This is a genomic window from Flavobacterium sp. GCM10023249 (genome assembly GCF_042653365.1).
Lineage (GTDB): Bacteria > Bacteroidota > Bacteroidia > Flavobacteriales > Flavobacteriaceae > Flavobacterium.
On sequence record NZ_JBHSHZ010000009.1, the window covers coordinates 748,216 to 803,493 of the forward strand.

At 36.4% G+C, this 55,278-nt stretch carries 43 protein-coding genes (1 of these 43 only partly in view); 23 read left to right on the forward strand and 20 right to left on the reverse strand.

Annotated elements, in window-relative coordinates; translation table 11 throughout:
* Both pbpC and ACFO7M_RS10200 read right to left on the reverse strand, forming a co-directional pair.
* Positions 1-236: the beginning of a penicillin-binding protein 1C gene (pbpC, locus tag ACFO7M_RS10195; RefSeq protein ID WP_379735460.1), read on the reverse strand. It extends 2,152 nt beyond the left edge of the window; 236 of the gene's 2,388 nt are visible here — the first part of the coding sequence; its start codon is at positions 234-236; the stop codon falls past the left edge of the window.
* Between the two features lie 46 nt (positions 237-282).
* Positions 283-6,021, reverse strand: a complete 5,739-nt coding sequence (locus ACFO7M_RS10200; protein ID WP_379735462.1) for an alpha-2-macroglobulin family protein — start codon at positions 6,019-6,021, stop codon at positions 283-285.
* Positions 6,022-6,272: 251 nt separating this feature from the next.
* Between ACFO7M_RS10200 and gcvP the strand changes: the two genes are divergently transcribed.
* From gcvP to ACFO7M_RS10220, 4 genes are all read left to right on the forward strand, one after another.
* On the forward strand, positions 6,273-9,122 hold the full coding sequence (gene gcvP, locus ACFO7M_RS10205; protein ID WP_379714890.1) for an aminomethyl-transferring glycine dehydrogenase: 2,850 nt from the start codon (positions 6,273-6,275) through the stop codon (positions 9,120-9,122).
* A 28-nt stretch (positions 9,123-9,150) separates the two neighbouring features.
* Positions 9,151-10,476 carry a M48 family metallopeptidase gene (locus ACFO7M_RS10210; RefSeq protein ID WP_379735464.1) on the forward strand — a complete coding sequence of 442 codons (1,326 nt, stop codon included), beginning with the start codon at positions 9,151-9,153 and terminating at the stop codon, positions 10,474-10,476.
* Positions 10,477-10,486: 10 nt separating this feature from the next.
* A complete protein-coding gene (locus ACFO7M_RS10215) occupies positions 10,487-12,010 on the forward strand; it encodes a DUF6770 family protein (RefSeq protein WP_379714894.1) in 1,524 nt (507 codons plus the stop codon).
* A gap of 126 nt (positions 12,011-12,136) precedes the next feature.
* Entirely contained in the window at positions 12,137-12,517 is a 381-nt protein-coding gene (locus ACFO7M_RS10220) for a group III truncated hemoglobin (protein WP_379735466.1), read from the forward strand.
* Positions 12,518-12,537: 20 nt separating this feature from the next.
* Here ACFO7M_RS10220 and ACFO7M_RS10225 read toward each other — a convergent pair whose 3' ends face one another.
* The 3 genes from ACFO7M_RS10225 to ACFO7M_RS10235 all read right to left on the reverse strand — a co-directional run bounded on the left by ACFO7M_RS10225 (position 12,538) and on the right by ACFO7M_RS10235 (position 17,573).
* Entirely contained in the window at positions 12,538-13,881 is a 1,344-nt protein-coding gene (locus ACFO7M_RS10225; RefSeq protein WP_379735468.1) for a T9SS type A sorting domain-containing protein, read from the reverse strand.
* Between the two features lie 89 nt (positions 13,882-13,970).
* Positions 13,971-14,723 carry a LytR/AlgR family response regulator transcription factor gene (locus ACFO7M_RS10230; protein ID WP_379735470.1) on the reverse strand — a complete coding sequence of 251 codons (753 nt, stop codon included), beginning with the start codon at positions 14,721-14,723 and terminating at the stop codon, positions 13,971-13,973.
* 3 nt (positions 14,724-14,726) lie between these two features.
* Positions 14,727-17,573 (reverse strand): sensor histidine kinase, encoded by a 2,847-nt coding sequence (locus ACFO7M_RS10235; RefSeq protein WP_379735472.1) that lies wholly within the window; start codon positions 17,571-17,573, stop codon positions 14,727-14,729.
* Positions 17,574-17,815: 242 nt separating this feature from the next.
* Between ACFO7M_RS10235 and ACFO7M_RS10240 the strand changes: the two genes are divergently transcribed.
* Positions 17,816-18,874, forward strand: a complete 1,059-nt coding sequence (locus ACFO7M_RS10240; protein ID WP_379735474.1) for a 3-oxoacyl-ACP synthase III family protein — start codon at positions 17,816-17,818, stop codon at positions 18,872-18,874.
* A gap of 270 nt (positions 18,875-19,144) precedes the next feature.
* Positions 19,145-22,465 (forward strand): T9SS type A sorting domain-containing protein, encoded by a 3,321-nt coding sequence (locus ACFO7M_RS10245; protein ID WP_379735476.1) that lies wholly within the window; start codon positions 19,145-19,147, stop codon positions 22,463-22,465.
* A 38-nt stretch (positions 22,466-22,503) separates the two neighbouring features.
* Here ACFO7M_RS10245 and ACFO7M_RS10250 read toward each other — a convergent pair whose 3' ends face one another.
* Together ACFO7M_RS10250 and ACFO7M_RS10255 are read right to left on the reverse strand one after the other, a co-directional pair.
* Positions 22,504-23,001: a hypothetical protein gene (locus ACFO7M_RS10250; protein ID WP_379735478.1), complete on the reverse strand. Its 498-nt coding sequence runs from the start codon at positions 22,999-23,001 to the stop codon at positions 22,504-22,506.
* Positions 23,002-23,109: 108 nt separating this feature from the next.
* Entirely contained in the window at positions 23,110-23,658 is a 549-nt protein-coding gene (locus ACFO7M_RS10255; RefSeq protein ID WP_379714904.1) for a helix-turn-helix domain-containing protein, read from the reverse strand.
* A gap of 287 nt (positions 23,659-23,945) precedes the next feature.
* Between ACFO7M_RS10255 and ACFO7M_RS10260 the strand changes: the two genes are divergently transcribed.
* The 12 genes from ACFO7M_RS10260 (at position 23,946) to ACFO7M_RS10315 (ending at position 32,139) form a co-directional block, all read left to right on the forward strand.
* Positions 23,946-24,689 carry a hypothetical protein gene (locus ACFO7M_RS10260; RefSeq protein WP_379714906.1) on the forward strand — a complete coding sequence of 248 codons (744 nt, stop codon included), beginning with the start codon at positions 23,946-23,948 and terminating at the stop codon, positions 24,687-24,689.
* Between the two features lie 187 nt (positions 24,690-24,876).
* Positions 24,877-25,422, forward strand: coding sequence for a GNAT family N-acetyltransferase (locus tag ACFO7M_RS10265; RefSeq protein WP_379735480.1), 546 nt, complete (start codon positions 24,877-24,879; stop codon positions 25,420-25,422).
* Between the two features lie 274 nt (positions 25,423-25,696).
* Positions 25,697-26,200, forward strand: coding sequence for a DUF4199 domain-containing protein (locus ACFO7M_RS10270; protein WP_379735482.1), 504 nt, complete (start codon positions 25,697-25,699; stop codon positions 26,198-26,200).
* Positions 26,201-26,455: 255 nt separating this feature from the next.
* Positions 26,456-27,289, forward strand: a complete 834-nt coding sequence (locus tag ACFO7M_RS10275; protein ID WP_379735484.1) for a WG repeat-containing protein — start codon at positions 26,456-26,458, stop codon at positions 27,287-27,289.
* Positions 27,290-27,468: 179 nt separating this feature from the next.
* Complete coding sequence (locus ACFO7M_RS10280; protein WP_379735486.1) at positions 27,469-27,972, forward strand: hypothetical protein; 504 nt, start codon at positions 27,469-27,471, stop codon at positions 27,970-27,972.
* A 174-nt stretch (positions 27,973-28,146) separates the two neighbouring features.
* Entirely contained in the window at positions 28,147-28,863 is a 717-nt protein-coding gene (locus ACFO7M_RS10285) for a hypothetical protein (RefSeq protein ID WP_379735488.1), read from the forward strand.
* Positions 28,864-28,941: 78 nt separating this feature from the next.
* Positions 28,942-29,325 (forward strand): hypothetical protein, encoded by a 384-nt coding sequence (locus ACFO7M_RS10290; protein WP_379735490.1) that lies wholly within the window; start codon positions 28,942-28,944, stop codon positions 29,323-29,325.
* A gap of 171 nt (positions 29,326-29,496) precedes the next feature.
* Positions 29,497-30,045: a hypothetical protein gene (locus tag ACFO7M_RS10295; protein ID WP_379735491.1), complete on the forward strand. Its 549-nt coding sequence runs from the start codon at positions 29,497-29,499 to the stop codon at positions 30,043-30,045.
* A gap of 222 nt (positions 30,046-30,267) precedes the next feature.
* Entirely contained in the window at positions 30,268-30,780 is a 513-nt protein-coding gene (locus ACFO7M_RS10300; RefSeq protein ID WP_379714926.1) for a hypothetical protein, read from the forward strand.
* Positions 30,781-30,970: 190 nt separating this feature from the next.
* Positions 30,971-31,576, forward strand: a complete 606-nt coding sequence (locus ACFO7M_RS10305) for a hypothetical protein (RefSeq protein ID WP_379714928.1) — start codon at positions 30,971-30,973, stop codon at positions 31,574-31,576.
* Between the two features lie 4 nt (positions 31,577-31,580).
* Positions 31,581-31,883, forward strand: a complete 303-nt coding sequence (locus ACFO7M_RS10310; RefSeq protein ID WP_379714930.1) for a hypothetical protein — start codon at positions 31,581-31,583, stop codon at positions 31,881-31,883.
* A gap of 4 nt (positions 31,884-31,887) precedes the next feature.
* Positions 31,888-32,139 (forward strand): hypothetical protein, encoded by a 252-nt coding sequence (locus ACFO7M_RS10315; RefSeq protein ID WP_379714932.1) that lies wholly within the window; start codon positions 31,888-31,890, stop codon positions 32,137-32,139.
* 98 nt (positions 32,140-32,237) lie between these two features.
* Here the strand turns inward: ACFO7M_RS10315 and ACFO7M_RS10320 are convergent, their stop codons facing one another.
* From ACFO7M_RS10320 to ACFO7M_RS10330, 3 genes are read right to left on the reverse strand one after another with little or no spacing between them, the layout of a single operon-like run.
* Positions 32,238-33,701, reverse strand: a complete 1,464-nt coding sequence (locus ACFO7M_RS10320) for a lipopolysaccharide biosynthesis protein (protein ID WP_379714934.1) — start codon at positions 33,699-33,701, stop codon at positions 32,238-32,240.
* 13 nt (positions 33,702-33,714) lie between these two features.
* Entirely contained in the window at positions 33,715-34,485 is a 771-nt protein-coding gene (locus tag ACFO7M_RS10325; protein WP_379714936.1) for an FkbM family methyltransferase, read from the reverse strand.
* A complete protein-coding gene (locus ACFO7M_RS10330; protein ID WP_379714938.1) occupies positions 34,486-35,598 on the reverse strand; it encodes a hypothetical protein in 1,113 nt (370 codons plus the stop codon).
* 135 nt (positions 35,599-35,733) lie between these two features.
* Here ACFO7M_RS10330 and ACFO7M_RS10335 point away from each other — a divergent pair, with 135 nt between their 5' ends.
* Positions 35,734-36,582 carry a glycosyltransferase family 2 protein gene (locus tag ACFO7M_RS10335; RefSeq protein ID WP_379714940.1) on the forward strand — a complete coding sequence of 283 codons (849 nt, stop codon included), beginning with the start codon at positions 35,734-35,736 and terminating at the stop codon, positions 36,580-36,582.
* 72 nt (positions 36,583-36,654) lie between these two features.
* Here the strand turns inward: ACFO7M_RS10335 and ACFO7M_RS10340 are convergent, their stop codons facing one another.
* Complete coding sequence (locus ACFO7M_RS10340) at positions 36,655-37,866, reverse strand: hybrid sensor histidine kinase/response regulator (RefSeq protein WP_379714942.1); 1,212 nt, start codon at positions 37,864-37,866, stop codon at positions 36,655-36,657.
* A gap of 299 nt (positions 37,867-38,165) precedes the next feature.
* Here ACFO7M_RS10340 and ACFO7M_RS10345 point away from each other — a divergent pair, with 299 nt between their 5' ends.
* Positions 38,166-38,915: an MlaE family ABC transporter permease gene (locus tag ACFO7M_RS10345; RefSeq protein WP_379714944.1), complete on the forward strand. Its 750-nt coding sequence runs from the start codon at positions 38,166-38,168 to the stop codon at positions 38,913-38,915.
* 2 nt (positions 38,916-38,917) lie between these two features.
* Positions 38,918-39,685: an ABC transporter ATP-binding protein gene (locus tag ACFO7M_RS10350; protein WP_379714946.1), complete on the forward strand. Its 768-nt coding sequence runs from the start codon at positions 38,918-38,920 to the stop codon at positions 39,683-39,685.
* Here ACFO7M_RS10350 and ACFO7M_RS10355 read toward each other — a convergent pair.
* The 9 genes from ACFO7M_RS10355 to porU form a co-directional block, all read right to left on the reverse strand.
* Positions 39,682-40,743, reverse strand: coding sequence for a mannose-1-phosphate guanylyltransferase (locus ACFO7M_RS10355; protein ID WP_379714948.1), 1,062 nt, complete (start codon positions 40,741-40,743; stop codon positions 39,682-39,684). The two genes, ACFO7M_RS10350 and ACFO7M_RS10355, sit on opposite strands and share 4 nt — an antisense overlap.
* A gap of 50 nt (positions 40,744-40,793) precedes the next feature.
* A complete protein-coding gene (locus ACFO7M_RS10360) occupies positions 40,794-41,393 on the reverse strand; it encodes a SprT-like domain-containing protein (protein ID WP_379735493.1) in 600 nt (199 codons plus the stop codon).
* Between the two features lies 1 nt (position 41,394).
* Entirely contained in the window at positions 41,395-42,078 is a 684-nt protein-coding gene (locus ACFO7M_RS10365) for an SDR family NAD(P)-dependent oxidoreductase (RefSeq protein ID WP_379735495.1), read from the reverse strand.
* Positions 42,068-43,006, reverse strand: a complete 939-nt coding sequence (locus ACFO7M_RS10370) for a M28 family metallopeptidase (RefSeq protein WP_379735497.1) — start codon at positions 43,004-43,006, stop codon at positions 42,068-42,070. Before ACFO7M_RS10370 ends, ACFO7M_RS10365 begins: the two co-directional genes overlap by 11 nt.
* 75 nt (positions 43,007-43,081) lie before the next feature.
* Positions 43,082-44,710: a 2-oxo acid dehydrogenase subunit E2 gene (locus ACFO7M_RS10375; protein WP_379735499.1), complete on the reverse strand. Its 1,629-nt coding sequence runs from the start codon at positions 44,708-44,710 to the stop codon at positions 43,082-43,084.
* Between the two features lie 3 nt (positions 44,711-44,713).
* Positions 44,714-45,712: a pyruvate dehydrogenase (acetyl-transferring) E1 component subunit alpha gene (pdhA, locus tag ACFO7M_RS10380; RefSeq protein WP_379735501.1), complete on the reverse strand. Its 999-nt coding sequence runs from the start codon at positions 45,710-45,712 to the stop codon at positions 44,714-44,716.
* A 128-nt stretch (positions 45,713-45,840) separates the two neighbouring features.
* The gene (gene cdd, locus ACFO7M_RS10385) at positions 45,841-46,323 is read right to left on the reverse strand and encodes a cytidine deaminase (RefSeq protein WP_379714960.1); all 483 of its coding nucleotides are present in this window, start codon (positions 46,321-46,323) and stop codon (positions 45,841-45,843) included.
* A 70-nt stretch (positions 46,324-46,393) separates the two neighbouring features.
* Positions 46,394-47,566 (reverse strand): type IX secretion system outer membrane channel protein PorV, encoded by a 1,173-nt coding sequence (gene porV / locus ACFO7M_RS10390; RefSeq protein ID WP_379714962.1) that lies wholly within the window; start codon positions 47,564-47,566, stop codon positions 46,394-46,396.
* Between the two features lie 38 nt (positions 47,567-47,604).
* A complete protein-coding gene (gene porU / locus ACFO7M_RS10395) occupies positions 47,605-51,435 on the reverse strand; it encodes a type IX secretion system sortase PorU (protein WP_379735502.1) in 3,831 nt (1,276 codons plus the stop codon).
* Between the two features lie 201 nt (positions 51,436-51,636).
* Here porU and gldJ point away from each other — a divergent pair, with 201 nt between their 5' ends.
* On the forward strand, positions 51,637-53,385 hold the full coding sequence (gene gldJ, locus ACFO7M_RS10400; protein WP_379735504.1) for a gliding motility lipoprotein GldJ: 1,749 nt from the start codon (positions 51,637-51,639) through the stop codon (positions 53,383-53,385).
* A gap of 65 nt (positions 53,386-53,450) precedes the next feature.
* Positions 53,451-54,731: a UDP-N-acetylmuramoyl-tripeptide--D-alanyl-D-alanine ligase gene (locus ACFO7M_RS10405; RefSeq protein WP_379735506.1), complete on the forward strand. Its 1,281-nt coding sequence runs from the start codon at positions 53,451-53,453 to the stop codon at positions 54,729-54,731.
* Positions 54,732-55,278 lie beyond the last annotated feature (547 nt).

Sequence of the window (55,278 nt, forward strand, 5' to 3'; positions counted from 1 at the left end):
GAATCCTGTTCCGGAAAACGCCATTGTCCGTCACGGGCAATTTTAGCTGCCAACAAATCGCCTTCCTTACTTTCAATTACAGTCGAAAAAGGCTCCACAAATAAAGTCCGTGGTAACGAAAAATAATACGTCAACAGCAATACAAAACCCAAAATAGATTTGATGCGGTTTAATTTTATCCAATTAATTATCCTTACCAGTCGTGGAAAATTATCCAGTTTGATTTTACTGTTCATATTATAAAAACTGACAGGTCCTAAAAACCTGTCAGATACTAAACATTTATTTTACAATTTCAATCCATTGTCCTTTACTTCGAGCAATGAAACTATTATCATACATGGCTTCACATTGTACACCGGGCAAATAATATTTACCCAAATAAGAGGCATTGATCAACATTTTGAAAACACGTGTTTCCCTTGATTTCAATCCGAAATAATAATTGGCTCTATCATCACGGATATCAATAAAATCAGCGAGATTTTCGGTAGCATTACCATAATCCGTGTAGCGCGTATTGACGATTTCAAATCCGGACGGAAGAATCTGGGTTAAAGCAATAGTCGGCACAAACTCTCCTTTTTGGTTTGTTAAAATCACCTCAGCAATCAATTCAGTTCCCTGATTAATTTTACTCACATTAACCACATTGCCTTTTCGGTCTTTGAAAACTACTTTGGCCACCACATTATTGCTCATCACTTTTTCCTGTCCGACAGGAAGGATTCCGCTATTGATCACACGCACAAACAGTGTGTTCTTTTTATTGTTTTTGATAGCCAATTTATTCGCCTTGCCACTTACCGTCAGATTACGTTGGGCAATCGCTTTTGTCGAGGTAATTTTCACTGTTTTTCCACCTGAAGTGAACTGCACATCAATTCCTTTACCTCCGTTGAATTTTGCAAATTTAGCCATCGCATACAATGAATAAGCAGTGGTTTGCGTACTCATCCAATTATCTGAAGACAGATTTTTAGCCAATGTTACAGCCATTGCAAAAGCTTTCTGTTTTTGTCCCAAGAGTATCAACGTTTCTAATGTCATTGCACGGTTTCTATCTTCCGAACCATAGCTGTAATAGTAATAAGGCGAATAACTTTCGGTGATATTGGTTTTAGAAAGCAAAGCCAATCCTGCCGAATTCTGTTTCAAGACCGCGTAAGCCGCTGCCAGTCGTAACTTACTTTCGTTGGAAATCTTTTGCGTTTCTCTTAAACGGTTCATCGAAGCCAAATCAGCCGAACCAGCTAAAGCCAATGTATACAAACGGTACGCTTGTCCTAAATCGCTTTGGTACTGACTTTCATGTCGCCATTGTTTTGCCATTTTCTGCTGGTATGCAATCCACTTTGTTTTAAAGTTCACCGGCAAAGCATAGCCTTTTTTCTCTGCTTCAATCAGGAAGTGACCGGCATAACTCGTTCCCCAATCGTCTGCTTCAGGACTGTCCGGCCAATAACTGAATCCGCCGTTAGCCAACTGGAAGCTGGTCAATCTTTCAATCGCTGCCGAAACATTGCGCTGTATCGATTGTTTTCTGCTGGCATCCAAATCAATAACATCGGTCAGATACAATTGCGGAAATACAGAAGAAGTCGTTTGTTCCACACATCCGTGAGGATATTGAATCAGGTAATCCAGTCTTCTGCCGAAGTCGATCGTTGGGATTGATGATATTTCCACCATTGCTTTATTACTTCCTGCTACGCCAAAGCTATTCCAACTAATTGTTTTACTGGAACCCGAGCCTAAAGTCGCATCGGTAAATGCCGTGGTCACCGGATTAGGATTCATCACATCAATTTCCACATCATACACTGATTTTTCAGAGCCTGAAGTAGCTATAATCTGAATTTTTCCTATTCCAGTTGTATTCCCTACAACCAGATCGAAATACGCCATTTTTTCATCAGGCGAAGCAAAATATACTTTTTGTGTTGCCGGTCCAGCCAGTCTTACCGCACTGTTTGTTTTCACTTGGACGGTTACATTTTTCACATGTTTTTCAGTAGCAAATAAAGTCACCGGAAGTGTTACTTTCTCGGATGGCGATATTTTTCTCGGTAAAGAAGCCAATACCATCAACGGACTTTTCACAGCAGTTGCTTTCTCAGCCATACCATACGCACTGTTTTCTGCATTGGCAGCCACCACCATTGTTTTAACCGATCCGATATATTTCGGTAACTTAATCTGATGTGTTTTCGAATCGCCTTTACCCAGTTTAAAAGGACCAAAGTACATTACGACCGGTTTAAAGCGATTGGCTTTTTTAGCTTGCGCACCTCCGGCATCCTGATCTCCTCCGATACTAAAGATTTGATTTACTTTTCCGCCGTATGCCCCAATAACATTATCATAAATATCCCAGGTACGTACACCCAATGCTTCTCTGGCATAAAAATTATCCCAGGCATTTGGTGTTTTAAATCGGGTTAAATCCAACAAGCCTTCATCAACAACTGCAATAGTATAAGTCATTGCCTTACCGTTTTTCTCACTCACTTTCACCGCCACCTTTTGTTCCGGGCGCAATACATCCGGCATGGAAATTTCAGGTTCCAGAACCGTTTGTTTGTCCACCACACTGATTGGCACAATACCGTACATACGGATTGGCGAATCATTTTTAGTCGAAGCGTGCGGTTGGAGCATCGTTAGATTAATATAGACATTGGGTGTCATATCCGGAGTGATCTCCAAATCAACCTGGGTTTCTCCTTTTTTGGTTTTAGCCCAAAATGCCTTCACCACTCTTGATCCGTTTTCTACCGAAATCAGCGCACGGCCACCCTCACTTGACGGGAAGAAAATTTTAGCTTTTTCCCCTACTGCATACTCCTTTTTATCGGTTGAGAAACGCAGCATTGTTGCTTCTTTTCCTTCCGTATTTTTAGAACGCTCCGACCAATACGGATAATCTAAAAATACTGTTTGTCCCGAAGCGTGTCCGTCGTTAGGATCAATAGCACGAATCAGGTAACGTCCCCAGTCTTGTTCCGGAACTGAAAAATTCAAACTTCCCCTACCCGATGCATCTGTATTGATCACAAATGATTTATAAGTGGTTGTTGATGTTCCGGTGCTGTAACTAGACAAGTTATCTGAAGATTCATCCCACCACCAGCGCGAATCCACTTTATATACTTTTACTTCAAGACCTCTAACCGATTTAGGTCTTCCGTTCTCGCCTAAAGTCACGAACTCATAATGGTTGTTTTTTCCAGTTTCCAGCAATCCGTATTTATTCGGTTCCGGAGCTTTAATACCCACATAAGTTGGATACGGAGAATATTTTACCGAAGAAACATCAGTACTTACATCGCCTCCGTTTTCATATACTTTGGTAATAAATGCGGCATTCAGCATTCCCGGTGCCTGTCCTTGTAAAGAAGGATTGATTGGGAAGCTTACTTTTCCTTCCTGATTGACTTTACCGGAATAGACATTGATTTCTTCCGTAGAGAAATTACGCGTTGGGTCATCAAACACATATTGGTCATACCCTTTGAAAGCGGTTACCTGTTGGGAGAATTTAGCCTGAACTTCCGTTTTTAAATCTTTAGCAACCGCACCATGCATCCACAATACCTGAACTGTGTTCACATTCTTTTTTGATGCCGACAAAACGCCTTCATTGAAACTATTTTTAATTTTTAAACGGTTTGGTTTTATCGTTTCAATTTTCACACTCTTGTAAAACTGTGCACCTCCCACGCTTACCATGGCTTCCCAATTTCCGGTAACGGCTGAACTTTGGGTAATCAATCCGAATTTATAATGATTCAAATCATTTGCTTTCTGAATGGTTTGGTATATGGTTTTACCTGTTGGGTCATTCAATCGGAACTTTATCGGATGATTGGCAGGAATTTTATTCGCTTTATCATTCAGAATAAATGACAAATGGATAGAATCGCCCGGGCGCCAAACCCCTCTTTCTCCATAAATAAAACCTTTTAATCCTTTTTGCAACGTTGCTCCGGAAACATCGAAATTACTCACCGATAGGGAAAGTTCGTCATCCAACTTGACATAAGTACTGTTCTCACCTTTGGTTACAATGGCGAAATACGCATACTTCTTCAAATCAAATTGAGCCATACCATCGCCATCAGTAATCGATACAGCCAATTTTTGCTGTTGGTAATTATATAGTTCCACTTTAACTCCTGCAACCGGATCAGTGCTTACAATGTCGTTCACTGTAATCATCACCGATTTATTATTTCCTCTTTTGGCAATTACCCCTAAATCAGTGGCCAGAATATTAGTCGAAACCTTCGTATTATAATAGTAATAATCGGTACACGGATCTTGACTTTCTCTCCATTCGTAATCCTCTTCGTAGTAATAATCATAATTTCCGCTCCCGCTATAATTTACGTCATCCTCTTCAGCCTCTTCGTCTTCAGCTCCATTATTTTCATCGGTACCCTCCGCACATTTAAACAAAGAATATTTCTTCTTGAATGAAAACTCCACACGATAGATAGCGCCGGGTTCCGGAGTAATTACTTTAGACAAATCAAGTGCATACGTATTCCACTTGGTATAATCCAGCAACTCATTTTGTTTGAGTTCCAGTGTGGATTTAGCCACAGGCTGACTGACCTTCTTGAGGTTATTTGCTCCGTTCAGTTCGTTATCCTGTAAAAACTGAAGAATGTTGTTTTTATAGATTTTATAGATTTTAACGTCAACCTTTTTAAGATTAGCCGCCTCAAAATTGATTTTTAAATTATTGGAACTTGGCAATATTGTTCCGTTTTTAACAAATTTCACTGCCGGATTGATCGGATCAAAATCGATTCTTTTCGAGTAATTCTGATTCATTTCATCACCATAGACATTTTTGATACCCTGAAATACTTCCACCAGTTTATTTCCTGAAACAGCGACCGTATTCGCAACCGGCGGTGTATATTCTTCCTCCTCATATTCTTCGTCGGCAACTGCCTCTACAACAGGTTCTGCAACAGCTGCAGTATCAAGAGCTACTCCAGCAGTATCCACATCCACTGCCGCCGCGGCTTCGGCTGCTGCTTCCACAACGGCTGCTGCTGAATCGACAGCCATAGTTTCCACTTCCGTTGCAGTCACCTCAACAACTTCTTCAGATTGCACCGGAGTCTGGTTGTTGAAATACACTTTCAATACATTCCCCATAGTAGCATATTTCACGTCAGAAGTATTTTCAATGGCTACCAAACCTTTGAAGTCCTGGTCTTTTTTCAGCGGATCGGAAAAATTGATTACCAATGACTGGTTATTTTCATCCCCGATCTTAATATCCATTACTTTAAAATCGCCTTTAGCCGGAATGGCAATCTTCGTTTTACCTTCCGTATCAATGTCTGCATCATCACCATCCCATGCCAGAGTGATATCACTTGCTTCATCAAAGCGTTTGATGCCTTCCACCCTAAATTTGAATTCGGTTGTTGAACTGTTCTCTTTATCAAAAATCACGTTCAAATCATCGCCTTTTTGGCTGCATTCCACTAATTCTTTCACTTCATCAAACTCCAGAAAATCGGCTGTCTTTAAAGTCCCATTCATATAATAGGTTTCTTTGTCAGACGATTGGATATCATCGGTTGTTACCGTAAAATCCTGCTTTATTGTTTTCAGCGAGAAGTTGAACTCGGATAATTCCTTCGGAACATTCGTGATTTTATCTAACTTCAGTGAAACCTGATACAAGGTATTCTGATCTAATTTTTCATTTGGAACAAACGCAATTGTATTGGACGAAAGCGCTATTAATTTTCCACTGACACTGGGTGAAATATCCAACAAATCGCTGTCTAATTCCTGGTTGAGTTTCCAGGCAGGATTGTTAAACGCAAGTTGGACTCTGATATCCGATTTGACGGAAACAAATCCGGACGTAAAAGCCGAAATGTGATTTTTGAAAAGCTCAAAATTGGAATCAAAATCGGCCGCTTTTTTACCACACGAAAAAAGAACGGAAAAAATCAGGAAAAACCCGATAAACCTTGTTAGTTTCATAGAAGATGAAGGTTGTTTTTAAATAATTTTAAGTAGTAAATGTAAGAAGATTTATATGAAATTTAACATTAAAATTAATTTCGTTAAATACTAACTTGTTTTCTAAATAATAGCTACTTTTGTTCCTCAAAAAATCAGATTATTTTAGGTGATTTCCAATGAAGAAGGACATCCTATTCAGCGTAAAATGCTGTTGGAATACATAACTGATTTTAAACACACAACTTTATACATAGCATTTATCAAACAAAATGAGAACAGACGCATTTGCATTAAGACACATTGGTCCAAGGGAAACTGATCTACAACACATGTTTAAAACCATTGGCGTAAAAGATATGAGCCAATTGCTTTATGAGACTTTTCCAGACGGAATTCGTTTAAAAGAAGATATCCAATTAGATCCTGCGCTGACTGAGTATGAGTATTTATCTCACATCACACAGCTAGGATTAAAAAATAAAGTATTCAAATCGTATATCGGTTTGGGTTACCACCCGGCAATTGTTCCGCCGGTAATTCAAAGAAACATTTTTGAAAACCCGGGATGGTACACTGCATATACTCCGTATCAGGCAGAAATTGCACAAGGTCGTTTAGAAGCTTTATTGAATTTCCAGACCACGATCATTGAATTGACCGGAATGGAAATTGCTAACGCTTCGTTATTGGATGAAGGTACTGCTGCAGCAGAAGCGATGGCTTTACTTTTCGACGTAAGAACACGCGATCAAAAGAAAAACAACGTGAGCAAATTCTTCGTGTCAGAAGAAATTTTACCACAAACGTTATCTATTTTACAAACCCGTTCTACTCCATTAAACATCGAATTGGTGGTTGGAAACCACGAAACTTTCGATTTTTCTGCTGATTATTTCGGGGCTATTTTACAATACCCAGGGAAATACGGTCAAGTTCATGACTATTCTCAATTTATTGCTAAAGCGACTGAGAATGAAATTAAAGTGGCTGTAGCTGCGGATATTTTATCTTTGGTAAAATTAACTCCTCCGGGAGAGTTGGGCGCTGCAGTTGTAGTAGGGACAACACAACGCTTCGGAATTCCAATGGGATTTGGCGGACCTCACGCTGGTTTCTTCGCCACTAAAGAAGAATACAAACGTTCAATGCCGGGAAGAATCATCGGTGTATCAATTGACGTTAATGGCAACCGTGCTTTACGTATGGCATTAGGTACACGTGAGCAACATATCAAACGTGAAAAAGCAACTTCAAACATCTGTACAGCTCAGGTATTATTAGCTGTTATGGCAGGTATGTATGCTGTATATCACGGACCAAAAGGTTTACAATACATCGCAAACAAAGTACACGCTTCGGCAGTGACAACTTCAAAAGCATTGGCTTCTTTAGGTATCAACCAAGTGAATACTACTTTCTTCGATACGCTTTTAGTAAAAGCAGATGCAGAAAAAGTGAAAGCGATTGCAGAGAAGAACGAATTCAACTTCTTCTACCCTAACAAAGACTGTGTTTCGATTTCTTTCAATGAAACAACTTCAATTGCCGACATCAACACCATCATTGCTATCTTCTCTGAAGCAGCAGGTAAGTCAGCAGTTCATGTTTCTGAATTGACTTCTGAAATCAATATTCAAAATAACTTAGTAAGAACTTCTACTTTCTTACAACATGACGTATTCAACAACTACCATTCGGAAAGCCAGTTGATGCGTTATATCAAAAAATTAGAACGCAAAGATTTATCGTTAAATCACTCGATGATTTCTTTAGGTTCATGTACGATGAAATTGAACGCTGCCGCAGAAATGTTGCCACTTTCAATGCCGAACTGGAATAGCATTCACCCATTTGCACCGGCTGATCAAGCACAAGGTTATATGACCATGTTGAAAAAACTGGAGCAACAATTGAATGTAGTAACCGGTTTCAAAGGCACTTCATTGCAACCTAACTCGGGAGCACAAGGTGAATATGCCGGTTTAATGGCTATTCGTGCGTACCACATTTCACGTGGTGAAGGTCACAGAAACGTATGTTTGATTCCATCATCGGCTCACGGAACCAATCCGGCTTCGGCAGCGATGGCAGGCATGAAAATCATTGTTACCAAAACCACTCCGGAAGGCAACATCGACGTAGAAGATTTAAAAGCAAGAGCCATTGAACACGCAGCTAATTTATCTTGTTTAATGGTAACCTACCCTTCTACGCATGGGGTTTACGAATCCACAATTATCGAAATTACGCAATTGATCCACGACAATGGTGGATTGGTATATATGGACGGTGCCAACATGAATGCACAAGTAGGTTTAACAAATCCTGCAACTATTGGGGCTGATGTTTGTCACTTGAACTTACACAAAACTTTCGCTATTCCTCACGGTGGTGGCGGACCTGGAGTTGGACCAATCTGCGTGAACGAAAAATTAGTTGACTTCTTACCTACTAACCCGGTGATTGCTACTGGAGGAAAAGACGCTATTTCGGCTATTTCGGCTGCACCATACGGATCGGCTTTAGTATGTTTGATTTCATACGGATACATTACTATGTTAGGTGCTGAAGGCTTACGTTCTTCTACCGAACATGCTATTTTGAATGCGAACTACATGAAAGCACGTTTAGAGGAACACTACCCAGTTTTATATTCTGGTGAGATGGGACGTGCCGCTCACGAAATGATTTTGGATTGTCGCGAATTCAAACAAAACGGAATCGAAGTGGGTGATATCGCAAAACGTTTAATGGATTATGGTTTCCACGCTCCAACGGTTTCTTTCCCGGTAGCAGGAACTTTAATGGTAGAACCAACTGAATCGGAAGATTTGGCTGAACTAGACCGTTTTTGTGATGCCATGATTTCAATTCGTAAAGAAATTGCAGAAGCTAGTGCCGAAAATCCAAACAATCCTTTAAAAAATGCACCGCATACATTAGCGATGCTTACTTCAGATACTTGGGATTTACCATACACAAGAGAAAAAGCGGCGTATCCATTGGATTACATCGCAGACAATAAATTCTGGCCTACGGTTCGTCGTGTAGATGATGCTTACGGCGACAGGAACTTGGTGTGCTCATGCGCTCCAATTGAGGCTTACATTGAAAATTAATATGAGGAAACAATTAATATCGTTTTACATGATTTTACTAAACTCTTTGTTTTGCTTTTCGCAAAGCAAAGAGTTTTCCTATTTACCGGCAAATAAAGATTCTTTAAACAATTACATCAAATCGGCCGCAGCAGAGAAAATAGTAAAACTTGGAGATAAGAACAGAAAAGACATCAAAAAAATTGTTGAAGAACGAAGAGACAATTTCATCAAATCCATAGAAGATAGCACCTATATTTTTGATAAGAAAATCAACAATTACCTAAAAGGGATTCTGTCGGAGATTTACCAAAAAAACAACATAAAAGACGCGAAGAAATTTTATTTTCTTATCGACAAGTCACCCATCCCTAATGCGGCATGCTACGGGAACGGAATTTTTTCGATCAATCTTGGTTTATTCAATCTGATTGATAGCGATGACGAATTGGCTTTCATCATTGCGCATGAGATTGCACATTATCAGTTGGACCACAACGACAGCAGTCTGTTAAAGTATATTGAAACAATGAATTCGAAGGATTTCAAATCGAAAGTAAAACAAATCGACCGTCAGGAATACGGCAAAAGAAAAGCTTTTTACGATTTGATAACCGGTTTGAATTACAATTTTTTACGACGCAGTAGAAAAGCAGAAACACAAGCCGACTCCTTAGGTTTAGCATTATTCAACAAAACAAAATACGACAAAAAGGCCAGTGTGAGTGCGTTGAAAAAATTAGAGAAAATCGACGAGATAATTTTCAATGAAGATCCGTTAATCAAACAACATTTTAATTTTGAGGAGTATCCATTCAAAGAAGCATGGCTAAACAAAGAAGAAAACCTATTCGATTTGAAAGAAACGGCGGATGATTATGCGATGCACAAAGACTCCTTAAAAACGCATCCTGATATTCCGATTCGTATTGAGCAGTTGAACGCTTTATTGAAATCCGAAGCCAATGGAACGGCGGCAATGTCTGACAACCTGCGTGAAATCAAAAGTATTAGTGCCAAAAATAGCATCCTGATATTTATAGACGATTCGAAAATTGACTTGGCATTGTATCAAACCATGATATTATTCAATCGAAAAGAAATCGACCAAGAACGCTATACCTTTTTGATTGCCGATTTACTAAAACGTACTTACGATAGTAAACTTAAACATTCATTCGGAAAGTATGTCGATCCGGTAAGTCCATTCTCAGAAGAGAAACACCTCAACGAAGTACGTACCTTTCTACATAATCTGGAAGTTAAAAACGTACGCAAACTAGGACATTCCTTCTGTTCCAAAAACAAGGAATTGATGAAAAACAATCCGGAGTTTGCCAAAATAGAGCAATTTTTTAAAAACCTAAATATTTAATCTTAATTCAATGAAAAACAAATTCTTAGCATTGGTGATAAGCTTATTATCACTAACAGCTTTTTCTCAAACCAGCAAAATTGGCGGGGTAAACAATTTCATCCTTAGAAATTCAGGAGCGATTTTAGATAAAAATAAGGATGTAGACGGCTATTACTTCTACTACCTTGTAGACAAGTTAAAAAAAGGAGAAGCTGAATTTGCTATTCAAATTTTAGACAAAAACTTAAACGAGGTTGCTAAAAAATCGTACGTAGACAACAAGAACACGTTCTTAATGACAAGTAGCTTTAACAACCAAGCTATGATGTTTGCAATGGCTAATTTCAAAGACAGAGAAATCAGTCTACTTAGCTTTGACAAAGGAGCTAACGCAAAAGAAACCGTTAAAATTCCTTTGGAGAAAAAAGAAATTGCGTACTTGCAATTGGCACAACAAACAGGAGACTTCAACGTATTGTTCCCAGTTGACAATAAAGGATTCCTTTTCAACAAATTTGAAGACAACAAAAAAATCGGTTACTCTTTGAAATACTACCCTACTGATGGTGGTAAAGCTTGGGAATTCAATTCACCTGAAGAATCAAAAGAAATTTTGGCAATCAACCCTATTGAAGTAAACGACAAAGTAGTAGTTGCATTGGAAACTTCAAAACCAGGTTTGCTTTCTAGAAAAATTACTTTACGTACGAAAGTAATCGATGTAAATACCGGTAAATTATTATTCGAAAAAGAATACAGCAAAAACGCAAAACCAAGATTGATCAACAATGCGTTCTTGGATGCGAACAACAATGTGGTATTAATGGGAGAATACTTCAAAGAAGGTGACAACATTTTCGCTGACAAAAGCTTAGGTTTATTTACAGAAGTAATCGATGTAACTGGAAAAACCATCAAAGAAAACTTCACAAGCTGGGCGAATGACGTAAGCAAAATTTTCAAAACTGAAAAAAGCTTTATCGATGACAAAGGATATGTATACTTCCACAACATCGTAAAAACTAACAATAACGAGTACTATGCTATTGGTGAGTTCTACAAAAGAACTGCAAGTGCAATGGGTATTGCTGGTGCTATGTTAGGTGGTGGAAATACAGTAACTCAAATTACAATTACGAACTCGGTAGTATTCAAATTCAACTCTGATTTCAAATTGACTTCAATCAAAGAATTCGAAAAAGGAAAATCAAGAGCGCCAAGTTTATCTGATTTCGGTAGCCCACAATTGAATGCTCACGCATTGAAAAACTACGGTGCATTCGATTATACCTTTACGCAGTTAGACAAAGCGAATGATAGATTCTACGCTAACTTCATCGATTACGAAAGATTAAAAGGAGAGAAAAACAAATTGGCTTTCAAAACAATCATCTATGATGAAGGTCAATTAACAGAAGACAAAATCTACCTTACTACTGACAACAAGTTCTTCAGAACTTTACCAGCAAAAGTAGGAAGCGTTTTATTGTTAGAATACGACAAGAAAAACAAAGAGATCAGCTTACACATGGAAAAGTTGAACATCAACTAATACGAAAAGGACTCCGTTGGAGTCCTTTTTTTTTTTATCCTCTTTACTCCCATTTTGTTCAAAAAAACAGTGCTTATGCATCCACTAGAGAAGTAAACAATCCGAGCTTTTCCTTATTTTTACATCATGAAAGACATAGAAAATCAAGACGACCTCTACTTGCTTGTAGATGAATTTTATAAAAAACTATTGACTGACCCAAGTATTAGCTACATTTTTACGGATGTAGTCAAAATTAAAATTCAGGAGCACCTTCCCATTTTGGTTACGTTTTGGTCACAAGCCATTTTAGGCACCGGAGGCTACACCCGCAATCTAACTGATATCCATTTGGACATTGACAAAAAAGAGCATTTGACACCGGAATTGTTTCAAATTTGGTTGGGCCATTTCAATACTACGGTCGATACCTTTTTCAAAGGAGCAAAAGCCGAGCAAATCAAAACACAGGCATTGAGCATTGCAACTATAATGCAAATCAAGATCATAAACAATAAAAAAGGCTAACCAATGGTTAGCCTTTTTTACTACTCTTTAATAATTTTCTTCATTGTCTTTTTCCCTTCAGAAGTAATTTCCACTGTATAATACCCTTTTGCTAATTTTTCGACATTCAGTTCATCAATTGAATCCGCAACCTGTAAAACCTTTTTCCCCGAAACATCATAAACAACTACATTATCTATCGTCGCATTGTTTGAAGATGAAAAACGCAACACTTCTTGCACAGGATTGGGATACACTTGAAAATTCAAATTCGTATTAAAATCTGCCGCATCCAATACCGCAGGACAAGCCACTGCAGTAATTGTACTTTTTTGTACTGTTGTATTATCGCCCAATTGCCCCACATGATTTTGACCTGTACCGTGTAAAGTTCCATCATTTTTCAGCACCAATAGCGAATAAATATTTAATCCAATATTAGAAGAATAATCAGAACCACTTAATGGTACAGTTAAAGCAGTTGTATTAAGACCTAATCCATTTTGCCCATAGGTATTTAAGCCGTAAGTCCAAATAGAACCATCGGGTTTAACTCCTACAAAATTTTTATCGGTTACTTTTACATTTGCCCAAACATGTGAAGGATACAACTGCATAAATGTAACTGAAGTAAATGCAGAATTTGGAATCATCCCAGCCAAGAACAATGTACCATCATCTTTAATAGCGACAGACGAATTAGTACCAGCCTCAATTTTAATGAAATTATTAGTTCCTGGAACTAAATAAGGAGCATCTTGATTAATAACATTTCCATTACCTATTTGCGAATAGTCATTGTTCCCCCAAGTATACACATTACCGTTGTTTTTTAATAAAACCACATGAAATCTACCCGCCTCAACATCTTTATTGTCTGTTGATACGCCTAATTGTGTTGGAATAGCATATCCACCGCCTAAACCGTTCCCCATTTGTCCATAAGTATCAATACCCCAAACCCATATTGTTCCATCTGTTTTTAATCCAATCGAAAACGTTTCGCCACCCGAAACTTTAGCCCAATTCGTAGCCGTACCAATTTGCATGGGCTGATGAACTTCCGCAAAACCACCATAACCCAATCTATTATTTGCACCTTGACCCCAACCCCACAAAGTGCCATCCGCTTTGATAGCAAAAGAATGATAATATCCGGCATGAACGCTTACCCAATCAGTTGCTGTTCCAATCTGAACCGGTTGTGTTCGATTGATAATTGTACCATCTCCTAATTGCCCGGCATTGTTGTATCCCCAAGACCATAACGTCCCGTTGGAAGCCAATGCAAGAGTGTGATACATACCCGAATCAATTTTTTGCCAACATTGTGCAGACCCACTCAATGCCGATAAAAACAGAAGTAAAAATAATTTTGTTTTCATAGTTGTTCCTTTTATTGAACCAAAAGTAGGATTACCTATTAGGTTCTTTTTATGACAACTTCTGAAACCACTTTATGGATTGCTGAAATTTATTGTAAGTCCTGAAGCAAATTCACCAACATCTCTTTTCGCTCTTTTGAAACCGGAATCCGCTCACCGTTTTCCATTTCAATATAAGTCCCGTCCTTTTTGACCAACTTCTGAAGGTATTTGAGATTCACCAAATACGAGCGATGCGGTTTGTAGAACAACTCTTTGTTTTCGAGTAAATCGGTAAAATATTTCATGGGCTTACTGATCAGGATGGTTTTACCATTTTGCAAAAAGAAATTGGTATACATCCCATCGGCTTCGAGATAACAAATTTCATCCGTTTTCACGAATAATACGCCTTCATCAACCGGTAGTGCAATTTTATTGAATTTCTCAGTAGTCAAAGCATATTTCAACTCCAATAATCGTTGTTGCAATTGATTTTGGTCGATTTTCTGCACTACTTTCTGCACTGTTTCCTGCACTTTATTCGGGCGCAATGGTTTCAACAGATAATCGATAGCCGAGAATTCAAACGCCTGAATGGCAAATTCACTATAAGCCGTTGCAAAAACCAATTCGAAACCCACCTCTTTCACATCGATAAAATCAAACAACTCCAAACCCGAATGTTCCGGCATTTCGATATCCAGAAAAACCAATTCGAAAGTATGGTTTTTAATCAGTCCTATGCCTTCCAATAAATTTTGGGCCAAATGAATTTCGGTTACTTCCGGACAATATTCTTCCAAAATGGTCTTAAGTAGCAACCTTGCTTTATTTTCATCATCAATAATCAACACTTTCATATCCTATTTATTTATGGGAATCCTTACTACGATTGTTGTTCCGGAGGGAGCGCCTTCAGCATCCTTTACATCGATAATTTCCAACGCCATCTTTTTAGCTTCATTTTGATTGATGAGTTGGAATCGGTCAACGCTGGCCTGAGTGGCAAACGATTTGTGTTTTTTATTTTTTGTAATTTCAAGACTCTTTTCACGACCAACACCATTATCGGAAATTCGGCAAACCACCTCATCTTCACCCAACTTCTCAAAAGAAACTACAAGTTGCTTCTCCCCTTTTTTATGTAGCAAACCGTGTTTGATTGCGTTTTCCACAAACGGTTGAATAAGGAAAGAAGGAATTTCAATCTGGTGTACTTCCAGTTTTGGATCTATTTTGATTTCGTACTCAAAATCATCATCAAAGCGCAGTTTCTCGAGTTTAAGGTACAACTTCAGTGTTTCCAATTCCTCATGCAGTACAATTTTATCTTCCTGACTGTGCTGAAGGTAACTCCGCATCAAATCGGCAAAATCACCCAAATAATTAGACGCCTGTTCTTTTTTATTCTGCAAAATAAATTCCTGAATACTATTGAGCGCATTGAACATAAAATGTGGATTCATTTGCGCGTTCAACGCGGCAAGTTTGGACTTATTAATCTCTTTGCTGTATTTTTCCCGATCAATTTGAATTTGGGATTTTTGCAAAAGATAATTCACCCGCAGACGATACAACAAAAACAAACCCAAAACCACCAAACACATTGCAGGCAAAAGGAACTGCCACTTTTTCCAGAAGACAGGTTCAATCTCAAAACCAAATCGTTGTTCTTTCGAAAAATTAATACCATCCGTCAGTTGCACAATAAAAGTATACTTTCCTGCAGGCAATTTGGCATAGATTGCTTTGTTATCCTGAAAGCCAACCTTTCGCCACTCTTCATCATAACCTTCTAATCGATACCGATAATTCAAGTTGCGTTTATCCAGGAACGTGATCGTATGAAAATTAAATTCCAGTGTATTTTCATCTGAAGAAAGTTGAGTAGTACCCATCTCCCATTGAGAACCATTGACCAACAGTTGGTTTATAAAAATATCCGGCAACGCTTTGTGATTTTCGATGGTATTAAAATTGAAACACTGCAAGCCTTTGGAAGAAACCACATATACCAGATTCTCCATGACTTCGAAATCAAGAATCGTGTTCGATAGCAAACCTTCCGCTTTGGTAAAATTTACACCATTTTTAAAATCGGCAGTAAAACGTTGCAAGCCTTCATTCGAAGCCACATATACATAAGGAGCATTGTAATGGATTTTGGTTACGCGATCGGACACTAACTTTTGTTTTGTTGTAAGATGTCGTAGTAATTTTTGATCCCGAAATACATAAATACCCGTATTGGATGCCACCCAAACCTGATTATTGAAACCCACTATCCCATTACTAAAAATAGGCTGTCCATTGTACTCCACCTTACTGAATTTACCTTTGTACCTTTTTTCTAAACCAGTAGAAGAAGACAGCCAAAGCACACCATTTGGTTCATCATTATACAAGCCGTAGGTACGAGTGGAATAACCCAGTGTATGATTCTTGTTTTTCGGATTTAGTAAAAATAATCCGGAGCGTGTAACATAGAAAACGGAATCGTTCTTTTGGTTTTCAAAAACGCCGTATTTATGGAAATCATTTTTAAGAACTTCTTTCTTGAGTTCGGCATCAAAAACACGATCGTTTACGAACATCTTTTCCGATTTTGGGGCGTATTCCAAAAACTCAACCTTATTAAAATCGCAACGCAGCAACGAAATAGCTCCCTTTTTCAATTGGAATACCCTTCCGGAAGTTCCTCCAAAAAAAACCAGATTCCCTTTTTTGGTAATTTGGCTCAGGTCGTCGTGTTCGAGTATCGATGCGTTCGAATAATCGGTCACCTCCATATTAGGAATCAGTACAATTCCTTTACCAAATGTACAAAGCCATACATTCCCTTCCCGGTCTTCAAGGTAGGACGAAATAAAGAAATCACTGAATAATTTACTATTATTGAACAGTGGAGTACCGTTCGACTGAAAACAATACACCCCATTTTTAGATCCCGCGAGCCAAACCAAATCTTTGTGTTCCCCTATCAAAGGTCGGTAGGTGACCGATTGGTTTTCAGGCATGGCAAATGCAATGGTTTTCAATTGTCGTTCGGTTTGAAGAATGGCTTTGTTCGACAGGTTCGCAAAATAGAGGAAGCCCTTCCCCTTTTTGTAGTAGGCATGGTTTTGAATTAACGAAAGCTTGGGAATGGCAACCGTCCCTTTTTTTATTCTTCCATCATGCCATTGGAATTGAAACCCCTCATTCCAGAAAAATATACTCGCTTTTTCATCTTGTGTAAGTTTTTCGGCAATATCCTCTTTGAAATCAAAAATGACTTCAAATTTTGTTTTCTTCCTATTGAAACGAATGAGATCTTTACAAGAAACAACCAATTGGTTCTGATTGTCAAATGCCACAAACATACTACCGGAAATCAATCGTTCCGGAATCTGGCAAAAAACTTTCAACGTATTATTTTCAACCGTCAAAACTTGTCCACTCAAATTATGGCAATAAATTTTACCCGTGCGATCCTGTGTCAACCCGAACAAAGATTGGTCTTTTATTTCTTGCATCGGAAGCAAGGTAAAAACAGTACCATCATAAGCAAATAAACCAGTATTGGTAGAAAGCCAAACCGTATTGTCTTTTCCCTGCAATGCACTATAAATGTTTACGCCCGCCAATTCATCATCACCAATAATGTAATGAGAAGGCTGTTGCGCAAAGCAAAACCACGTGAATAAGAGAAAAAAACATCGAATTAACATATCGAGTCAAATTTAGGACATACCACTTATAAATTAAACACCACTTTGTGAAAGCTGCGTTTGAACTTCTGAAACCAATTGTAAACCTATTGTTTAATCTGAAAAAAAAACGCCAAATAAAAACAGCATCGATAATTTTATAACTTTTTATTTGGATTTTTAATAAAAATAAATAAAATAAGCCGTATTACTGCCAATAGATTAATATTATGGTTAATTTAGTGTAAACTTTATCTCAACTTATGAATATCCGAATTACTGGTTCGGGAAGCTATATCCCGACCGAAATTGTGACGAATAAAGATTTCGCCAAGCACGTTTTTTTAAATGATGATGGCACCCCATTTCCATTACCCAATGAAACCATCACCGAAAAATTTCACGACATTACCGGAATTGAAGAAAGAAGGTATGTGACAAATGATTTACTAACTTCGGACATTGCCAGTATTGCAGCCAAAAAAGCAATTCAGGATGCCGGCATCGATCCCGAAGAATTGGATTACATTATTTTTGCGCACAACTTTGGTAACGTGAAAGTCGGCGCAATACAAACTGATATTTTACCCAGTTTAGCCACTCGCGTGAAATTTGACCTGCGTATCAAAAACCCACGATGCGTTGCTTACGATATGCTTTTCGGTTGTCCGGGATGGATTGAAGGTGTTATCCAAGCACAAGCCTTCATCAAAGCCGGAATGGCCAAAAAATGTTTGGTCATTGGTGCCGAAACCTTATCGCGTGTAGTCGACTTGCACGATAGGGATTCGATGATTTATTCGGACGGTGCGGGAGCTACCATTGTAGAAGAAACAGATGCTGACGGTGGAATTTTAGCCCACGAAACCGCAACCTTTACGTATGACGAAGCCTACTATTTGTTCTTTGGCAATTCGTTCAACAAAGACCACGACCCGGATGTGCGTTACATCAAAATGCACGGTCGTAAAATCTATGAGTTTGCCTTGAGTCAAGTACCCAAAGCAATGGCTTCTTGTTTGGACAAAAGTGGTATTGACATTTCGGAAGTAAAAAAAGTACTGATTCATCAGGCGAATGAAAAAATGGACGAAGCGATTATTCAACGCTTTTACCGCATCTACAAACAAACCCCACCCGAAGGTGTGATGCCCATGAGTATCCACAAATTAGGAAACAGTAGCGTAGCCACCGTTCCTACTTTATACGATTTGATCGTAAAAGGCGAAATCGAAAACCAACAACTGAATAAAGATGACGTAGTGATTTTTGCTTCGGTAGGTGCCGGTATGAACATCAATGCGGTGGTGTATCGATATTAATTATGAATTATAAACTCTGTTCACTATAAAAAGGCTACTCTTTCGAGTAGCCTTTTGTTTTTCAACTCTTTATTGTTTTTTTTTAACCGAGTGAAATTTTGGAAACACTCCTTTACACTAAACAATACAATTCTTTTACTTACTCCAGCACTATTGAAAGTAAAATCTTATAAACTAAATTCTTTTCAACATTCTAAAAGTCAATCCATTCCGTCATTGATTCCTATTTTTTTTTCAATTATCTTCGTACGCTCTATTAATCCCATTTCTATGAAACAACTTTACACCTTATTCTTATTTATAAGTGTAACAGTTTCCACAACTGTAAATGCACAAATTGATCCACAATTACAGTGGGTATTAAACACCGAAAACACCTCCATCGAAGGTGGTTTCACCACTGGAAATGGCATCGCAGTGGATGCATCCGGAAACCGTTACATCACAGGATACTTTGACAAAACAGCGGATTTTGACCCGTCAGCAGCAACAGCCAACCTAACGTCCCTAGGCAGTTTTGACATTTATATAGCCAAATACGACCCCAACGGTAATTATCTTTGGGCGAAAAACATAGGCAACACCGGTGACGACAGAGCTAATGCTATTGCTTTGGATAATGCCGGTCAGTTCTATATTATCGGAAATTTCAAAAGTACAGTGGACTTTAATCCTTCCGCTGGTGCCGATAATTTAACATCCGTAGGAGCATTAGATGGCTTCATTGCTAAATATGATACCAACGGAAATTATATCTGGGCCAAAAGTATTTCTGGAAATGCCAGCATATCTTTAAGTTCCATCGCTCTAGACAGCAGCAACCAAATTCACATTACAGGTCACCACAACAACACCGTTGATTTTGATCCTTCGGGTGCTACAGCAAACCTCACAGCAGTAGCAGGAGGTACCGATAGTTTTATAGCCAAATACGACACTAACGGAAATTACCTTTGGGCAAAAAATATAGGTGGCAACAACTTTGACTACGCTTACTCCATTGCGGTAAACAGCAGCGGGCAAGTACACATCACCGGAGTATTTTCAGGCACCGCCGATTTTGATCCTTCGGGAGCTGCCGCCAACCTCACGGCTCTTTCTACAAATTCAGATATTTTCATCGCCAAATATGACACCAACGGGAATTATATTTGGGCAAAAGCAATGGGTGGAAACAACACCGACAGTTCAAATGCAATTGCATTAGACAGCAGTGGTCAAATACACATCACCGGCTATTTTAATGATACTGCCGATTTCAATCCTGCAGCCGCAGTCAATAATCTTACCTCAACTGTGGCAGGTGTTCAGGATATTTTTATTGCTAAATATGACACCAACGGAAATTACTTGTGGGCAAAAACCATTAACGGAAACAGTATAGAAAAATCAAATTCAATTGCCATAAACAGCAGTGGACAGGTACATATTTCCGGATCATTTTATGCTACCGTAGATTTTGATCCTTCAGTTGCCACCGCCAATCTTACTTCCACAGGAAACAATGATATTTTTATCGCCAAATACGACAGTAACGGAAATTACCTTTGGGCAAAAAATTGCGGAGGAGCTAACGATGACGTTGCCAATGCCATTGTTGTAGACACCAATGACAAAATATTCTTTACCGGTTTTTTCAGAGACACCGTAGATTTTGATGCTTCGGTATCTGTTTCCAACCTGACAGCCGGTTTCGGAAATGCGAATTGCTTTATGGCTTGTTACAGTGCAACAGGGACTTTTAACAATGCACAAGTTATTGGAGGGTATTCCAACCAAATCTTTGCAGAGATCGGAAAAGCAATAACTACCGACAATCAAGGCAATGTGTATGTAACAGGTACTTTTAACGGAGTTACCGACTTTGATCCTTCAGCAGCAACCGCTTTACTTACGCCCATATCAAGCAATCAGGATATTTTTATAGCCAAATACAATTCCAACGGAAATTACCTATGGGCTAAATCCATTGGAGGAAATAATGCAAAATATGTCAATTCCATCAAGTTAGACAACAATGGACAAGTACTTATTACAGGCACCTTTGTTGGGGCCGCAGACTTTGATCCTTCCGCTGCAACAGCAACCTTAACTCCTGTGGGAAGTTCGGATATTTACCTAGCCAAATACGACACCAACGGGAATTACCTTTGGGCAAAAAACATGGGTGGAGTTAGTAATGACGAAGCAACTTCCATTGCATTGGACAATAACGGACAGATTTACCTTTCCGGATTTTTCTTTAATTCGGCTGATTTTGACCCTTCACCTGCAACTGCTAATCTGACAAGTGCTGGAGGTTACGATAGCTTCATTGCCAAATACGATGCTAACGGGAATTATCTGTGGGCAAAAAACATCAGCGGAACCAGCGATGAATATTCGATTTCTATGGCTTTGGACAATAACAACCAAATACATATCACCGGAACATTTATAGGAACTACCGACTTTGATCCCTCAGGTGCGGTTGCCAATCTTACATCGGTATCCGGTAATTCAGATGTTTTCATTGCAAAGTACGATTCCAACGGAAATTATATCTGGGCAAAAAACATAGGAGGTTCTGGACCTGAAGTAGTTCGTTCCATAGCATTAAACAGCACAGGACAAATTCATATCACAGGTACATTTCAAAACACGGCAGACTTTGATCCATCTGGAGGCAATGCCAACCTTTCGGCTGTTGGAGCGAGAGATATTTATATTGCCAAATACGACATTAACGGAAACTACCTATGGGCAAAAGGGATGGGTGGAACTAGTACCGATGAAGCAATGTCTTTAAGCTTGGATACCAGTGGCAGACCTCATATTACAGGTTATTTTCAAGGCACGGCTGATTTTGACCCATCTCCAGTAGCTGTAGCCAACTTAACTTCGGCATCAGGAAGCATCGATATCTTTATTGCCAAATACGATGTCAACGGTAATTATATCTGGGCAAAAGCCATCGGAAGTCTAAATGTTGATTCAGCGAATGCCATTGCATTAGATCGTAATAACAAAGTCCACATAACCGGATATTTTAACAATACCGTTGATTTTGATACTTCGGGAGCTACCAGCTACTCTACTGCTTTGAATAATATGGATGTTTATTTAGCGCAATACACTTCCTGTACGACTGCCAATACAAGTATTACCCGTAACGGTATGACTTTAACTGCCGATTCGACTGCCGATTCGTACCAATGGATAGACTGCTCTAACAACAATGCTTTTATTCCAGGCGCTAACAACCAATCGTATACCCCAACTGTAGATGGAAATTACGCAGTTATTTTAACGGTTGGGAGTTGCGACAGCGTTTCTGAATGCCAAGCTGTATTGGGCACTGAAGAAAATCAATTAGAGACGGTCGTATTGTACCCTAATCCTGTTACCAATCATTTTTTCATCTCCCTACCCCACATTTTTGAATCTTCAGAAGTGACGGTTACGAATTTACTGGGTAAAATCATTAAAAAAACGAACTACAAGCAACAACAACAAATCAATATATCGCTTGAAGACACAGCCAGCGGCATTTATTTTGTTCGTCTGGAAGGCGAACAAAAAACAAAAATATTCAAAGTCATTAAACAATAAATCAACCATCAAAAACCTTTCGGAAACGGAAGGTTTTTTTATGCAGGCTCATCAGTAAATTGTACTTCGCCTCCGACTTTTTGAATCTTTTGCTGAATTGCGGTTTTCATAAGAAGAAGACTTTCCTGGTTGAGATGCAACTGCTCTAGACTGTATTGATTGTATTTGTTGAATGTTTTCAGTGCGTGATCCCGGATAATCAAAATCAATCCATCATCGGGCACTTCCTGTTTGCTTAAGTGCGCCATGGTTTGGAATGCAGCTAAAGCTTCGATGCGGTTGCACTCCGCAATGGCGATTTCTTTTTGAATGCGACGGAGCTTGACCTCCGTCTTGATCTCCTCTTTTTTACGTTGCGTGTTGGTGCGTTGTTCCTCCTCTTCCAACAATTGTGTCACTGCTGTAGACATTCCTTTTTCCTGTTGCACGCTTAGCAATAAGGCAGTCAATTGTTGCATGGGCTTCAATGGCAGCGCTGGTTTCCCTGATTTAAACATCGACCATTGACTTCTGGGAACACCTAATAACATTGTCATTTCTTCTAGTTCTAGTCACAGCATTTTTTTTAACTCACCTACCAGTAATTTGGTTATAGTCATGACTTAACATACTAAAAACCCTACCGGTTATCGGGAGGTTTTTTTTTACATCCAATTATCCGATTCACCCAACTTCAATCTTTTGATAATTTGATGTTCCAACAGGTTAAGATTTTCCAATTTTAATTTAGTCATTTCCAGTTTATGCATACTCCGCTTATCCAGCATTTTTTTGGCCCTAGATTGAATTGAGGATGCCAAAGCCTTATCCACCCCATCAAATCCATTCTCAATCACAGTCGCAACAACTAACGCCGCTAAACATTCTTTACGTTGATTTTCAAGAGTTTCAATTGCCTTTTGGATACGATACCGTTTTAATTTTATCGTTTGAAGTTCGCTTTTTAGTTGCTTCTGTATTTTCATCTCTTCCGTCTTTAAAAACGATTTAGTTGCATCAGGCACCTCCTTGACATTCTTTACCTCCCCCATAAGAGAAAACAATCTTATCTTTGCTGCAAAAGAAATCTCTCGCTTGGAGGATTTATACATTGACCAATGACTCACAGAAATCCCCAATAGCCTTGCAATTTCACTCTGAGTTAATCCCAGCACCGGTTTCATTACGTCCTTCTCTTTACATGTGTTTTTCATTTTTTATTTTTTTAAATCAAACACAACTCTTGTGCCTTTTTTTGAAAAAATTAAAAATTAAACACAAAAAAAGTGTTTAATTGTAAAAAAATAAATCCTAAACACAGGAATCAATGGAGTGAGAATTTGGTGTTTTTAAGGAGTAAGGAGAAATGAGTAGGTTGGGAGAAGAGGTTTTGTTTTATTTTTTTTGCATACTATTTAAAATACTACACTCATTCAATTCATTAAAAAATGTAATAAAGCTGCGTATATTTACGAGTTATATGGCATTTTGAAAAACATCGGTGAAAAAGACAGTTTACATATTGACAATTACATTCGGGCTAGCTTTCTATAACAGCAGAGCGCAAGAATCAAATGATAGTAAATCAAAAGTTATTTCTTCAGACACAATTACTAAAAAACAATTTGAAGTTAAAGACAGTATTTATAAAATTGGGGAATTCCTTTTTGAAGCTAAAAGGAATGCAAAATTTGAATTTATAAAAAAGGGTGAAAAGTCAAAAATCAAAACAAAAGGAGATACATTGTATTTTGATAATTACATTGTGCTTCTTGGAGATATTGACGAAATAACTAGTCCTGGCATTTTTAAAAAGTTTAAATTTAACTCACAATTTGAAAATTTTAAGACAAATAAAATTTATAAAGGAAAACTTGCAGATCCAATTTTTTCAACAGACAAATCCGCAAAACGCTTTATTACTCGAATAAAAGATGGTTGTAAAAAAACTGGTGTAAATTTCGCAGGACATTACACAATTATTGAATGGGGTTGCGGAGCTGCTTGTGCACAAATGGCAATTGTGGACAGGATTAGTGGTGAAATAATTTACTCCAAAATCCCTTTCGACAAAAATGATGGGCATTGTGGTGCTGAATATAAAATTGATAGTAGATTGTTAATCATAAACACAGAAGCATTAAGTGAATGGTGGGGATATGAATCAGGCTATAAACGTTGTGACCATTGGAGAATGACATCTGTATTTGAAATTGAGAATAATAAACTTATAAAAATTGAATAACAAGAAAAACGCCATATAACAACGGTTTCACGAATTGGCGAGAATATTGGTAAATTCATATTTGTATTTCGCTATTAATTTTATCTTAGTGAAAAATATAAAGTCCCGAACTTCGACACTTCGCAAAGCTGCAAACCGTTATGCGGCATTTTACCCAAAAATCGTGTGATAGAAATAATTACAAAAGATGAACATAAATTTAAATACTGAAAGATTAAATATAAAACCAATTTCTATACTAAATATTGAAGACATTTATAAGTTGCAATCATTAGAAGAAACGGCAAAGTTTAATACATCGGGAATTCCCAAAAATATAAACGAAACAAAAATTACTGTTGAAAATTGGATTGTCGAAAATGCAAAAGAAGACACCAAACGATTTACTTTTTCAGTTGAATTAATTGATGGAAATGAATTTATCGGTTTGATTGGAATTAATTTAGGGAAAGATCATTATAAAAATGCGGAAGTTTGGTTTCAATATGATTATAAATTTTGGAATAAAGGTTATGCAACAGAAAGTTTAAGAAAAATAATTGATTTCGGATTTAAAAACTTGAAACTACATAGAATTGAAGCTGGTTGTGCAATTGAAAATATTGGTTCAATCAGTGTTTTAGAAAAAGTTGGTATGCTTAGAGAAGCACATACACGAAAATTATTGCCTTTAAAGTCTGGCTGGTCAGATAATTATGGATATGCAATTTTGTCGACTGATGAAAGAAAATAACCCCGATAGCGCGGATTGACTTCGTCTGTTCGGCTAAAGACTAGGGTGCATTCCGTGCTTTATAAAACATGAAAAGACTATAACTTAAAAATGTTGTAGTCTTTTCATGTTTTAATCAATTTTGGACACGAGCCGAACGCTCGCCAGCTTTTGATCCCAATAAAGCAGGTTTACTTAATTTGTTATTACTTATAACTTCCGATCCAACCCTCAATTCATCCTACCGTAACAAACTTATTCAAACCCCGACTAATTCTGAAAAAACTAATCAACTATGAATCAAACTAAAAACCTTCCGGTAAAAAAAGGCTTACTTTACGGTGTAATGTTGGGAATTGTGGTAGTCAGTATCGGGATTATACGTTACAAAACCGGAATGATACTCCACGACGACCAAACACTGAGTTATGTATATTGGTGCATCTTCACATTGACCATTTGGTACGCTGTGTTCCAATACAAAAAACAGGATGGTGCCTCCTTTACCTATAGGCAAACCATTAAAATAGGCCTATTAAGCGGACTCATAAGTGCGGCCTTGTACACCGTTTACATTGTGGTGCTCAATACGTACATTGACCCTGAACTGGCTTCCAAAATAATAGAATACAAAACGATCAACCGAGCAGGTCTGTCCGCTGAGGATGTCGCTAACTCAAACAAAATCATGGAAATGAATGAAGCCTTGAGAGGCTTAGTCTACATGTTCGTGTGCATGTCTTTCGGAAGTATTCATTCAATATTGGCAACGTTTGTAGCAAAAAGGGGTAAGAGTTAAAACCAATACTACTCCCGCTCCGCATAGTCTGACTACGTAGAATCTTCGATTACTGACTTTTCGACAATAATTAACAAAACATCTACTTTAATTTACATAATTAATGGCTCAAAGTCAGGAGACTTTGAGCAGCAGGCTAAAGTTGTAGATATAACCTGTGCATTCCAACTATTTCCTTATTTTTGAAAAGCGTATTCAAGAGTTGTTACATCAATTTTAGCAGTAACATTACAAAAAAGAATAAAAAATTAAAAGATGAATAAAAAACATACTGTATTGATTGGATTTTTTTTTCTGGGAAATGCACTTGCTCAAACTAAAGTCCTTCAGGTACTTGACAATGGTAATTTAATCATCGAAAACAATAAAAAATTTGCCATTTCAAAGGATAGTGCAAATGGAATTTTCAAATTTGACACTATTTATAAATCTAAAAGAGCAGATTATTTATTTACGAAAAAAAATAATTTTTGGGGCATTATAAACCAAGCTAATCAAGTAATAATCCCAAATCGTTATCAAACAATCAATACTGCTTGTTGTTATGGAAATTTAAATGGAAAAGACAATTTTATTGTCAGAAGAGACGACAAGGTTGGAATTATAAATTATAACAACAAAATTCTAATTCCTATAATTTACGACAAAATTACAAATTGGGTTGAACATGGGCCAAAAGCGCATTATGTTTCGAAAAACAATAAAATCGGATTAATAAAACACAATGGTGAAATTATGATTCCGGTTTCTTACGATTCATTATATTATTATAATGACAGCATAATAAAAGGAAAAAACAATCATAAATTTGGAGTTCTTAATTCAAAAAACACTGTAATTATTCCATTTGATTACGATGCACTTATTGTGGATTTCAATACGGATGGATTGGAAGATGAAAATCATATTAATAAATTTGTCGTAAAGAAGAATGACTTCTGGTACTATTTAGACTATAGTGGAAACATCATCGAAAAAGAAATTCCAACTACAGAAATTGAAAAAAAATACGATTCCTTCGAATTGAAAAATTATGATTTTGAATATATTGAAAAAATACTAAATAGTACTATAAAAAACTACTTCTAACCTCCCCCGTTAGCCAGAACGTCCTGCAAATGGCAACAAAAAAGTAAAATGACAACAGATAATGTGTTCGGCTAAAGTCGTAGATATAACTTGTGTGTTCCAACTATTTCCCTATTTTTGAAAAGCGCTATATAACAGTGTGTTTATCGGAATTGGCAATCCTACTTTACAAACTCCTTATGAAAAATCTTTTTGGAATTACGTTCATTTCATTGATGCTACTTATCGTATTAGTGAATTTTGCTTGTCAGAAACAAGAAAACCATCATTCCAACACCTTGCTTTTAGAACAATCAAAAGAATTGACAATTGCTAATAAGAGAGAATTGCACCACTTACTTTCATCCATTTGGTCAATAAATGTAAGAGAAAAAAAACAAACTTCTATCGAAACTCAAAAAATTGAAAATCTGTATACAGAATTTGAAAATTTTGAATTAAAAATTCAAAAAAGCGATCGCAAAAAAGCAATTGAATTAATTAATCAGCAAAATGCGAAATTTAAAAATGATAGTGTTTATAACATCCCAGGATTTATTTTTAAACCTATAGTTATTGAAGAATTAAATGAATTAAACGATGACGTTTTTAAGTCCTATTCGATATCAAAAATTTCAAACTTCTACTTGGTTTCTGCAGGTTATATTTTTACCTCACGTAGTTATGGCCGTGAAGCGCTTTAAAGCGGCTGCTAATAAAAGTGTTACACAATTGCGAATTTGAGGTTAATAAAGGTTTATTTTCGCTAGAAATTCTAACTTTAATAACACCAAAGCTAAAAGTGCATCATTAAAGTAAAGCAGTCAGCTCCGAAGTTCGCAACCTCAACAAGTAGTAAAACGTTACGTGTAAATTGTATGACGACACCGATAGACCACAATAAACTTCTCCAAAAAATCGCAAAAGAGCGACTGAAACCTTATGGAATAGTTCAAAAAGGACAATCACGCACTTTTCTTTACGATAAAGACTGGTATACTATTGTAATTGAATTCCAACCTTCATCTCGGACAAAAGGAACCTATTTGAATATAGGAATTGACTTTAACTTTTATCCAAGAGACTATTTTGCTTTTGGATACGGCTACAGAGAAAAAGGATTTGAAGAGTTCAAAGACGAAGAGCAATTCCATAAATTAGTAATCAACCTTTGTGAACTTTCAATACAACGAGTTCAGGAGCTTGAACAAAAATGTATAGACGTCTGGACTGCACTAAAAACAGTGGAAAAGGAAAAAGCGCACGATAGTTGGAGAATTTATGAGGTGGCGGTTTTACATATTTTGACTTTAAACTTTGACCAGGCAAAAAAACATCTCTTTCAATTGAGCAAAACGAAATGCAAATATGACTGGGAAATGGAAAGAAAGAAAATGGCAGACGAATTATTGGATTGGGTACAAGAAGAACCTGCAAATTTGGACAAGATAAAAAGCATAATCAACAAAACACGACAATTGAAAAAACTCCCGATAGTTCCATTGGACAATTTAACTGAAAGAAAAACGTTTCCTAACCGCACCTCCCCAAAAACGGGCCGGATGTGGTTAAAAAAAATTTTAGGCATTGAATAAATTATTGGCAGTTTGACTTGCTGGCACTACGAAAACTTTGCCATCGGGAAGCCGCAAAACAATAGCAGCAATTAAAAAATGACCGACAATAATTTAAAATTATTAAAATACAATCAACTGTGGCTGGAATTTGGCGTACTGACAACTGATATTCTACTGACACAAGTGAAAGACTTTGAAAGTGGTTTGGACGAAAATACGGAACACTATCGTTTTCGTGCGTTCAAAAACTATTTAGAAACCCAATCCCAATTATCTGATGAGCAAATTGTCAACCTATTTGAACTCATTACAATTGAAACAGATATTGCAATGGCAACCTCCATGGCACTTGACATCTTAAAAAGAAAGTCACTTAACGATTCACAATTTAAACATGTCTCAAACCTTTTAAAACAAATAATTGGAGAGAATATGCAAGCCTATATCGACCAAGAAATAGTTTGGAGACAAAAACGGTAACAAGCAAAATGAGTTACCGCTCATAAATTTTCGAGAAGGTTATGAATTTTGTGGTAAACTCATATTTCTATTTTACTAGACATTTTATCTCTATTCGAAAATGTAAAGTTCTACACTTCGCTACAAAAGAGAAGCCGCGAAAAATTGTATTCAACTAAAAAACAGCACCTAATGAAAAAATTTTTATTTCTTTTTATACTATTGAGTAGTACTTCTTGTACGTTAAAAAAACAAGAAGGAATTTTTTCATTTGAAAAACCTACAGGTTGGAAAAAAATTACATCAGATTCTATATTCGAACATATGAAATCAAAACACCAACCTATAGTGAGTAGAGAAACCTATATAAATATCAGACATCAGTCTAACAGTAGCCTTGACAATCCATTCTTTACAATTGTTAAAAGAGAAAATAAACATGTAAGTGATGACGCTTTTTTTGATTCTGTTCAAAAACAGGTTGACTTGTATAAAGAATTTTATCATCCTATTCAATTTACTGACGAACCAAAAATCATCAAAATTGACAAAATGGACGCATTATATTACTCTTTTGAATTTCAAGAATCAAGAAACAATAAAATAAAACAGCATAGAAGCAAAGCTTATATCATTCCAAATAATAATTTTTCTTATGAAATATATATGAATGATGAAAAAAATCGCGATTATCAAAAAGATTTTGATCAATTACTTTCTTCAATACAATTCGATAAATAGTCCGCTGCGCAAAGTCTTCTTTCATAACGACACTACTCGACAAAGTGGATTCCTCTAAAGGCTATTCGAATTGTTATGGCTATTTTATTTACTTTTGAAATGTATCACAAATAAGCAAAATGTAGGCATACATTCGCTGGAACAGAATAAAGTTTAATCCTTTTAGTTTACCAATCAACTATGCAACTATTCCGAAAATTATTAGGCAGAAAAACACCACATTTGAAAGAAGAAAATTTCAGTGTCACCATAAACAATTTAACGATTGACGACAGTCTGACTTCTGAAAAATTCTTACCTATGAAAAATGAGTTGGTAGAATTTCTTATCACAATTTTACAAGAAATCAATAGACTTGAACAAGAAATTTTTAACCGCAGTGAAAAGTTAAAAAATCCAAAAGAACCAAATCAAGTTCAACCTGGAGAAGATGAATTATGGGAGGAATACACTTCCCGATATCGAAAAATTGTCAGCCCCATCTTCTTGGATACTACTCAGGGAAATCCTGATTCTTTTGGCAACCCTGCAAAATATGATTACCTGCTCTATCCAGATACAAAGTTAATTTTCATAATGAAATCCGAAAATCGAGCGGTTGTTGAAATTGAATTCTATCAAAGTATTGGAAAAAAAGAACAGTTTGTTTTGAAAAAAGAAATAGAAAACTGGAAAATAGCAACAAAAAAATATGGCTTTATAGGAGAAAACACCTGGCACAAAGATTCATTATAATAATGTCGGTTTTCTTTTTACCATACACTATTCATCTTACCTAACTAAACTAAGACAACAAAATAGTATCTAGTCATGCTTTGTACAGTACGAATCCTATTTACTGGAATAAAAGCTACACTTTAGAAAATAAATTATCTTTGTCTATTCGAAAAAAACGCTCTCTAAGAGTTACTTTGTTACCATAAAAATGAGCCAGTCTACTACTACAAAAATTGTTTACAAGAATCCCTACTCCTATATTGCTTTACTTATAATCTGTTGGGGTATGTTTTTGATGAGCGTGACAACACTATATCTATTTGGTATGTGTTTCTTTGGGCTAGGCGCAGTCGTAGTTAGCTATCCGCTACTCGATCCAAAACAAAAAAAAATCATATTCACAGGAACCAAAGCATACAAAGAACAGATCAAAAAGGAATTAGCGAAAAGAAAAACAGATTTTGGGCTTTTTGCTTACACAGACAAAGGATTCACAATAGCATTGCAAAATAAATTTCACACAATAAACTGGACTGAAGTACTTTGCCTTTTTGGCTATAAAGTCGATCTATTTGCTGTTGACGAAATTCGTTTGGACGTTTTTTGCGAAAATAATATTGCATTTACACTTTCTGAAGAAACACCCGGATGGTATGTGTTTTTGGACAAAATCGTCGAAAACTTACCCCAAAGTAAACCAAACTGGGCAATTGAAATTGCTTTTCCTGCCTTCGAAACTAATTTGACACTTATCTTCGAAAAGTACAACAAAAGTGTAGAAGAAGCGAAACAACTGTATTATAAAGAAAAGTAAAGTTATGTATATTACTCTTGATATTAGTAAAAAAATTGAAATGGACTTCGGGCACAAAGCGACTGAAGTGTATGGCCTTTTCGATCAAGCCTTTGAAAGTGCTGCTTATTTGAAGGAGGAAAGAATTGTTCGATGCATAGTGTTTTTGGCCGAACAAAACATCGAAAAGCTAAAAAAATACATCAAAGCGGCCACCGATGATCCAAGAGATGTACTTTTTTGGGCCGAATACCTAAACCATAACGATAAACATCCAACAAAAATTCGAGATTTCGACCAACCTTTTGACCAAGCCACCTTACAGTAAACAAATGAAATTTATACAAAAAACATTCGGAATCCTTCTTTTACTTATTACATTACTTCTCGCCTCTTCCTTTGTTTATGCCTTTCGAATTCTTTTTGATAAATGTATCTACAAATTAGAAGCGAAAGCAATTGGAGCATCAGGATATGCCATTGGATTTGCCCTTCTTTTAAATTGTTGTTCCCTTCTGATTTACTTCTTAACCCGAATGAGTCTGTATTTACTCATAAAGAGAAAAATGAATAGTCGTAAATAAATTGATCGATATAAAAAATTTCAAAAGAATAAACAGAAAGACAACGAGAAAAGTCCCAACATGACTCTTTACTAAACCATTCTAGTACTTCTTCATCATTATTTAAATAACGATTTCGGTAGTACCTCTTTAATCGGGATAATATTAAAAATCCGGTTACCCAATGCAAAAATTACAAAAGCGATGGCAGGTTTGTAACACAGAGTTAGAAACTTATTAGGTGCATCGGGCAGGAATTTACCAACCACAAGCACAACAATCAAAAGCCCGAATACATACAAATACTTACTGCTAAACGGATGCACCCCAAACTTGCGGTAATTAAAACCAATTTTAATCAAATTGTAAACCGTTAATGAAATAGAGGTCGCTATGGCAACACCCGTAATTCCCATTTTAAAAATCAACAGGAAAATAAGATTGTTTACTATCGTTAATACCGCCAAAGCAATGGTAGTGGTATTATTGAACTTGTAATATTTGGAATTCGTAATGATGTAACCGTTAAAACCGGTCGCCAGATCAAACAATAATGCTAAACCTAAAATATAAACCACCGGAAGACCTTGCGCCAGTTCATCACCGTTTTTCATCAGGAAAAATAAATCTTCGATACCTGAGGCGACCAACCCGAATAAAACAGCTCCCATGGTAAACAAATACAAAGAAGTTTTATGATGCAGCGATTTTAAATCGGACATATTGTTTTCTTCAATATACTTTGCGATAATAGGTGCCGAAATGGTATACACGCCCAAAGCCGGAACGGTAATCATACGTACTAAATTAGCCGAAGTATTGTAAATCGCCAAAGGTTTATTCCCAATGAACTCACCAATCATAAAAGCATCGATATTGAGAGCAACGATAGAACCCAAACTACCAAAGAAAGTATAGAACGAATATTGCATGAGCTCCTTCTGGAAATTGTTTTCCTTTAAGAAAGCGAACGAAGTTTTTCCGGTAAATCGATCCAAACGTTGTACATAAAAAAACATCCCTATCAATGCCAATGCAAAAAACAACACTACAATCCAAATTGCTGTCGTAGCTGCTATTTTGAAAAAGAAAAAGGCACTAAAGGCTAAAATCAATCCGAGTTTAGGAAAAACATTTTCGAAAATATTAGGAACCACGATTCTTTTTTTAATCGAAATAAATCGTGAAAACAATTGGATAAGCGCCAAACACAGCATAACCGGAAAAATGTATGCTCCAAAGGCATAAAACTGCGATTCTCTGATTTGTTCACTAAAATAAGACAAAGTCCAAAACAATACCGTGACAATAACAAAATTCCTAAGGATAAACCAAATGGAATACTTTAATAGATTGTGTTGGTTATTGGTTTCTTCCATTTTGGGATAAAACCGAACGTTGGCATGCATAATCCCAAAAGTTACCAAAGGTAGTGCCAATAAGGCTGTAGGCAGAATGTATTGTATTTTACCTGCAAATTCCAAATCGTTAGGATACAGGAATACCGTTGACAGAATCCCTATCAACGTACTGAAGTACCCAACGATACTGTATTTTAAACTTTGCCTTGCTACTACGCTCATTTTGAGTTATGAATTATAATTCTTTCGGCACGAAAATGAAGTTATTGATATACGTATTAAAATCATTCAGATACTCATCCTTTTGGAAATCGGCCATTTGCGATACTTCGAAAGGTTGTAAGCCTAATGTTTTTCGGTCGAAGTAAAACACTTCGTATCCAAACCCAACAATAAAATCGAAGATATCCTTGATTGGGTAATGTGCATGACGCAATTCGATTTCGATGATGAAAGTCGGTTTGATTGTTTCCAGAATGGTTTTACATCCTTTAATCGTATCAAACTCGTGGCCTTCGACATCAATTTTTACGACATCAATTTTGGACACATTTTCTTTTTGAGCCCAATCATCTAGCGTAATGGTTTGAATTTCTATTTTTTCAACAGCATCACCCATATCTTCCAATGAAGCTCGCGTGTCTTGCAAACCGTCACCTTTTTTAGGAATGTGCAACACCGAAGTTCCCGTTTGGGAAGAAACCGCCAATGGAAACAATTTTACTTTTGGAAAAAGCGGCTGAATGTAATTCACCAATGTCTGATTCGGTTCAAAACCATAAATCTTTCCGGATTGAATTACTTTTTCGGCCTGATACAAATAAATGCCTTTATTGGTTCCGATATCGATAAAAACCGAATCACTTTTCAATACTTGATGAATGTACAACAATTCGGGTTCGCACTTATAATTACCGGTAGACAATGAATGCAACGTTTTATAATAACGCTTTTTGTATAATGATGGCCAGTACTTGTAGGCCAGTTTAATAAGACTTTGTAACATTTAGTTTTTTGTTAATTCTAGCAGTTGTTCTTCCAATATGTTTTTCACTTTTTCAAAGGTATATTTTTCAACGTAAGGATTTAGTTTTTCATATTCCTTTTTGAGTTGTTCTACTGTAACAGTATTCAACATCTCGTACAACTCGTTTTCATTTTCATAATACAGATTATGCCAGTCCATTTTCGGATAACTTCCCGGAAAGATTCCTATTTTACCGTTATATATACAATCGGCTTCACTCCCACTGACCTTCGTACTGCCGTAACATTCATCCACCCAATAAAATGAGGTTTGTTCTTTGACAGGACACAAAAGCAAATGCGCCTTACTGATGATTTTGCTGTAACTCACCCACGGAATAAACTGACTGAAATACGTAATCCGGATTTTGGAATGACAATTCTTTTTCAACTGTTCCAATTGACTCACAACCGAATCATTTTCAGGTTTCCCTAAGAATGTAAACTGTAAAGTAGATTGTGGTTGCAGTCGAGAAATAACGCTCAGTACCAAATCAACATCTTTCCTTTTATTCGAAACATTACCGGGCATCACAATGTGAATTACCTCATCCTCTGGAAAAACAGATTCATGGCAATAATTCATCTGAATCAATTTTGATTTAGCCGAATGCTTTCCGTTGGCTAGAATTGTTTGCAATGCTGCTTCTGAAATAACACCGTATTGTTTTGCCTTAAGAATTACTTTTCGTTGCGAAGCCACTTTTTCTTTCAGGTACAATTTCAAGAAATAGGTAAATCGCTCCTTTTCTTTCAAAATATTAGCGAAAGAAATAGTTTTGAAGAACAAACTGAAATTCAGGTTATGAATCAGACACAACACCTGTTGCGAAGTGAACAGTTTCTCATAATCTCTAAAATCACGGTGTAACGTATTAACCACGACACCTTCAAAATGGGAAAAATCTGTTTCTGCCACCGAAACGATAAGCGAAATATGTTCTTGTGGAATTGCCGTTAGTTTGTCATAAACTTTCGGACTTACAAAAAAATGAAAATCAATACGATTCATTCTAGAAACCAACAAATACCATTGTTCGAGCAGAGCCGAATGGGTTTCCATTTCAATAAAAGCAATTTTCTTCTTTTCCAAGAGTTTTCTATTTCTTATTGGACAAAAATAAAGATATTTCCGCTTTGAAAGGGATTAATTTCTGGTATTATCCGACACTTTAGTTAAAATTTATTTCTTAAAATTTATGTACGTTTGTAGTCATTATACTGAAAAATGAACTATTACATCGTCATACCCGCACACAACGAAGAAAAGTTTATAGGATTAACACTTGATTCTTTGATCAACCAAACCGTTTTACCCAAAAAAGCGGTCATTGTTAATGATAATTCTACGGATCAAACTGGTCCGATAGTGCAATCCTATATCGAAAAATACCCATGGATTTCATTGGTACATAAACAATCGGACGCCATTCATTTGCCAGGCAGTAAAGTGATACAAGCTTTTCAAGCTGGACTTGCTACTTTGGACGAAGAGTATGACATCATGATCAAAGGTGATTCGGATTTAATTTTTCCTCCCCATTATTTCGAAACAATTATACAGCATTTTGAGAGCGATCCTACTATTGGCATGGTAGGTGGATTTGCATACATCGAAAAAGAGGGCGAGTGGATTTTAGAAAATTTAACCGATAAAGATCATATTCGCGGTGCATTCAAGGCATATCGAAAAGCAACCTTCCATCAAATTGGCGGATTGAAACCCGCTATGGGCTGGGATACGGTAGATGAATTGTTGAGTAAATATTACAATTGGAAAGTGGTTACCGACGAAACTTTGAAAGTAAAACACTTGAAACCTACGGGAGCCAACTACAACAAAACAGCACGATACAAACAAGGCGAGGCATTCTATACCCTGGGCTATGGTTTTTTCATTACTGCAGTCGCATCTTTAAAACTGGCCATGCGAAAAGGAAAACCTTTATTGTTCCTGGATTATATCAAAGGTTTCTGGAAAGCCAAAGCCGAAAACAAAACGATGCTGGTAACTCCAGAACAAGCCAAATTTGTCAGAGCCTATCGCTGGAAAAAAATGAAGGCGAAACTTTTTTAAATTTGACAAAAAACAAATCATCCTAAAATATATACTTCCAGGATGACCGTTACGTTAAATAAGATTCTATTTTTAGTTTAGAAAAGCCACATCGATATATTTATTTACAACCGATTCAAATTCTTTTTTGTTCACCGGTTTCGATAAATAGCCATTGAACGCTTTATTGTAATTTTCTTTATTTTCTTTAAACGCATAGGAAGATTGCGCGATAATAGGAATCTCGGGCGCTTCATTTTTAATGAGTTGTGCCGCGGTATAACCATCAACTTGTGGCATACGAAGATCCATCAGAATTAAATTGATATCTGGGTTTTCTTTGTAAATCTCATAAGCTTCTTCCCCATTTTTAGCCCGAATAATTTCTACATCTCCTTTTTCCAATAATTTTTTAAGTAGCATGAAACTGATTTCTTCATCTTCGGCAATCAGTACTTTAATTTTTTTCTTTTCTTGAACTGCCAATTCATCTATTGTTGACGGCACATAAGGCACCTTAAAATAGAAAACGGTTCCCGCACCTACTTCCGATTCTACTTTTAAATCGCCTCCCATCAACTCGACATATCGTTTTACGGTTGAAAGACCTAAGCCAACATCTCCTGTATTACTCAACAATTTTTCCTTACTACTGCTATTAAGACCAATACCACTATCTCGAACATAAAATTTTAATTCATCCTTAACCAAGCGGTATCCCATTTCTATAAAGCCTTTATTGGTAAATTTCAACGAATTGTGAAGCAAACTGGTAAAAACACGAGTTATCTTTTCTTTATCAAGCATCACGGTATCTTCATCATCTGCCAACCCTTTAAAAGAACGCAAGTTCAGCCCTTTATAAAACACCTGATCTACAAACTTAATTTTCAAATCATCAAGCAGTTCATTTAAGGATACGCTTTGGGTATGAACCGATTCATTTTCGGATTCGAAAGAATGGTAACTTGTGAATTCGGCAAAAAGTCCGTGGAGTTCATTGGAACAATTGGTAATAATCTCGGCAAAGTTATTTTTCTCCTCCACATCCAAAGAAGCAGTACATAACAAATTAGACAAACCAACGACCGTATCTAATGGACCTTTGATTTTATTCAAAAAAGACACTACCATTTCAGGACTTTGAGGTGGATAACCACCCGGATTTTCCAGATTCAAACTATTTAAAACAATCTTTGCCTCTTTATCAGTATCATTCAACAATAAGGACAAACCCATGAGCTTTTCTTTTAAATGCGCCATCCGACTCTCAATCGCATCATAGGAGGATTTATTTGTTTCCATATACTCTGTTTTTAAATTAACACTTTCATTTATCATGGGGCTAATTCAAACAAGTTCAATGGGATGTAAATGTTTTTAAATTTTTTAATTATTTGAATATCATAAAGTTACAGTTTTAAAAAAGAAAAAAAAACGTTTTATCAAAATCTTTACCCAATTTTATGTTAAACTATCCAAAACCATAAATTTATTTCAAACCTTCACTCTGTTTTCAAATATCAGGCCTACAACTTAAAATAATTCGGAAGCACTATCCTACTCCTGACAATTTTCGTATTTTCGCTATTATTTTTAAGCCTATGATGCTCGTTAGATATTTATCACAAATTGGGAGGTATTTTATCATGCTTCGCGAAATCTTCAAAAAACCCACCAAATGGTCTATGATGCGCCAATTGATTTTCAAGGAAGTGGATGATTTAGTTATCGACTCACTAGGAATTGTTTGTTTCATTTCGTTTTTCGTAGGTGGGGTTGTAGCCATTCAGACCGCGTTAAATCTTACCAATCCATTGATTCCAAAATACTTGATTGGTTTTGCGACCAGACAATCGGTAATTTTAGAATTTGCCCCTACATTCATTTCCATCATTATGGCAGGAAAAATGGGATCATTCATAACCTCTAGTATTGGAACTATGAGGGTTACAGAACAAATTGACGCATTGGAAGTTATGGGTGTTAACTCATTGAACTACTTAGTTTTTCCTAAATTAATGGCTTTATTGTTGTATCCATTCGTAATTGGTATCAGTATGTTTTTAGGAGTCCTAGGAGGATGGATGGCTGCTGTTTATGGTGGTTTTACATCTGCAGATGAATTCATCAACGGAATTCAAGTTGAATTCATTCCATTTCACGTAACCTATGCATTCATCAAAACCTTTGTTTTTGCGTTTTTACTCGCAACCATTCCTTCTTTTCATGGCTACTATATGAAAGGTGGTGCTTTGGAAGTAGGTAAAGCAAGTACAGTATCCTTCGTTTGGACATCTGTAGTGATTATTTTATGTAACTATATTTTAACGCAACTCCTTTTAGCGAAATAATTATGATTGAAGTAAAAGACATTAAGAAATCATTCGGAGACCAAATGGTCCTAAAAGGAATTTCTACTACGTTAGAAGCAGGAAAAACCAATTTAATCATTGGACAATCTGGCTCAGGTAAGACGGTTTTTTTAAAATCATTATTGGGAATTCATCATGTAGATAGCGGAACCATTTCATTTGACGGCCGCATTTACTCGGAAATGAGAGATGATGAAAGACGTGAGCTAAGAACTGAAATCGGAATGGTATTTCAAGGGAGCGCGTTGTTTGATTCGATGACTGTGGAAGAGAATATTGGTTTTCCTTTGAAAATGTTTACCGATAAAACCAAAAAAGAAATTAAAGAAAGGGTTGACTTTGTTATTGACAGAGTGAACTTAATCAATGCCCATACTAAAAAGCCTTCAGAAATTTCAGGAGGTATGCAAAAACGTGTCGCAATTGCTAGAGCTATCGTTAATAATCCCAAATATTTATTTTGTGACGAACCCAATTCAGGATTGGATCCCAAAACGGCCATCGTTATTGACAATCTGATTCAGGAAATTACTAAGGAATATAACATTACCACCGTTATTAACACACACGATATGAACTCGGTGATGGAAATTGGCGACAAGATTGTATTCTTAAAAAATGGATTAAAAGCTTGGGAGGGAGATAAAACTCAGATTTTCAAAACCGATAACGAAGCCGTTACCGATTTTGTATATTCATCTGAATTGTTCAAAAAAGTAAGGGAAGCCGTATTGAAGGAAGGAATTTAACGTTCCTTCAATTTCCCTACAACGGCTTTAATATCTTGTTCTTTATTTTTGGGATAAATCAAAAGTACATCGTCTTTGTCTACCACAATATAATCCGTCAAACCATCGATTACCACTAATTTCTTACCTTCGGTCCGGATAATATTATTGGATGCATTCTCTAAAAACACAGTAGCATTAACTACTGCATTATCTTGCTCGTCTTTTGGCAATTTATCGTACAAAGAACCCCAAGTTCCTAAATCATTCCAATCAAAAGTCGCCGGGAGTACAAACACATTCTGTGCTTTTTCTAAAATGGCGTAATCCACAGATATATTCTGAGCTAAAGGATAATTGTCTTGTATAAACGCATTTTCTTTATCCGTATTTAACACTTCATAGCCATTCATAAAATGAGCATACATAGAAGGCTGAAAGGTTTCAAAGGCTTTTAGCACTGATTTGGCACTCCAAACAAAAATACCTGCATTCCACAAAAAGTTTCTACTTTGAATGAATTTGCGTGCTGTGGCATAATCCGGTTTTTCACGGAACTGTTTCACCTTTTTAACGGGACGTGAATCCAACTTATCGAATTCGATATAACCATAACCCGTATTAGGGAAAGTGGGCAAAATACCCAAGGTCATTAAATTTTCGTCTCTATCACAGAAATCAAAAGCGTGCTGAAGATTTCTACAAAATTGCACTTCGTCTTCAATCCAATGATCAGAAGGCGCCACAACCATTACCGCATCTGGGTTTTGTTTCTTGATTTTTAACGATGCGTACAAAATACATGGGGCCGTGTTACGCATAGCTGGCTCCAGAACAATTTGCTCTTGTTGCACCATTGGCAATTGCTCCAAGACAATATCGTTATAACTCTCGTGAGTCAGGATTAAAATATTCTCTTTTGGTATGATCTGAGATAAGCGGGAAAACGTTTTTTGAATTAACGTTTCACCTGTACCCAACATATCATGAAACTGTTTTGGGAACTCGGTTGTACTTACCGGCCAAAAACGGGAACCTACCCCTCCGGCCATAATTATAGCATAATAATTCTTGTTCATAGTTTAAAAGTTACGAAGTAACGAATCGGCAAAGTTACAAAGAATTCTATTTAACTAGGCAGTAACTCCACTTCCGCATTCGGATTAAACAAATAAATTTTCCCGGTGGCAATTTCCATACATTCTATACGCTTAGTCCGTAGAGCCACTTTTTTAAATATTTTCCCATTATGGATTCTGAATTTACTTCCATAGGGAATTTCGAAAACATAATTCTTGTCATTCTCGGGATCGAATTGTTTTAAAGCCAAAGCCAAAGTAGCATCGGTATCACTACTCGCTTTCGGATTTCTGAAATGTCTTGCAATTAAAGGCAATAACTGATTCGGAAAAATTTCCGGACGAATGAAAGGTACCATCAAACGTTGAAACGTCAGTTTCCATTCATCTCCATGTGGTTTTATCAATCGACCGTATTTTTCAAAAGCCACCAAATGGGCAATCTCATGAACTAAAGTAATTAGGAAACGGTATTTGTTCAAACTGGCATTGACTGTAATCAGATGATAACCCTGAGCATCCTTTCTATAATCCCCATGTCGAGTTAATCGTTCATTGACAATTTTAAGATGCACATGATGGGTTCTGATTAATTCAAAACACATGGGAACAGCATGTTCCGGTAGATATTTTAATAAAACATCGCTCAATTTAAGGTGTAGTTGATGAAACCTGAAGTATTTTTCCGTTGAAATATTGATTCCCGGTCAAAGCAAAATTAAAAATATAATCCGCCATTCCTGCAGCAGATATTGGAGCTTCATATCCTGGGAATGCTTCCTGTAGCATTTCGGTTTGTACCGCACCCAATGCCAATACATTAAAAGCAATTCCTCTCTCCTTATATTCCTCTGCCAATAATTCTGACAAAGTAATCACCGCCCCTTTACTGGAACTATAAGCTGCTAATCCGGCAAACTTCATACTTCCTTGAATTCCACCCATAGAACTAATAGTCACTACATGGCTCCCTTTCTGCAAATACGGAATACAAACACGAGTTAAATTAGCTACTCCAAAAACATTTACTTTATAGATATTTTCGAATTCCTCACCTGAAATCTGATCAAAGGGCTTTAACAATAACGAACCAGCATTATGAATTAGAACATCTACTTTCTTCCAAGTATGTTCAATGAAATTTTCAACTTTTTTTAAATCCTCTTCAATAGACAAATCGATAGACAAACAGGTAATATTTGAATTTTCAATTAATGCCTGTGGCGTTTTTCTTGAAATTGCCAGAACCTGATGTCCTGCGTTCGCAAACAAAAGTGCTAATTCATAACCAATTCCACGAGAAGTTCCCGTGATAATAATATTTTTATTTTCCATCTAATTGAATTTCTTTTTGAGGCGCATTAATCATTTTCTCCAAAACAGGAATACAAATATTGATTACTTTCTTCATATGTTTCACATCCATTTTTTCGAATTCATCATCTGCGTGATGGTAAAAATCATAGTTTTCAAAATCGAAGGTTGAAATCGTATGAGATGGAATATTATACTCTTGGTAAAATGGATAATTATCTGACGCTTTAAACAATTGGTAATGTGATTCAGCGGGTAAGTAACCAATCCATTTTTCACCCGCATATTCATTCATTCTTTTGGCCATATTGGATTTGGTGATACCAGTCATGTAAACCAACATGTCTTTATCTTTCATTGGAACGCCAATCATTTCAAAATTGAACATAAAATACACATCAACCCCGTCCTTTTTCATATTCTGAGCCAAATGTCTGGATCCCAGCAATCCTTTTTCCTCCGCTGTGAACAAGGCTAAAACAATAGAACGTTTATTGTTCCTGTTTTTCCCGAAATACCTTACCAACTCTGTTACAGCAGTTGTACCAACGGCATTATCATTAGCTCCATTGGCTATAATATCACCTTCAACCTCACTTGCTGTACCAATATGATCATAATGTGCACCGATTACTACATACTCGTTTTTCAATTTTGGATCCGTTCCTTCAATAACACCTACGATATTAAAAGCCGGTTTATCGAAATTAGTCAACTTATCTCTATAGGTTGCATAGTAAGGCTTGACATTGTTTTCTTTGTAAATCTGTTCCAGAAAAGCCATGACATTTTCCATTTCTGGCGTACCTGGTTCTCTACCTTTATTCGCATCCGATGTCAAAAAAGAAAGAGTTTTAGTAATACTTTCTTCGGAAGATAAATTATTTTCCGATTGTGCACAGGAAAGATTCAGCGAAAAAAGTGCAGAAATAATGAAGAGATAGCGCATTGATTATTAGTTTGAGATATGTAAAAATAAAAAATCCCGACGAATCGGGACTTTTTGAATGCAAAAATATTTTAATTAGGCTAACATTGTAACCGGATTTTCCATAAAGGCTTTGAATGTTTGAAGAAATTGTGCACCTGTAGCACCATCAACCGTTCTGTGGTCACATGCCAAAGTCACAGTCATGGTATTACCTACAACAATCTGACCATTTTTAACAACAGGCTTTTCAACGATAGCTCCTACTGATAAAATAGCCGAGTTCGGTTGATTGATAATCGAGGTAAAAGACTGGATTCCGAACATCCCCAAGTTAGAAATGGTAAAAGTACTTCCTTCCATCTCATTTGGTTGAATTTTTTTCACTTTTGCTCTACCAGCCATATCTTTTACAGTAGCACCAATTTGTGTCAATGTCATTTGATCTGTGAATTTCAACACAGGAACAACCAATCCATCTTCAACAGCTACAGCTACACCAATATTTACATGGTGATTAATAATCATAGCCTCTTCTTTCCATTGAGAATTCACTTGTGGGTGCTTTTTCAATGCCATAGCCGATGCTTTGATTACCATATCGTTAAATGACACTTTAGTTTCAGGCAAACCGTTAATCATATTACGTGAAGCAATTGCATTATCCATATCCAACTCGATAGTCAAATAGTAATGAGGAGCCGTAAATTTAGATTCTGACAAACGCTTAGCAATTACTTTGCGCATTTGTGAATTTTTCACTTCTTCTTGGAATACTTCACCAGCTGGAACAAATGGTTTAACAGCTGCAACTGCTGAAGTAGCCTGAGCAACTGCTTGAGCAGGAGTTGAAGCTGCAGTAGCAGTTCCAGGAACAAAATTCTCCACATCTGCTTTAGTAATTCTTCCATTTTCTCCGGAACCATTTACCTGGGCTAAATTAATTCCTTTTTCCTGAGCAATTTTTTTAGCCAACGGAGAAGCAAAAATTCTACCTGAAGCATTAGCAACAGGAGTTGCAACTGGAGTAGAAGCAGCAGCAGTAGTAGCTACTTTATTTTCTTCAACTTTTGGAGTTTCAATTGAACCACCTACTTTAAAATTAGCAACAATCCCTGAAACATCTGTTCCGGCCGGACCTAAAATTGCTAATATACTGTCAACTGGAGCCGAACCACCTTCTTCAATTCCAATGTACAATAAAGTACCCGCATTGAATGATTCAAATTCCATTGTTGCTTTATCTGTTTCAATTTCAGCAAGAATATCTCCTTCTTTTACTGCATCGCCCACTTTTTTCAACCAAGTTGCTACAGTTCCTGTAGTCATGGTATCACTCAAACGAGGCATTGTAACCACTTTAACACCTGCTGGTAATTCTGCAACTGGTGCTGCAGTAGCAGTAGCTGGTTTTTCTTCATCTTTTGGTGCTGGCTCTTCGGCTTTTGGTGCTGAACCACCTTTTAACAAAGCAGAAATATCTTCTCCTTCTTTACCTATAATAGCCAACAATGAATCTACCGGCGCTGATTGGCCCGCTTCGATTCCGATATGCAATAAAGTTCCTGCATTAAAAGACTCAAACTCCATGGTCGCTTTGTCTGTTTCAATTTCAGCAAGAATATCTCCTTCTTTAATTGTATCACCCACTTTTTTAAGCCATGTTGCAACGGTTCCTTCCGTCATGGTATCGCTCAAGCGCGGCATTGTAATTACTGTTGCCATAATTTATAATCTATGAGGGATGAATGGATAATTTTCTTGTTCGTATACTACATCATACAACTGTTGCGGATCAGGGAAAGGAGATTCGTCTGCGAATTTCTCACATTCAGTTACCAAATCAGCAACTCTCTGATCGATCACCTCGATTTCAGCATCTGTAGCATAGTTGTTTTCTTTAATCATATCTAAAACCTGAGTAATTGGGTCGATTTTTTTGTATTCTTCCACTTCTTCTTTGGTTCTGTATAATTGTGCATCCGACATTGAATGGCCCCTGTAACGGTACGTTTTCATTTCAAGGAACGTTGGTCCGTCTCCACGACGTGCTCTGTCAATAGCTTCCTGCATTGCTTCAGCTACTTTGATAGGGTTCATCCCATCAACAGGCCCACATGGCATTTCATATCCTAAACCTAACTTCCAAATGTCTGTATGGTTAGCGGTTCTTTCTACAGAAGTTCCCATGGCATAACCATTGTTTTCAACTATAAAAACTACCGGTAATTTCCAATTCATAGCCATATTGAAGGCTTCGTGCAACGATCCTTGACGAGCAGCTCCGTCACCAAAATAAGTCAAGGTAACTCCTCCAGTTTCAAAGTATTTATCTGCAAAAGCGATACCGGCACCTACTGGGATTTGTGCACCAACAATACCGTGACCACCATAAAAACCATGCTCTTTATCAAAAATATGCATAGAACCACCCATCCCTTTTGAAGTTCCGGTTACTTTTCCAAGTAATTCTGCCATTACCCTTTTCGGATCAGTTCCCATACCGATAGGTTGCACGTGGTTACGGTAAGCCGTAATCATTTTATCTTTTGACAAATCCATTGCATGTAATGCTCCGGCTAAAACGGCTTCTTGTCCGTTATATAAATGTAAAAAACCTCTAACCTTTTGTTGAATGTAAAGGGCTGCCAGCTTATCTTCGAATTTTCTCCAGAAAAGCATGTCTTCATACCACTTCAATAAAACTTCTTTTGTTACTTCTTTCATGTGACTTAGTAAAGTATTGTGTGTAATTATTTTAAAGGACGCAAAAAATTGACCTCACACAAATTTGCGAAGAGCAAAAGTAAGACATTCCAAATAATTACTAAAATTTACAGCGTTATTTTTGTTGATTACAAATAGTTTTTATCAAATGTCAGGGGTAATAAATTTTGGATGGAATCCGATTTATAAACTTCTCCTGTTTCTCCCATAAAAAATATTTCGATTGGAGCATCCTGTCTAAATTCATATTCATAAATAGACTGACGGCATGCTCCGCAAGGAGGTATTGGCTTGGTCGTAACATTTTCTGTTGCGCCTGCTGTAATCGCCATTTTTACAATTTTAGCATTCGGATAAACTGCGCCTGCTTGAAAAATTGCCACACGCTCAGCACATAAACCTGATGGATATGCTGCATTTTCCTGATTGGAACCTACCACGATCTCACCGTTATCCAACAACAACGCTGCGCCTACTTTAAATTTCGAATAAGGGGCATAGGCATTTTTCCTTACTTCAATCGCTCTCTTCATTAAATCTTGGTCTTCACTAAAAAGTTCCTCCAGTGAATGAAATACTAAGATTTTTGTGTCAATTTTAATTTCTTTCATACTTTATAAGGGAAAAAAAATCCAAATTTCAATAAAGAAATTTGGATTTGCATTTAATTATTAATTCTAATTAATATTGTTCGTAATCATCACCAAAGTTGAATGTTAATGAAAAACGCAATGTATTTTCTAATGGATTTTTAACTCTTGACATTGAAAACAAATAAGAAGCATCCAATTTGATTGCATTGTATTTGAATCCTGCTCCCAAAGTTGCAAACTTTCTAGCACCTTTATCTTTACTTTCATTAAAATACCCAGCTCTCAATGCAAATGAATCTTGATACCAATATTCCAAACCTGCAGAATACGTTAACTCCTTTAATTCTTCTTTAAAACCATCGGGTGCATCACCGAATGATTTAAAAATCCCAGAAACCCATCCAACATTATTGTAAGCATCTGCTGCAGCCTGATATTCCGGCCCATCTATAAAACCGTCACCATTAGCATCAGTAACAACTTGAGGCGTTGGCACTAATAACTTTGTGAATTCAAGATTTGTAGTTACTTTATTGTATTCATCAAAGATAAAATCAAAACCTCCACCCAAACGTAGATTTGAAGGCAAAAAGTTTGAACTTCTTTCCACATCTCCGTCGTAAGAAATTTTAGGACCTAAATTTTGCAAATTGAAACCTGCTCTCCAACGACCATTAAAATCATTGTATGCAATTTCAGCTGATTCGTAATATCCAGCAACATCCACAGCAAAAGTATTTGCTGCAGAAGCATCACCTGACGACGACGCAATTCTTAGGTTTGAACGAATATATCTACCGGCTACCCCCATGGAAAAATTATCACTCAACTGTAATGAATATGACAAGTCGAATGCCAACTCATTTGGTTTTACTGAACCAGTAGTTGTACCGTTTTGATCGGTCAACTCGATATCACCCAAACCAAAATATCTCAAACTTCCTGCAAAAGCACTACGTTCGTTGAAACGATTAAAATAAGTCACCTGACTTAATGAAATATCATTCACCAAATCTGTCAAATAGGGAGTATAACTCACTGAAAAACCGCTTTTCTTAAGTGAAAAAGCATATTTAGCAGGATTAAATTGTTGTGAAAAGGCATCAGGAGATGTTGCAACTCCGATATCACCCATACCTGCTGAGCGGGCATCGGCTGCAATCAATAAAAAGGGTACCCCAGTTGTAATTGGTCTTTCATTCTGGGCAAAAACAGTCGTAGATGCTACCAACCCAGTAAAAAGTAAGATTAGTTTTTTCATTATATTTTTCAAAATATTCAACAAATATATACTTTTTATTAAAGTATCACTAATTTCTCAAATTTTTCGGCTTTTTTGTTGGTCAAGGTAGATTTGACTGTCAATTTATAGACATAAACTCCTTTACCAATTTTATCACCGAAATCATCCCTTCCGTCCCAGGTGATATCTCTTGACGTAAAACCTTCGGTAGTAACGGTTTGATTTTTACTCCAAACCACTTTACCACTTATAGTCAACACCTGTACCTGAACATCCAACGGCTCGAAAGGTTTGTTGTGTGTAAACCAAAACTCAGTGTGACTGACAAACGGATTTGGATAATTCAAAACATTTTTCAAAACCAAATTATCATCATCAACCACTATAAACTGTAACTCAGATGTAATCAAATTATTGTACACATCCCATGCTTTAAAAGTTAACGTATGCAAACCCGGTGTCAAATTCTGAAACGGGAATCGCAATTTTCCTTTAGTATAATCATCCAATTCGGTTTCATAATAATCATTCAACACATACGGTTTTGTTTCATCACCATCCAAATAGGCCACAATATCATGACCGATACCACTAGCGGTATTAATCCCGTTTTCATCTTCCAAAAATGCCAAAAACAAAGGAGATTCATTTGTAATTCCTCCCGACACAAAAGACTCATCATTCATATATAAACGCACCCTTGGCGGTGTATTATCAACTGCCGCATTGGTATTCAATCCACCTATTCTAATTGATGTATCATAACCTGTTTGATCTTCTAACACATTCGTTTTTTTAGCATAAAAACTAACTTTACCATTCCCTTCAGTAATTCTGATATCTCTAGGCACCACAAAAGTAAATTCAAACAAGCCATTTCTGATTGAAGCATTTCCTCTAAAAATTGTCTCTCCCAAAGTTTTGAAATTCATTTTATACACTACCCCACCAACCATCGTTCCGTCATTTCCTAGAGTAGTTCGATCAATTTCCTTATCAAAAATATTTACAGACAAAGCACCATTATAATCGGACAAAAGCGCATCAAATTCATCGCTCACTTCACCCGAAAACTTTACAACACTCAATGCTCTTAGTGGCTCTGTTACCGAAGCAATTGGAACATCATTAATTTTAGTCAATCTGATTTTTGGTTTAGGAATTGCTAATTTTAGCGCAGGATCTCCAATATAAAACACCACATTATTTCCGGAATTCATCATATTTACTTTTGTAAGTCTGACAGCTTCCGCAATCGAAACATAATTATTCGATCCATAAGCAAATAAATACTCTGCAAATCTCTGATTAAAACTTTCCCCGGTATTTTGTCCAATTTGTCTTGTAGTAGTCACCATTGAAACCGCTCCTCCTTTAGGATTCCAATAGGTATATTCACCCGCAGTTTTTCGCAGAGGATTATCAAAACGAGTAAATTCACAAGTCACCGTAATAAAAAGTGGATACTTATATTTATTATTGAGATTCTGAGCATCTACGATTTCAAACAAACGTTCTTGAGCCAATCCATCTTCACCACCATGACCCAAATAATCAAAAAACAATGCTCCCTGCGCAAAGGAATCAATAAATTCCTCTTTAGCTTTGGGATATTTTTGGCCTCCCGAAGTAGTTTCTTGAACATATGCATCCGAATGGATTTTTTTAGCATTTAAAAAAGGTTTGTTCGCCGTAATTGTATTGGCCATATTATCTACCACAGATTGCAACGAAGCATCACTTACTTTATCAAGATCGTCTGAAACGAAAACTAAATTATTTCTCCATTTTCCATAGGACTTCTCGTCATAATAATCAATAACTTTCGTTACCATTTGTTCGGCCTGACTCAAATTTGACGCCAAAATTCGTCCCACTGCAATATCCAAACTTTGCGATGACAACATACGTCCTTCATTATCATCCATCATCCCGAAATAATCATCGGATATAAATGAAGAGATAACAGAAAAACTATCCAAAGCATGAAAAATAGGAACAATGTTCGTATTGCCACTAATTCGGTTTTTAAAATCAAAAGAAGCATCTCCGAACAAGCACAAATATTTAATACGATTTTGTGGTGTAGTAGCATTTTCATATACATACTTCACAAAATTTCGTATTGCTCCAATATCTTGCTTTCCTGAAGAAAATTCATGGTATAGTTTTTCTAACGTAACCACTTTTACCTTTAATTGATTTTTATTCACATGAAAAGCAGCTAATCTTTCAGCCTGTGTAAGCAAAGATTGCGGTGTTACTATGACATAATCAACATTTTGAAAATTACCTTGGTTATCTTTAAACACATCTCCTTTTAAATCCTGATTGGCTACAGTAGTATCTGAGTCACGCAACGGTGTGTAAAAATCCGCATTATCGATTGCCACATAGTTTCTTTCCTCTCCCATGGTAGCCAAAACAGAGAACTGACTTTGGGCAGCGTTGGCTTTTGCGGTAACGTTATATATATCAGTTACATCCCAAACCTGACTAATAGCTGTCGCGTTACTGATCTGGTATTCACAAATACCAACATTAGCCTCAACTTCATCAACTTTAAAACTAAATTGTTTTCCAAAGCCTTTCAAAAAAGACTTCCCGTTAACTTTAATAAAATCAAGGTAGGCGTTAGCACTTGGCACCCCTCCATTATTATATTTAATAGTTACTGAAATAGTTCCAGGAGCAGGATTAGCCGTAAAAGTGTTCGTACTTGAAGAAGCGAAAACCGGACCTTCAGGATTGATTGCACTAAAATTCAAAATACCCACATCCTGTGCATTCACTTTAACATTGAATGTTGTACCTACAACTCCAACAGCGGCACCGTTAACTACAACATTAACCGGAGTCGACGGAACCAAGTTAGGAAAACCAAATGGAAACGTTTGTTCATTTTGTGTTTGAAACTGTTCACCGTACCATCTTCTACCCAATTTCACTATATTAACATTATCCACTTCATGAAATTGGTATTCATCAAAAGTAGTGTAAGTATTAGTCGGACTTCCAACTGGTTCAACCAACTGTTGAATCCTTTTACCAGGATTGGCTGAGGAAGTGATATAATAATACGATTTTGAAGCATACAAATTAGTATGGGTCTGACTTTCATCGTTCCAATTCTCAACTCCTTGTGCATAAAACAATATATAATCAGTATCATTAAAAACCCCGTCTTCTTCACCAACAAATTGAATGGCATTTTCCGTAAGATCATCAGGATAAGGAATAGAATTTAACAATGGCAACATTTTTCCACCATTACCATACAACTTAATATTTCTTGGATCCCCATTTGTATTAATCCCCAATCCACTTAGAAATTGTTTCGTTAATTTATAAACACCTGATTTTTCAACATAAAACCTTTTCCATGTTCCACTGCTTAACACAGAATTCGAAAATGCTCTTTGACGAGATGAGAAACTGCTCCTTTTTGTATCTGGAGACAAGATGTACGTCAATGATTTTATTCTTTTAAAATTACCATTTTCAGTGATAATAGGAGAAAAAGTTATAACACCGAAAAAATTATCACGTGCTTTCACATTTTCTACTTTAACATTTATGGCATTAGAAATATATTTCTTATCCAATTCCCCAATTTTCTCATTGGAAACGGTTTCGTATACTACGTTTGAAATTCGAACAGAATTTTCATCAATCGGAGCGTTCAGAGGTATAGCTTTAGAGAACAAGATAACCTTCTTTGCTTCATCGAAACGGAAGTTTCCTTCTTGAAAATAAGGTATCGAATAATGATACTTTTGATTCAATACGTACTTAGAATCATTCCACAACAAGTCAATATTGCCACTTTCCTGTGCAACAAGAGGTTGTAAAAAAGAAAACAAAAGGAAAAATAAAATCTTTTTCATATCTTTAATAAACGCAATAAAGCCTTTTATATTTTTAAGGTGTAAAAATAGCCAATTACACAATATAAAAAACAAGATAACGTTATCATCTGATATTAACGTTTAAAATTTTAAGATTTTTTTAAAATATTTATTCATTTAGTGTTGCAGTTTAATGGTTAATTATTATATTGCGCCACAAAATAATTACCTACTGAAAGTATGAAAGTAAACAAAACAATGACAGTAAGAGTACTTTTTTCCATGATGGTACTGTTAGGTTTTACTACTAGTTGTAGTAAAAAGTCAAGCACGAAAAACACTTCGTCAGCAACAGGATGGAAGATCAATGATCCGAACGGAGGTTTCCAGTACAACTCCAATTTTACAAAACAAGAAACTGCTCCAGGCCTTATTTTAGTTGAAGGTGGTACATTTACCATGGGTAAAGTACAAGATGACGTTATGCACGATTGGAACAATACTCCATCTCAACAACACGTACAATCTTTCTACATGGACGAAACAGAGGTAACTAATATCATGTACATGGAGTACTTGGATTGGTTAAAAAGAGTTTTTCCTCCGTCTGACGCAAACTATCGTCATATCTATGAAGGTGCATTACCGGACACTCTAGTTTGGAGAAATAGATTAGGTTATAATGAAACTATGACCAACAACTACTTAAGACATCCAGCTTATTCTCAATACCCAGTAGTAGGTGTTAACTGGATTCAAGCAAGCGAGTTCGCGAAATGGAGAACTGACCGTGTTAATGAAGCAATTCTTGAAAGAGAAGGCTACATGAAAAAAGGCGCAAAAGTTGTTGATGTTGATGCCAACAATACTTTCAATACAGAATCTTACTTAGTTTCTCCTTCTACTTCTTTCGGAGGTAACGAAGAAATTATTTTACAAAAACAAATGGGACGTTCTGCTGGAAAGTCGAAAAAGGCGAAAAAAGCAGAATCTACAGATACAACTTCTACTGCAGGTGCTGACGGGCCTAAAAATGTATACGCTCAAAAAACATCTGGTGTTTTATTACCTGAATACAGACTTCCAACTGAAGCTGAATGGGAATATGCAGCTGCTGCTGACGTAGGAAATAGAGAATACAACATTTACAGAGGACAAAAGAAATATCCTTGGAAAGGTCAATACACTCGTTCTGGAAACAGAATCACTAGAGGTGATCAATTGGCTAATTTCAAACAAGGCAAAGGAGATTACGGAGGAATTGCAGGATGGTCTGATGACAATGCTGATATTACAGCCGCAGTAAAATCATACAAACCAAATGATTTCGGTTTATATGACATGGCTGGTAACGTTGCTGAGTGGGTACAAGACGTTTACAGACCTATCGTTGATGATGAAGCAAATGACTTCAACTACTTCCGTGGAAACGTTTATACTAAAAACAAAATCGACAAAGAAGGTAAAGTAGAATTCGTAACTTCTGACAACATCAAATACGACACGTTAAGTAATGGTAAAATCATTGCTCGCAACAAGCCAGGAGAAATTGCTCAAGTTCCTGTTGACGAACAAGAAACTTACTTAAGACAAAACTTCTCTACAAGCAACAATATTGACTTCAGAGATGGAGACAAGTCGTCAACTCGTTTCTTTGATTTTGGAGGAAGTGAAGAAGGAGCTGCTCCTCTTTCTGAAAAGAAAAGAATGTATGACTCACCAATCCATAAAGTTTCTTCTATTAAAGATACAGTTAGTGGAACTTCAGCAATGGATCGCAAATTCGACAAATCCGTTAAGAGAACTACATTAATCGGAAACGATGTAAGGGTTTACAAAGGAGGTTCTTGGAGAGATAGAGCTTACTGGTTAGATCCAGCAACAAGAAGATACTGCCACCAAGACATCGCTACTGATTACATTGGTTTTAGATGTGCAATGTCAAGAGTTGGTCCTAAATCTGATTTCAAGAAAAGACCAAGAAATTAATAATACTTTCATACAAAATAAGAGCCCTATTTTTAGGGCTCTTATTTTTTTAGTAAATTCGCCACATGAAGATAGAAGAAATTTACCAATGTTTTTTACAGTGTGAATCTATTTCCACAGATACACGCAAGATTGAACCAAATTCGCTATTTATTGCTCTTAAAGGACAAAATTTTGATGCCAATACATTTGCTCAGGAAGCACTAAATAAAGGCGCTCAATTTGTAATTTTAGACAATAAAAACTTCTTTACGGATCAAGACAAAATGATTTTGGTTACCGACAGTTTAAAAACCCTACAGGAGCTAGCTAATTACCATAGAAATCAACTAGGTTTACCAATAATTGCATTAACCGGTAGTAATGGCAAAACCACCACCAAAGAATTAATCAATTGCGTTCTTTCCAAAAAATACAGAACAAAAGCAACAATAGGAAATCTAAACAATCATATTGGAGTTCCACTTACACTTCTTTCTTTTGATGAAGATACAGACATTGGCATTGTAGAAATGGGCGCCAATCATCAAAAAGAAATTGAATTACTTTGCAAAATTACTGCGCCAGATTTTGGATATATTACAAATTTCGGAAAAGCGCATCTAGAAGGATTTGGTGGTGTTGAAGGTGTAATCAAAGGAAAAAGCGAGCTTTATGATTACTTAAAAGAAAACAATAAAACAGTTTTTGTAAATACTGACGATCCTATTCAGAATAAAAAAACAGCGGAATTTACAAAATACACATTTGGAAGTGCAACAAACAACAACATAGTAATCACTTCTGTAAGCGCCAATCCATTAGTTAAGATTAATTTTTCAGACAAAACAATTCAATCACATCTTATCGGCATTTACAACGCAAACAATATTAACGCTGCAATAACTATCGGTAAATACTTTAACATTAACGAAAACGATATAAAAGATGCAATTGAATCCTATATTCCATCCAACAATCGCTCTCAATTAATTGAAAAAGGAACTAACCATATTATTCTCGATGCCTATAATGCAAATCCTTCAAGTATGAGTGCCGCACTAGGAAATTTCATACAACTTGAGTCCAATTCAAAAATTGCAATTTTAGGCGACATGTTCGAGTTAGGAGAAGAAAGTTCAGAAGAGCATAAGAAAATTGTAGAAAGCCTACAAAAAGAGACAACTATCGAAGTTTGTTTTATTGGCAAAGATTTTTATTCCAATAAAACCATAGACAGCCATTTGCATTTTTTTGAAACGTTTGATGAGTTTAATAAAAATTACCTCAAAAAACCACAAAATTCAACAATTTTGATCAAGGGTTCCCGGGGTATGGCCTTGGAAAGAACTTTAGATTTATTATAATTTATTAATCCAGCAAGTGCTGGATTTTTTTATAACCAATCATAGTTTAAGCAAAATACAAAGCCATATTGATAAGCACAAACTTAAAAACATGCGTTAAAATAAGATTCCACAAACATTAATTGAAATATAATTCAACTTGCAGATAGTCACCATACACAAACTAGACATTTGAATAGCTTATAATTTCGAATTTTAGCAATCACATGAAAAGAGCTATTACGAATTATCAAACAAGATTAATTCTTAAAATTGAACCAAAAAAAAACCTTATACAAGGCAATATTTATTGCATTAAGGATATATTTAAAAAAGAAATATTATACCAAATATTTTGTCATTATTGCCAATCAATAACCTCTTAAACATTTCCTCACACATAAAACTATTCACAAAGAAGAAAGTTATTATTTCCCACAACCTTTTAGTTTAAAAACATTTTATAATTAAAAAACCCTATTCATAACTGAATAGGGTTTTATAAAGAAAGGTAGCGGATCGAGCCCGAAGGGCGACACGCTGCACCTATAACAAAAAAAATCCCCAT

What these genes read in the sequence shown, in the direction of transcription:
- ACFO7M_RS10200 (WP_379735462.1), bottom strand. Translation starts at nt 6,021, where the DNA reads ATGAAACTAACAAGGTTTATCGGGTTTTTCCTGATTTTTTCCGTTCTT.
- gcvP (WP_379714890.1), top strand. Translation starts at nt 6,273, where the DNA reads ATGAGAACAGACGCATTTGCATTAAGACACATTGGTCCAAGGGAAACT.
- ACFO7M_RS10210 (WP_379735464.1), top strand. Translation starts at nt 9,151, where the DNA reads ATGATTTTACTAAACTCTTTGTTTTGCTTTTCGCAAAGCAAAGAGTTT.
- ACFO7M_RS10215 (WP_379714894.1), top strand. Translation starts at nt 10,487, where the DNA reads ATGAAAAACAAATTCTTAGCATTGGTGATAAGCTTATTATCACTAACA.
- ACFO7M_RS10220 (WP_379735466.1), top strand. Translation starts at nt 12,137, where the DNA reads ATGAAAGACATAGAAAATCAAGACGACCTCTACTTGCTTGTAGATGAA.
- ACFO7M_RS10225 (WP_379735468.1), bottom strand. Translation starts at nt 13,881, where the DNA reads ATGAAAACAAAATTATTTTTACTTCTGTTTTTATCGGCATTGAGTGGG.
- ACFO7M_RS10230 (WP_379735470.1), bottom strand. Translation starts at nt 14,723, where the DNA reads ATGAAAGTGTTGATTATTGATGATGAAAATAAAGCAAGGTTGCTACTT.
- ACFO7M_RS10235 (WP_379735472.1), bottom strand. Translation starts at nt 17,573, where the DNA reads ATGTTAATTCGATGTTTTTTTCTCTTATTCACGTGGTTTTGCTTTGCG.
- ACFO7M_RS10240 (WP_379735474.1), top strand. Translation starts at nt 17,816, where the DNA reads ATGAATATCCGAATTACTGGTTCGGGAAGCTATATCCCGACCGAAATT.
- ACFO7M_RS10245 (WP_379735476.1), top strand. Translation starts at nt 19,145, where the DNA reads ATGAAACAACTTTACACCTTATTCTTATTTATAAGTGTAACAGTTTCC.
- ACFO7M_RS10250 (WP_379735478.1), bottom strand. Translation starts at nt 23,001, where the DNA reads ATGACAATGTTATTAGGTGTTCCCAGAAGTCAATGGTCGATGTTTAAA.
- ACFO7M_RS10255 (WP_379714904.1), bottom strand. Translation starts at nt 23,658, where the DNA reads ATGAAAAACACATGTAAAGAGAAGGACGTAATGAAACCGGTGCTGGGA.
- ACFO7M_RS10265 (WP_379735480.1), top strand. Translation starts at nt 24,877, where the DNA reads ATGAACATAAATTTAAATACTGAAAGATTAAATATAAAACCAATTTCT.
- ACFO7M_RS10270 (WP_379735482.1), top strand. Translation starts at nt 25,697, where the DNA reads ATGAATCAAACTAAAAACCTTCCGGTAAAAAAAGGCTTACTTTACGGT.
- ACFO7M_RS10275 (WP_379735484.1), top strand. Translation starts at nt 26,456, where the DNA reads ATGAATAAAAAACATACTGTATTGATTGGATTTTTTTTTCTGGGAAAT.
- ACFO7M_RS10280 (WP_379735486.1), top strand. Translation starts at nt 27,469, where the DNA reads ATGAAAAATCTTTTTGGAATTACGTTCATTTCATTGATGCTACTTATC.
- ACFO7M_RS10285 (WP_379735488.1), top strand. Translation starts at nt 28,147, where the DNA reads ATGACGACACCGATAGACCACAATAAACTTCTCCAAAAAATCGCAAAA.
- ACFO7M_RS10290 (WP_379735490.1), top strand. Translation starts at nt 28,942, where the DNA reads ATGACCGACAATAATTTAAAATTATTAAAATACAATCAACTGTGGCTG.
- ACFO7M_RS10295 (WP_379735491.1), top strand. Translation starts at nt 29,497, where the DNA reads ATGAAAAAATTTTTATTTCTTTTTATACTATTGAGTAGTACTTCTTGT.
- ACFO7M_RS10305 (WP_379714928.1), top strand. Translation starts at nt 30,971, where the DNA reads ATGAGCCAGTCTACTACTACAAAAATTGTTTACAAGAATCCCTACTCC.
- ACFO7M_RS10310 (WP_379714930.1), top strand. Translation starts at nt 31,581, where the DNA reads ATGTATATTACTCTTGATATTAGTAAAAAAATTGAAATGGACTTCGGG.
- ACFO7M_RS10315 (WP_379714932.1), top strand. Translation starts at nt 31,888, where the DNA reads ATGAAATTTATACAAAAAACATTCGGAATCCTTCTTTTACTTATTACA.
- ACFO7M_RS10320 (WP_379714934.1), bottom strand. Translation starts at nt 33,701, where the DNA reads ATGAGCGTAGTAGCAAGGCAAAGTTTAAAATACAGTATCGTTGGGTAC.
- ACFO7M_RS10325 (WP_379714936.1), bottom strand. Translation starts at nt 34,485, where the DNA reads ATGTTACAAAGTCTTATTAAACTGGCCTACAAGTACTGGCCATCATTA.
- ACFO7M_RS10335 (WP_379714940.1), top strand. Translation starts at nt 35,734, where the DNA reads ATGAACTATTACATCGTCATACCCGCACACAACGAAGAAAAGTTTATA.
- ACFO7M_RS10340 (WP_379714942.1), bottom strand. Translation starts at nt 37,866, where the DNA reads ATGGAAACAAATAAATCCTCCTATGATGCGATTGAGAGTCGGATGGCG.
- ACFO7M_RS10345 (WP_379714944.1), top strand. Translation starts at nt 38,166, where the DNA reads ATGATGCTCGTTAGATATTTATCACAAATTGGGAGGTATTTTATCATG.
- ACFO7M_RS10350 (WP_379714946.1), top strand. Translation starts at nt 38,918, where the DNA reads ATGATTGAAGTAAAAGACATTAAGAAATCATTCGGAGACCAAATGGTC.
- ACFO7M_RS10355 (WP_379714948.1), bottom strand. Translation starts at nt 40,743, where the DNA reads ATGAACAAGAATTATTATGCTATAATTATGGCCGGAGGGGTAGGTTCC.
- ACFO7M_RS10365 (WP_379735495.1), bottom strand. Translation starts at nt 42,078, where the DNA reads ATGGAAAATAAAAATATTATTATCACGGGAACTTCTCGTGGAATTGGT.
- ACFO7M_RS10370 (WP_379735497.1), bottom strand. Translation starts at nt 43,006, where the DNA reads ATGCGCTATCTCTTCATTATTTCTGCACTTTTTTCGCTGAATCTTTCC.
- ACFO7M_RS10375 (WP_379735499.1), bottom strand. Translation starts at nt 44,710, where the DNA reads ATGGCAACAGTAATTACAATGCCGCGCTTGAGCGATACCATGACGGAA.
- pdhA (WP_379735501.1), bottom strand. Translation starts at nt 45,712, where the DNA reads ATGAAAGAAGTAACAAAAGAAGTTTTATTGAAGTGGTATGAAGACATG.
- cdd (WP_379714960.1), bottom strand. Translation starts at nt 46,323, where the DNA reads ATGAAAGAAATTAAAATTGACACAAAAATCTTAGTATTTCATTCACTG.
- porV (WP_379714962.1), bottom strand. Translation starts at nt 47,566, where the DNA reads ATGAAAAAACTAATCTTACTTTTTACTGGGTTGGTAGCATCTACGACT.
- porU (WP_379735502.1), bottom strand. Translation starts at nt 51,435, where the DNA reads ATGAAAAAGATTTTATTTTTCCTTTTGTTTTCTTTTTTACAACCTCTT.
- gldJ (WP_379735504.1), top strand. Translation starts at nt 51,637, where the DNA reads ATGAAAGTAAACAAAACAATGACAGTAAGAGTACTTTTTTCCATGATG.
- ACFO7M_RS10405 (WP_379735506.1), top strand. Translation starts at nt 53,451, where the DNA reads ATGAAGATAGAAGAAATTTACCAATGTTTTTTACAGTGTGAATCTATT.